Genomic DNA, 57,671 nt, shown 5'->3' with positions numbered 1-57,671 from the left:
TAATTAAATTCTTATCGGAAAGCGGAAACAGAGCATTACTTCAGAAAGTTGAAGCACAATACATGCAGGACAACAACCGTGATATGCCGATCGTAGATAAAGATCTTTATTTTGTAATCGAAGAAAAGAACAACCAGGTAGACCTTACAGACAAAGGTGTTGAATACATGTCTCAAGGGAACTCTGATCCAAACTTCTTCGTTCTTCCGGATATCGGAACTGAAATTGCTGAAGTGGAGGCTAAAAATTTATCTAAAGAAGAGGAATTTGAAGCTAAAGAAAAACTTTTCGGTGATTTCGCTGAAAAATCTGAAAGAGTTCACACGATGAGCCAGCTATTGAAAGCCTATACATTATTTGAAAAAGATGATGAGTATGTAGTGATTGATGGTGAAGTAAAAATCGTTGATGAGCAGACAGGCCGTATCATGGAAGGAAGACGCTATTCTGATGGTCTTCACCAGGCGATCGAAGCGAAAGAAAATGTAAAAATTGAGGCAGCTACTCAAACTTTTGCAACGATTACGCTTCAGAACTATTTCCGTATGTACAACAAGCTTGCGGGAATGACTGGTACTGCTGAAACAGAGGCTGGTGAGCTTTGGGAGATCTACAAATTAGATGTTGTGGTAATTCCAACTAACCGTCCTATTTTAAGACATGACAGACAGGATTTAGTTTTTAAAACTAACAGAGAAAAATATAATGCTGTAATTGAAGAAATTGAAAGATTGACTGCAGAGAAAAGACCTGTACTAGTAGGTACAACTTCTGTTGAAATCTCTCAGTTGCTTTCAAAAGCACTTCAGTTAAGAAAAATTCCGCACCAGGTACTGAATGCGAAACTTCACAAGAAGGAAGCAGAAATTGTTGCAGGAGCAGGACAGCCAGGCGTTGTTACCATCGCAACGAACATGGCAGGACGTGGTACGGATATTAAACTATCTAAAGAAGTAAAAGAAGCCGGAGGTCTTGCAATTATCGGTACTGAGAGACACGATTCAAGACGTGTTGACAGACAGTTAAGAGGTAGAGCTGGACGTCAGGGAGATCCGGGAAGTTCTCAGTTCTATGTATCTCTTGAAGATAACCTGATGCGTCTATTCGGTTCTGAGAGAATCGCTAAGATGATGGACAGAATGGGTCATAAAGAAGGGGAAGTTATTCAACACTCTATGATCAGTAAATCTATTGAAAGAGCTCAGAAAAAAGTGGAAGAAAACAACTTCGGAACAAGAAAGAGACTTCTTGAATATGATGACGTAATGAACAAACAACGTGACGTAATCTATAAGAGAAGAAAGAATGCTCTATTCGGAGATCACTTGAAGTATGACATTACAAATATGATCTTTGATGTAGCGAACTCTATCGTTGCGAAAGGAAAAGCTACAGGAAACTTTAAAGATTTCGAATTTGATATCATTAAAACATTCACAATGGAATCTCCGGTTTCTGCAAATGATTTTAATAATAAAAACATTCACGATCTTACAAATATCTTATTCAAAGCTGCTCAGGAAGATTATCAGATGAAACTGAACTTATTGAAAGAAAAATCATTCCCAATCATTGAGAATGTATATCAAAACCAAGGTTCAATGTTTAAGATGATTCAGGTTCCTTTCACAGACGGACACAAAACAATGACTATTGTTGCTGACCTTAAGGAGGCTTATGATACTCAGTGTGAGAGCTTAATCAACGATTTTGAAAAGAACATCACTTTATCTATCATCGATGAAAACTGGAAGCTTCACCTTCGTGAAATGGACGACTTAAGAAGATCTTCTCAGGGAGCTGTTTATGAGCAAAAAGACCCACTTGTTATCTACAAACAAGAATCTTTCCACTTATTCAGTGAAATGATGGAGAAATTGAACAAAGAAATTGTTTCTTTCTTATACAAAGGAGAAATTCCTGCCTAAGAAATAATTAACGATATTATTAAAAAACCGCTCTGGCATTGGCCGGAGCGGTTTTTTGTTATTGATTGTATAATAATTTTATGATAAATATCAATATTATTGTTTATTTAGAATAGTTAAAAACAATATATTTGCATAAAATTTGACTTTCATGAAAAATGTACTGATTTGTGCTTCCACACTGGGAACAATGCTGGTTTCTGCCCAAAAAAAAGATTCATTAACCACAAAAAGCATTGATGAAGTAATTATTAGTACATATGTAAAGAAAGACAGTGATTACTCCAACAAAATGCCTCTAAAAGCCATAGAAGATCCACAAGTTTATTCTTCTATTGGGAAAGGAGTTTTAGAAAATCAATTATTATTCACCGTAGATGATGCTTTCAGAAACGTAGCCGGAGCTCAGAAAATGTGGAGTGCAACCAACAGAGCAGGAGATGGTGGAATTTTCCTTAATCTAAGAGGATTTGTAGCCGGAAATTCTATAAGAAACGGAATGGTAGCTCCCATTACCACTTCAATGGATGCAATTAATATTGAAAGGATTGAAATTCTAAAAGGTCCTTCTGCAACCCTATTCGGAAGTAATGTAACTTCTTATGGAGGAGTGGTGAACAGAATTACCAAAAAACCATATGAAGCATTTGGTGGTGCTGTATCTTTAGCGGGCGGAAGCTATAATTATTACAGAGTACAGGCAGATGTAAACGCTCCTGTTACCAATGATAAAAAATTACTGTTCAGATTAAATACGGCTTATACCAATCAGGGGACATTCCAGAAGACCAATGCAAAAAACTCTTTTTATGCATTTACTCCTTCCCTTACCTACCGTCCTACAGAAAACCTAGAGATTAATGCAGAACTGGAAATGTTTGAAACCAATGCCTACGCAGAACCGGCATTTTTCTTCTACTCATCAAGTGCAGTACTTGGTGCTGATAACATGAATAAAATGAAGGATTTTGGCTATGATTACAAGCAAACTTATGCTGGTGACGGCGTTAAAACAACAGCAAAAGCCAGAAACTTTTTCGGACAGGTTAATTATAAGATAAATGATTTTATTAAATCATCAACAAATGTAAGTACTTCATATTCTTATTCTGATGGTTTCAATCCATACTATTACTTTTCACCCAACCCAACCAATCCATCAGAAATTGGGGTTTCAAGGGCTGATCAGTCTACCAAGGACAGCAAAAGAACTTATTTCCAGTTACAACAGAATTTCAATGCTGATTTTAAAATCGGAAATGTAAGAAACAGAACAGTAGCAGGGTTCGATTATATGAGGATGAATGATAATCAGTTCTTCATGTTCACTGATTTTGATTGGGTTCCATTTAACGCTACCAGTTATGCTAATATGAACGGTGAAACTTTAACTGCAAAGTATAAAAGTTTGCAAAGCGACCCAAACTTTGAACGTAATAACACCTATATAAGCACAGGAAAAAAGATGTCTACAGCGGATATATATCCAATGTCATTACACCTGTAACAGGACTTAATATCCTTACCTCTTTACGATATGAGAGTGTCGATTTTAAAGGCGGACAAACCGGACAAAATCCAACTCAAGCCTATACTCAGGGGGCCTGGTCTCCCAAATTAGGAATTGTGTATCAGATTATTCAGGATAAAGTATCTGTTTTCGGAAATTATCAGAATAGTTTCACAAGCAATGGTTACTATATTTCCGATGCAAATTCTAATGTAACGCTTTCCGATCCTGAAAGAGCTAATCAATTTGAGGGAGGTTTCAAAGCAAGCCTTATCAAAGGAAGAATCAGCACAACATTAAGTTATTACAATATCAAAGTAAAGAATACCCTTCTTAATGTTGGATATACGGCCCAGGGAAGAGCTATTCAAAGACAGGCTGGTTCCTTAAGAAGCCAGGGTGTTGAATTGGAAGCAAATGCTTACTTAATCAAAGGATTCTCAGTAATTGCCGGAGTAAGCTATAATGATATGAAATACACGGAGGCTGATGAAACGGTTATGGGAAGAAGACCCGCAACAGCTTCATCTCCATGGTTGGTTAACTTTAACGCAAGCTATCAATTCCTGGACGGAAACTTAAAAGGTTTAGGATTCGGTGTTGGAGGAAATTATGCCAGTGATAATAAAATTGTTAATTCCACAACAATGGGAACTTTTATCCTCCCAAAATATCTTGTTATGAATGCCAATGTGTTCTATGATACGGCAAAATTCAGAATCGGAGTAAAAGTAGACAACTTCACCAATGAATATTACTGGAACGGATATACTACTGCCAATGCGCAGCCACTTGCTAATGTAGTGGGAAGCTTTACTTATAAATTCTAAACTGTTACAATAAATTACTACCCCCTTATAAACAATGAAAAAACTGACGATAGGAGCAGTTCTGTTAACCTCCATGTTAACATTTGCTCAGGAAAAAAAAGACACCATCAAATCCAACAATATTGAAGAAGTAATTGTTAACGGCAGGTATTATCAAAGGTACAAACTGAATGAAGTTTCAGGTTCATTAAGGATTCAGACACCAATTCTTGAACTTCCTCAAAATGTACAGTCGGTAAGCTCACAAGTTCTTTCTGACCAGATTACATTAAATATGTCCGAAGGAATTGTTCGTAATGTGAGTGGTGCCAGAAAGGTAGAACATTGGGACAATGTGTACTCCAATGTTTTTATGAGAGGAGCCAGTATTTCAACTTTTATGAACGGAATGAATGTTTCCTCTACCTGGGGCCCTATTAATCCTGATGCCTCTATTATCGACAGAATAGAATTTGTAAAAGGACCAGCGGGATTTATGGGTTCTATGGGAGATCCAGCAGGATTCTACAACGTTGTAACCAAAAAACCAACCGGAAAATTTGCCAACAGTGTACGTTTTACAACAGGAAGTTATAATCTTTTTCGTGGAGAAGCTGATCTGGATGGAGTGCTTGTTAAAGATGGGGTTTTAGATTATCGTATCAATTTAATGGGAAGTTCTAATAAATCTTGGGTGGAAAATGATAAAACAAGCAAAATTATTGTTGCTCCATCCATCACTTTTAGACCAACAAAATCAACGACGTTTACGGCACAATATAACTATCAGTATTTAAAATTCAATCAACCCGGAGCTTATCTCATGTCGAATGACGGTTATGCTTCCCTTGATGTACATACAAACTTTAATGATCCCAACTTCAAACAAACAGAAGTAAGAGATCAGAGCTTATTCTTAAGCTTAGACCAGAAGCTTTCGCAAGATTGGGTTTGGAGCACACAATATGCCTATATGGACCTGAACTATGACGGAGGTTCATGGTGGGGAACTTTTGACTCAGCCAATAAAAATGTTTTAAACAGAACATTAAGCAACTGGCAGGCAAAAGGAAAAAACCATATTTTCCAGACCTATGTAAGAGGAAAACTTAATACAGGAAACATAGTTCATAAAATTATTGCAGGATTTGATTATGGAGACAGAAAGTATATTGCAGATTTTTCTTCCTATTCAAAAATTGTTGATGATAAAGAAACCGCAATATTCCCTATTGACATTTATAATGTCCAGTATGGAATAGATCCTTCAAAACTTCCACCTTCTGATTTTTATACATTAAACACTTCAGCTCCATTCTATAATGACCAGGGAGTAAAATATACTTCTTATTATGCTCAGGATCAAATTGAAATGTTTGATAATAAACTAAGATTAACACTAGCTGGAAGATATACAAATGGTAAAACCTATTCTGCATATCCTAATCTTAGTCCAGGCAGCCCTATCGTTCCTGATAGAGCCGGTGAGTTTACACCAAGAGTAGGAATAAGTTATTCTATTAATGATAACTTCTCAGCTTATGGTATCTATGACAAAACATTTACACCACAATCCGGAACAGGAATTAACAAAACTAAGATTACAGATCCATTCAGAGGACAAAATATTGAATTTGGATTGAAAAAAGACTGGTTTGGAGGAAAGTGGAACACCACTTTTGCAGTATACGAAATCAGAAGAAAAAATATCTTGGTTTCCGGACCTAAAGAGCAAAACGACGGAAATCCATTCCAGATAGCTTCAGGAGAGCAAAGAGCGAGAGGTTTTGAAACCGATATCAAAGGAGAAATTGTAAAAGGGTTGAATATAATTATCAACTATGCTTATACGGATGCCAAAACAATTAAAGATACAAACCCGGCAAACATAGGAGTGCAATCTCCTGGAAATGCTAAAAACGTTCAAAATACATGGATCAGTTACAGATTTGAACAAGGTATGATGAAAGGTTTCGGAATCTCAGCAGGGTATCAATATCAGGGAGGAAGACAATCGTGGTATGGTGTAGATGCTAAAAAGGATCAAAGCCTGCCAGATTATTTCGATTCCAACTTCGGAATTTCCTATGTTGCTAAAAAATTCGATGTAAATCTAATGCTGAATAATGTACTTAATAAAAAGCTTTACAGTGGATACAGAGGAGATGCAGGCGAATATGCATGGATCTATAATGCACCTCGTAACTGGAGATTATCAATCGGATATAAATTCTAAAAAATAAAGGTTAGCCCTCTCGGGGGGTTAACTTTTTGCTATGAAAAGAAAGCATCATCATAAAAAGAAAATTTCTCCAACCAAGAAATGGTCTGCCAAACTGCATTTGTGGTTTGGTTTGTCTGTTGGTATCATTATATTCATAGTCTCTCTTACAGGGACTTTGTATGTTTTTAAGGATGAAGTACAGAATTTACTCCGTAAAGACGCTATTTATGTACAACAGAACCTTTCAGACCAAAAACCATTACCCATTAGCATCCTTCGGGAAAAGGTAAGTCTGGAGCTCAATGAAAAATACCCGATCAGCTCTGTTGAGGTATCCTTAGACAAAGGAAAATCTTATCGCTTTTTATATTACGAAAAGAGTAAGAAAGGCTGGAACTACTTTCAACAGGTACTGATCAACAAACAGGTCTATGTCAATCAGTATACAGGGCAAATTCTTGCTGTGTATGATGAAAAATATGATGTATTCAACATTTTGAAATATATTCACTGGGGGCTTCTATTGAATTCCGAATGGGGACCATATGTAGTGGGAATTCCAACGGTATTATTTATCATCATGCTGATTACCGGAATCATTTTATGGTGGCCTAAAAACAAAAATGCAAGAAAAGGAAGATTCTGGTTCAATTGGGAAAATATAAAAAACTGGAAACGCAAAAATTATGATCTTCATAATATATTAGGGTTCTATGCCTCATTTATTGCCTTAATAATGAGTGTGACGGGGATTTACTTTGCCTATCCTTATGTAAAAAACACTTTTAATCTGGCCATATCCGGTTATTGGGAGCAGCCAAAAGAAAAGGAAATCAAATCTCCGGATTCTCTGATGGTAAAGTCAGATGCCGTTTTTGATATTGCAGCACTCCAGGCAGAAAAACTATATGCGGGATCATCCAGTTTCAGAATTACTTTAAATGGAAAAAATAAAAAAGGAAAGGAGCTCAAAAATCTTCCGGTCACTGTGTATGGTCAGGATGGAAGATTCAGTGAAAGAAACCTGCTTACTTTCGATAAATACTCAGGAAAACTACTAGCCAATAAACCTCATCACAAACTAAAAGCCGCAGAAAAATATGCAAATGCCAATTATGATGTCCACACCGGATCTTATTTCGGACTGTTTGGAAAAATTATCTGGTTTATCGCCGGTCTTATCTGCACCTCACTCCCTGTTACCGGATTTTTGGTCTGGTGGGGGAAAAGAAAGAAACAAGGAAAGAAAATATAATGAAAAAAGCAATTTTATCAGCTGCCAGTCTGGGAACTACAATCGTTTTTGGCCAGGTAAAAGATAGTTTAAAAACCCAAAATGTGGATGAGGTTGTGATGACGGCTTCCAGAAAAAAAGAGAACATTAAAGAAGTTCCCAGCTCGATCACAGTGGTTGGAGAAAAGCAGATTCAGTCTCAGTTGACCGTCAATTCAGATATCACAAGCATATTGCAATACACCGTTCCCAGTTTAGGAACCAATTCCGGACAGACATCCAATACCGGGCAAACATTAAGAGGCCGCCAGGTATTAGTATTGATTGATGGAATTCCTCAGTCTACTCCGCTACGAAATGGTGCAAGAGATCTGAGATCGATAGATCCTTCAGCTATTGAAAGAGTTGAGGTCATTAAAGGAGCATCATCAATCTACGGAAATGGTGCTGACGGAGGGATCATCAATTATATCACAAAAAGAAATAAAACGGATCAAAAGATTTCCGGAATATCACAGATTGGTTTTACCGGGCAGCCTTATGGAGGTACATTAGGAGTAAGAGCCAGCCAGCTTTTATCCGGCAAGGTCAACAAATTTGATTACACCCTTTCATTAGCGTATGAAAGAACAGGATATATGAAAGACGCAGACGGTGTCTTCCTAAGTCCTACTTACAGTACTGCAAAAATGGACAATTACAACGGTTTGTTGAAATTGGGTTATAACATAAATGATAATCAAAGAATTGAAGCATCTTATATTGGCTATTCCTCAAGATCAGATCTTAATCTGGGTCTAAGTACAGGAAAGTATGGTATAAAGCCTACGATTGGTGAAGGATTGGGAAAAGGATTGGAAACAACTCCTCAGGGAACACCGAAAAACCACAATATCAGACTAAGTTATGACAATAAAAACCTTTTTACCGGAACTTCTCTAAACATCAATCTTTATTATCAGGACTTTAAAACCGTTTATGGTTATAGTGATACTTTCTTTAACGGAGGGCAGTCTAATGTCCTTTCAAAAAAAGCAGGTGCCCGATTCAATTTTGATACCCAGCTTTGGAATTCTGCCAATTCTCAGGGAGAAGTCATCTACGGAGTGGATATTCTGAACGATCAAACCGTACAAAAATTGGAAGACGGCAGATTCTGGACTCCTAATATGAACATGACCAATATTGCTCCTTTCTTATTGGCAAAAGTTGACTTGTTTAAAAAATTGACCATCAAGGCAGGACTTCGTTATGAAAACATCAAAGTAAATGTAGATGACTTTAATACTCTTTCTGTAATTAAAAGTGACGGAACATTTACCAAGAGCATTCCCGTAGTTGGAGGAAAACTTAACTATAATGCTTTAGTGGGAAATATTGGAGTCCGTTATAATATTGAACCTTATATTAATCTTTTTGCAAGCTTTTCACAGGCCTACTCTATCAATGAATTAGGAAGAATCTTAAGAACTTCAACGTCAGAAACCATTAAAAGCCTTGAAACAAAACCCATTATTGTCAACAATTACGAACTGGGAGCAACAGGACAGCTTTCCAGCTGGCTTAATTATGAATTGACTTCTTATGTGAGTACTTCAAAACTGGGAGCCTCATTTGTACAGAGCCCGGACAGAGCTCTGATGATCCAGCGATCACCGGAAATAGTATATGGAGTCGAAGGCTTTTTACATTTTACCCCGGTAAGATGGATACAGTTTGGTGGAAGCTACAGCTGGATGGAAGGAATTACCTCTGTAAAGGATGACGGAGATTATTCTACTAAGATCAACAATAGCAGGATTTCAGCTCCTAAAGTTCTTGCTTATGTGCAGGCAAAGCCAATCCCGGCATTATCTGTTGGGCTGGATATGCTCCATTCTTTTACCCAAAACCGATTTGAACCGAAAGCAGGACTCTATACCTATGGAGAAGGCTATGTACCGGAGTATACAGTTTTCAATTTCAAGTCAAGCTATGAAGTTAACCGCAACTGGAAGTTATCTTTAGGTATCGAGAACATATTCAATAAAAAATACCAACCTGCTATCGCGTGGTGGACAGCAAGGGACAGCGAATTCGTTAACGCACTGGGAATGAGAGGAACTTTCATTATTGAATACAAATTTTAATTAATCTAAATAAAAAGTAAAGTTTATCTTTGCAGAACTTTAACTGTATTATGAAGAAAAATCATCACCACAAGAAGAAAAAAACCTGGATTTTTTAAAAAATGGTCCGCAAAACTCCATTTATGGTTTGGGCTTGTTATTGGGTTTTTAATCTTTATTATCTCTATTACCGGAGCATTATATGTATTTAAGGATGAGGTAGAAAACTATACCCGAAAGGATGTAATCTACCACCATGAAAATAACATTGAGCAAAAGCAGGTTCTTCCCATCCGTGTTATGGAAAAAGCAGTAGCTGAACAGGTAAAAGAGAAATATCCGATTCATTGGGTTAATATTCCTATTGACAAGAAAATGTCCTATATGTTCTTCTGGTACGAACATAATACAGATGCCTGGAATTATTTTGATGAATTTCCTATTTATAAACAAGCCTATGTAAACCCATATACAGGAAAGGTACTAAGAGTTTATGATGAAAAGAACGGGTTTTTCAATATTATAAAAATGATCCACTGGAGCTATCTTCTTAAGCAGGACTGGGGAACTTATGTGGTAGGAATACCTGTGATTATCTTCATCATCATGCTCATTACAGGAATTGTTTTATGGTGGCCTAAAAATAAAGCAGCAAGAAAACAACGTTTTTCTTTCAAATGGAAAAATATCAAGAGTTGGAAAAGGAAAAACTATGACCTTCACAATGTACTGGGTTTTTATGCTTCAATTTTTGCCCTTATATTCTCAATTACAGGATTATTTTATGCCTTCTTTGTGGTTCAGGCGATGATCTATGTACTATTTTCCGGTGGAGAAACCCAATATCCGGACTTCTCTCATATCAAGACAAAGGCTCCAATAGAAATGAGAACTGAAACTACTCTTGATAAGATCATCAGCACTGTTGAAAAAAAATATCCTGATTCTTATGGCTTTGCCATAGATCTGGGGCATGAGCACATGGATGACCATGAACATCCTAACTTTGAAGTATATGTAAAACACCTTACTTACTCTTATCACAAAAGCAGCAGCCTTATTTTTGATGAAAATTCAGGTGAATTGCTGCATACCCATGATCCAAAAGATAAAAACTTTGGAGAGAAGGTAGTAAGTGCCAATTATGATATTCACGTAGGCGCTATTTTAGGGCTTCCTACAAAGATTATTGCTTTTATTGTAAGTCTTATCTGCGCTTCTCTTCCGGTAACAGGTTTCATGATCTGGTGGGGGCGAAGAAAGAAAAAACCGGCAAAAACAGCTTAATCTTTTAAATAATACAAGGTTAATAAGCTATTAATACAATCTTTTTTATAATTTTAGCCCTTAGAATTTAATAATAGAAATGTCATTAATAGATTTATCAAAACAGGTTGCCCTTGGAGTTGACATCGGCGGAACCAATACCAAGTTCGGAATTGTAAACCACCGTGGTGAAGTTCTGGATAAAGGAAACCTTAAAACAGATGCCTATGATAAAGTAGAAGATTTCATCGATGCTTTATATGAACATGTATACCCTTTAATGGAAAAACATGGTGCTGAAAAGCACTTCGACGGAATTGGTGTAGGAGCTCCCAACGCCAACTATTATAAAGGAACGATTGAATTAGCACCCAATCTACCCTGGAAAGGAGTAATTCCTTTTGCTGAGCTGATGACCGCAAAATTCAATTTACCGTGTACAGTAACCAACGATGCTAATGCTGCAGCGTTAGGAGAAATGCTTTTCGGAGCAGCACGCGGAATGAAAGATTTCATTATGATTACTTTAGGAACAGGAGTAGGAAGCGGTATTATCGCCAACGGAAACCTGATCTACGGACATGACGGTTTTGCTGGAGAATTAGGACACACTATTGTAAAACCGGGAGGAAGAAAACACTGGAGTACTGGATCTGAAGGAAGTCTGGAAGCCTATGCTTCTGCAACAGGAATTACCATCACAGCTAAGAAGATGAGAGCAGAATTCCCGGAATCTATGCTAAACCAATATCCTGAAGACGAGATCAATTCTAAAACAGTATATGAATGTGCCATGAAAGAAGACCCGATTGCCATTGAGGTTTTCAGATATACAGGACAAAAGCTGGGGGAAGCATTAGCCAATTTTGTAATGTTTTCTTCACCTCAAGCTATTCTGTTATTCGGTGGAGTAATCAAAGCCGGAGATTTTATCTTAAAACCTGCTAAACTTCATATGGAAAGGAACCTGCTTCCGATCTTTAGAAATAAAGTAAAACTAGTATTCAGTGAGCTGGACGAAGCCGACGCTGCTATTTTGGGAGCAAGTGCTTTGGTTTGGGAAAAATAACTGATACTCTTATCATATTTAAAGCGATCTCATGATGAGATCGCTTTTTTTATTTGCCACGAATTCACGAATGAATTTATTAATACATTTGTGGTCTAAAAAACAGCTCTTTTGTATAAACCCAGACTTACTTTTATCATTAGTATTATCTATGAAAACAATTCACTATATCCGTATCAGAATCCATCAACTTTTTCTTACTTTTGATTAGCATTTTCCGCAAACTTTACAGCTCAGGAAAATGTAATAAAACAATATAATTACCAAAAAATGGATAACAATAATTTAGAAACCATCGTTTTCGGTGGCGGATGCTTCTGGTGTGTAGAAAGCTGCTTCAACTTATTAAAAGGTGTTGAAGCTGCTATATCAGGATATTCTGGTGGTCATAAACAAAATCCAACCTACCAGGAAGTGTGTACCGGAGAAACAGGTCATGCAGAAGTAGTACAAATCACTTATAATCCATCCATAATTTCTTATGAACAACTTATGGATGTTTTCTTCTTCCTACACGATCCTACTCAGCTTAACAGACAGGGAAATGACATTGGAACACAATACCGTTCAGTTATTTATTATAAAGATGAGACTGAAAAACAAAAAGCAGAACAAGCCATCAAAGCTTCTCAGGAATCAGGAAGATGGGCTGGAGCTTACGTCACTGAACTGGCTCCATTTGAAAAATTCTGGCCGGCAGAACAGTATCACCAAGGATACTACAATGATAACCCTACCCAGCCTTATTGCAGCGCAGTGGTAGGCCCTAAAATCCAGAAATTTAAAAAATATTTTGGAGAACTGGGAATGCTGAATGCTGAGTAAAGCCTTATATTTTAAGTTTGAATAAAGCCAAATTTGATGATATAAATTCAGTTAAACGAACTTTAGTCCATTCCTATTGATATTATTCCAGAAAATGTGGCCTAGCATTTAAAATGTCAATATAAAATACAGTAGCGAAGAGGAAATCTCTTCGCTTTTTTTATCATGAATAGCTAAAGATTTGCTGTTAATTGAATTTTAAAATTATTCTTCTAATATTGCATTTTGCCCTGCATAATTTTCCAATATTCTTTCAGAAACTTCTTTTAATGTTTTTTCATTTTCAGGGTGTCTTCCAAAACTTGTAAAGAATTCAACATTATTATTGCTTTTATCATACCATACTTTCTCCATAGCATTTTTAGTAGTAAGCGTGTCTGGCCTTGTAATTTTCTTAAAGTATTTAAACATATATTCATTCATCGGAATTACTTCAACCTGAGATCCGAGAGAACTACTATCTGTTGCCATATATCTATCTTTATCCCAATACATATAAGCTTTATTAGTGGCAGGAGGTCCCCACCCGGAAATAAGACCTAAAGATCTAGAATTCTTACCATTAGAAAAAACAACACCTCCTGTAACTAGAAATAAAACAAAAGTCATTTCTAAAATACCCAATCCGTTTTTCTTCATAAAATCCTGTAATAAAAATGTTGGTGTTACAGTAATAATTATTTGTTGGATTTTATCCGACAGATCTTTAAAGCTCAAAGTAAATGTCGTTTTACCGTCACCCTCTATGTTGACTCTACTACAAAAATCATCAAAATTATCATATCCTATATACTTACTTAAATAATATAGAGCATCATCATCAATATTGTAGTCTTCATTTTTTTGTACTAAATAGGTATAAAACCGGCTGTATGTTTTATCATCCCTTGAAAAATCATACTGTTCTTCAAACAATAAACTCAAGTATTTCGAAACGGAACTTTTATTCTTACGAGGAAGCACATTTTTAGCTGTTTCAAATACCGTTTTTATTAAAAATCTTTTCTTTTCGCACATAATGTTTCGGGTATTAGTTATTCGCTGTCCAAATTAGACATAAACTTGAAAGAAAATTTACGGTTTACCGCAAAAATCAACCATTTACATATTATCCAACTGTCCACTAACTGTCCGAATATTTGAGGTTATATACAAGATATTTGTAAAAGAAATCAGGAACAAAAAAACATTAAAAAAATCTAAAAACTGATTTCAAAATCACCAGATAAAACGGAGGGAAAACTCCGGGTTGGGAAGCAGATGTTTCTCCTCCGTTTTTGAAGGTTCACTTCCCAAAAAAATTAGAAGCGCTTCGAAATTTTAACTGTGTACTGCCCGAGAATTTTTTTTCTCGGGAGGAAGAAAAACAATTTCAAACGAAAAAATTTTTAAGGAAATGATCCAGTTTATATTAATGCTATTGAGCTTAGCATTCCAAAATAATACAGTAAATACAACAAATGATAGTAATTCAACGCCAATCATCACGCAAAGTGATACCAATCAGGGCGATGCCGGTGTTAATCCCGGAGATACAGGTGGAGATACGGGGCAAACGCCTCCCAGATAATTATTAATAAAAAATAAGTGGAAGATTACTCTTCCACTTATTTTTTATATTTTAGTTCAAACTAATTACATTGAAAAATTTTTATTTTTTTACTTTTTTTATATTGTCTTGTTCCCAAGATCATCATCCAACACACAAATCCATTACCAATTCATTTTATGAAACAGCTTGGAAAAACAAAGATCAAGGCGATACCGATAGTGCATTATTAAATTTTTATAAAGCAAGAGATATTTTTCTTAAAAAACATGATACTATTGGCGCAGGTAAAAGTATTATAAATATAGGAATTATTTTAACAGAAAAAGGAGACTATTTCGGAGCACAGGAAACTTCCTTAGAAGCTACACATTACTTTAATGAAAGAAAAGTATCAAATTACGAATTTATAAAATCCAACTATAATAATCTTGGAATTGCCTCATACAATCTGAAAGACTATGATAATGCCTTAAAATTTTATGATTTAGCCATTAAATTTTCAAATAACCCATTAGATACAAAAATTTATCTAAACAATAAAGCCAAGGCTCTTCAAGAAATTAAAAAGTACAATGATGCTATAAATATTTACAATCAAATTCTAGAAAATACCAGCAAAAATAAAACAGAATTCGCAAGAACCCTTACTAATTTGGCCAAAACAAAATGGTTAGATAATCCATCTTATAATCCTATCCCAGAATTAAAAAAATCACTGGACATAAGGATAAAAGAAAATGACAGATGGGGACAAAACTCAAGCTATGCTCATATTGCAGATTACTACATTAAAGAAAATAACCTAGATTCGGCTCTATTTTTTGCTAAAAAAATGTATTTGGTTTCGAAAGAACTTAAAAGTCCTGATGACCAAATTGAAGCATTACAAAAGCTTATACTTGCAGAAACCCCTGAAAATTCAAAAAGCACTTTTCTTAAATATCAAAAACTAAACGATAGTATTTCTTTAGCCAGAAGTAAAGCAAAAAACCAATTTGCATTAATAAAATTTGATGTTGAAAAAATTAAAACAGATAATGCCGAAAAAGAAATTAAAATTTTACAACGCAATATTGGTATAGCGGCCTTATCATTAATACTAATATTAGGGCTATTTTGGTATAAAAGAAGAAAAAAGAGACTCCAACAGGAAAAAGAACTTGAAGTAAAAAACACGCAGCTCAAAATGTCAAAGAAAGTTCATGATGTGGTTGCCAATGGTATTTATCAGGTAATGACCAAGATCGAAAACCAGGAAGATTTTGACCGGGATAAAGCGCTTGACGAATTGGAATTTGTATATGAAAAATCAAGGGATATTTCCTATGATAAAATTGGAGAAGAAAAAGAGTTCAGCAAAGTCGTCTCAGAGCTTATCGCTTCTTTTAATAATGATACCATAAAAACCTTTACCGCAGGAAACAGTCCTGCAATCTGGGAGTCCGTTTCACCTACAGTAAAAGAGGAAGTTTACCAAATGGTTCGTGAGCTGATGGTCAATATGAAAAAGCACAGCCAGGCCAGTCATGTTGCGGTTAAATTTGAAAAAATAAACAATGTCTTTGAAATTCAGTACAAAGACAATGGAATAGGGATTCCGGGGGATCTTGTTTATAAAAACGGCTTACGCAATGCGGCATCCCGTATTGAAGCAATCAATGGAACCCTTACTTTTGAAACGAAAATTGAAAAAGGGCTGAAGGTAAATCTTTCATTCCCTGTCTCCTAACTATGCAGCCATGTTCAAAAAAGTTTTAATCGTTGAAGATCAGGAAATCATGAACCAGGGAATCCTGAACACGATAAAAGAGTTAAACATCCCTGATTTTGATTATGTAACCTATTGTGATGAAGCATTAAGCAGAATTAGAACAGCTTTTGAAAGAAAAAATCCTTATGATCTGCTTATTGCTGATCTGTCGTTTGTCCAAGACCATATTCCTCAGAAGCTTCATTCCGGACAGGAACTTATTCGTGAGGCCAAAAAAGTTCAGCCGGGTTTAAAAGTAGTGGTGTTTTCTGTTGAAAAGAAAGCAAAAACAATTGACGATCTTTACAAAATCTATAAGATTGACGGATTTGTAAGCAAAGCAAGACGTGACGGACAAGGTCTGAAAAGCACAATACGGAAAATCTTTAACGGAGAGACCGTAATTCCCCAGGAAATTTTGAATGCCATGCGTCATATTTCTTCCGAGTTTGATGCATATGATATCAAATTGCTTGGGCTATTAGCCAAAGGCTACAAGCAGAATGAAATAAGCACCTGCCTGAAAGAGCACGGAATGATCCCCTATGGCATCCGGTCTATTGAAAAGAGACTAAATGAACTTAGGGATAGTCTTGGTGCAAAAAATAATATTGAGATGATCGTCATCTGCAAAGATATTGGCCTCATCTGATCAGCCTGCTGAAATATCATTTTTTTCGTCCCTTTTACGTGAACCCGTAATGACAAAAAATTAAATGAATATACTTTTGAGGTCTTAACCAATTTTTTAATTAAACCGTATAACCATGTTCAAAAAAATTTTAATTGCCGAAGATCATGAAAGCATCAATATTTCTGTTCAGAAAACCCTTGAGGAACTGAATATTCCCACGGTAGATTATGTATATTATTGTGATGATGCTATAGGAAAAATTCAGAAAGCATTACGGGAAAAATATCCTTATGACCTGTTGATTACAGATCTGTATTATGAAGAAGATCATCATGATCAAAACCTTAAAGACGGAAAAGAACTCATCAGAAGAGCAAAAGAGATACAGCCTGATTTGAAAGTTATTGTATTTTCAGCGGAACATAAAACGGGTGTAATAGAAAATCTCTTTTCAGATTATGAAATCAATGGATATATCCGTAAAGCCAGAAACGATTCAAAAGAACTGAAAAAGGCGATTGCATCCGCATACATTGGCGAAAATTATTTATCTTTTGATCTGAAGCAGGATATGAAAAAGTTCAACAGCTATGAGTTTTCTACATTCGACATTACTCTTGTCTCTCTTCTTTCTAAGGGAATCTTACAGAAAAACATTCCTGCCCACCTCGACGAAAGAAATATTAAACCCTCCAGCCTGAGCAGCGTTGAGAAAAGATTAAACAGTCTGAAGGAAGACCTTGAAATCAACAGCAATGAACAGCTGGTAGCCTTCTGCAAAGACATCGGGATTATATAATACACAATTCATTTTACGTACAGCCTTTCAAATTTTTTGAAAGGTTTTTTTATTTTTTGCCCGTTTTACGGAAACCCGTAACAGACCAAAATTTAATGCTCATATTTTTGGACTGTTAAACAATAAACAATTTTATTATGAAAAAGGAATATTATCTTAATAAGAATCAACAGTCTAATGGAGACTATGAAGTGCACGAAAGTTCATGTCAATTTTTACCATCTCCTGAAAACCGAATTTATTTAGGCAGTTTTTATACTTGCCAGGAAGCAGTAAATGAAGCGAAAAGACGATTCCCAGTTCAAAGAAACAATATCAACGGGTGTTATTATTGTTCAAACGCATGTCATACAAGTTAAAGTTAAATAAGAAAAGTTAATCATGGGAAAATTCGTAATCACACAAAGAGTCAACAAAGAGTATCAGTTTAATCTGAAAGCCGGAAACGGTGAAATTATTTTAACCAGTGAAGGATATGTTCAGAAAGCATCCTGCCAGAAAGGTATCAAATCTGTAAAAGTCAATTCTCAGGATCTTTCAAGATACGACAGAAGACTTGCAAAAAATGGAAAAGACTATTTCGTGTTAAAAGCTAGAAACGGTGAAATTATCGGAAACAGCCAGATGTACAGTTCAAAATCCGGAATGGAAAATGGTATAGCTTCTGTAAAATCAAATGCTCCGGCAGCAGAAATCGTTGATGAAACTTTAAAAAATTAAAAACTATGGATCTTAAAATTAAACTTGAGCAGCTGCACCAGAAAGTAATAGGCCTTAAAGACCAGATAGGAACAGAAGAAGCCACAAAAAATGCTTTCGTAATGCCTTTCATACAAATCCTGGGCTATGATATTTTCAATCCTACGGAAGTGGTTCCGGAGCATGTCTGTGATATCGGAACAAAAAAAGGAGAAAAGGTAGATTATGTGATCAAAAATAATGATGAGCCCATCTTCATTATTGAATGTAAGCATTGGAAAGAAAGTGCCGATGCTCATAATTCACAGCTTCACAGATATTATCATGTTTCCAAAACAAGATTCGGAGTGTTGACCAATGGTATCGTTTATAACTTTTATACAGATCTGGAAAAGCCCAATATTATGGATGAAAAACCGTTTTTCACTATCAATATTGAAGATCTGAAAGACAGTTCCATCAAAATTCTGGAAAGTTTCACCAAAAAAGACTATAACCTTGAAAGTATTCTTGATTCTGCAGAAGCATTAAAGTATATCAAAGCCATCAGAAAAGAATTCGAAAAAGAAATTGAAAACCCATCTGATGAATTGGTAAAACTTCTGGTGAACCGTTTCTTTGAAAAACCTTTAACAGCCAACAGAATGATATCGTTCAAAGAATATGCTAAAAAAGCATTGACGACTTCTATTAATGAATCGATCAGTTTCCGGCTAAAGTCTGCATTGAGCATCAATGAGCAGATAGAACAAAAGGAAGACGATGTGAAAACATCACAGCCTATTGATCAAAATAATGATTCTAAAATTGTCACCACAGAAGAAGAGCTGGAAGGTTTTCAGATTGTAAAAGCAATTCTGAGAGAGAAAATTCCTTCTTCGAGAATTGCCTACCGGGATACTTTATCCTACTTCGGTATCCTGTTGGATGACAACAACAGAAAACCGCTTTGCAGACTGCATTTTAATACAACGAATAAATATCTGGAAACTTTCCACAACGGAAAAGAAGCTGGTGAAAAGGTTTTATTGAATACCCTTGATGAAATATATAATTACAGAAATCAGCTTCATCTGACGCTGGAAAATTATGCATAAAAATTACTCATCATGAAAAAACTAATCTCATTTATCATACTTACCTTCAGCATATTTATTTTAAATTCCTGTTTTAAAGCCAATGACAATGTAGGACATGGCGGAAGATGTACAGGTTCTGCTTATTGTACAGCTTGTTCAAATTGTTCAGGATGCGGACATTGTAGCAGTGGTGGAACTTGTGGTGTCTGCCGTGGTGGATCTTCAGGAAAAAGCTCTTCTTCGAGGATCCCCTCGAAAGGCAAGTCTAAAAAACATAAATCCCCGGACTCCTACAGATCTTCAAAGCCCCATAACGGCAAGCCTCCAAAAGTATTTATTGATAAGGTAAACATCAATCTTAACTCTAACAACAGATATATTGCAGGCATTGCAACAACAAATGTTTATGAGAAGCCCACTTTTAAATCTAAAGTAATAACAAAAGCTCCTAAAGACGCCAAACTAATACAGCTCTCAAAGGAAGGATCATGGTATAAAGTACAGGTGAAATCAAGTGGAAAAGTAGGATTTGTTTTCAATAAAGATGTAAAATAATCAAAAAACAAAATAATATGAACTTAAAGAAATTTTTAAATGAAGAACAGGATCCTCAAGCTGTTGAAAAGCTTTTAGGAAGAATCAACAGTTTACTTACCTCACAAGAATTTGTAGAATATATAGCTGTTCAGAAGAAACCTGTGATCAATTTATCTCCTGATTGTATTGCTCTAACCAACAGAAGAATTATTTTCTGCAGGCCGAAAACCTTCGGTTTGTCAATGGATTTTCAGGATTATAATTGGGTGGATATAGCTGATTGTCATATCAAAGAAGGAATTGTTGGCTCAACTTTTACAATGAGAACAACGAAAAACTATATTAATATGATGGATTATCTCCCTAAAAACCAAGCAAGAAAACTGTATCAGTTTGCACAGGAAGTAGAAGAAAGAATGCGGGGGTTAAGAAGAGAAAAAAATCTTGAAACATTAAGAGCTTCCGCAGGGGGCGTTACCGTAAATAATGCCACACCTATTATCACCCACCCTCAACAATTTGAACAGGAGAAAAAACCACTATTGATAGAGAATGAAGATCCTTTTGCCTTATTACAGAAGTTAAAAGACTTGAAAGAGAATGGAATAATTTCTCCTGAAGAATTTGAAATAAAAAAGAACGAAATCTTATCTAGAGTTTAAATTATGAAATCAAAATCTACCACCGCCCTACTCGCATTTTTCCTTGGAGGATTGGGCATTCACAGATTTTACTTAGGTCAAAATGTTATGGGAATACTTTACCTGGTGTTTTGTTGGACCTTTATTCCTGCCTTAATTGCATTATTTGATTTCTTCGTCTTTATTTTTATGTCTGAAAGCCGTTTTAATTATAAATACAATCTCAAAACAGGATTTTAAATAAACTTTTATGAAACCATTTCTCACCTTTTGTGCGTTATGTTGTTTCATCGGCATTTTCAGACTTCCCATAGAATATTATACTTTCCTCAGAATTCTTGTTTCTCTTGGAGCCTTACTGGTTTTATACAATACATTGAGTTCCAGGCAGCACTATTTCAGTATAATTTTTCTGGTTATCCTCATTCTTTTCAATCCCGTTTTCCCTATTTATCTGTATCGGAAAAGCATTTGGATCCCGATAGATACGATAACAGGAGCTTTATTCTTACTCATTAACTTCATAGAAAGAAAAGAGCATACAAAAAAGAAGAAGAAACTGCCGAAGAAACCTCAGAGCACTCACCTCCCATACACCAGAGAACTGTCTCCAGAGACAGAATTATTAATCCTAAAACAACAAAACAAGAGTAACAACCATTATGGAAAACAATCAAATAACAGAAAACCTCAAAGCTCATTTTTTAAGGCTGTATCAAATGGCAATCTGTGATGACGATTTCAGTGCATTAGAGCTGAAAATGCTTTACAAATGTGCTGAAGAAAGAGGTATCTCATCAAAAAATTTGGATGAGATCCTTTTAAACCCGATCAATCTAAAATCATTGGTTCCGCAAACGATTGAAGAAAAAGTGGATTACCTCTATGACCTCACCGTCATGATCTGGGCTGACGGCATCGTTTCTCCGAATGAATACTCTGCCATACAAAAGTATGTTCTGATGTTCGGTTTTCTGGAAGAAAATACAACAGCTATTGTAGATTACCTCATTGAAGCCATAAAAATCGGCAAGAACAAAAGCGAAATTTTATATGAATTAAAAAACTAATCATCATGGATACCACCAGTATAAAAAATTTATTTAAACTAAAATCCGTTCCCATAGAACATCAACCGGAACAGCTTCCTAAAAGTGATGTCATTCCGGGTGATGAATCTTTCGAAGAAACCCGAAAAAGGACCTACCACGAATCGGGTTACAGGGACAGCTCGCGAACCAGCGGAAATCACTCGACCCTATCTATATGTTTGGATGCCGTTTATTCAAAATTTCAGAATGAAGAAAAAGAAATGGTTGAAAAACAGAAAAATCTTAAAGAATCCTATGTAAACGAACAGAAAAACCGGGAAACTGAAATCAAAGCTTTATTCGTTTCACAGGAGACCAAAGAAGAACAATTACAAAACAAGAACACTGAAATTGAGAATCATCAGCATACCATTGAAACATTAAAAGCTGAGATCCTTGATCTTCCTAGAAACCCAGAAAAATATAATATAAAAGCGACAAGAGGAGCTTCTGCAAAATTCTGGATCGGACTTTTTCTTTTAATTCCCATCACCTTATATTTAGGAACATTCTATATCTCAACTTCTTATTCGGCATTTTTTAAAAGTTTTGATGCAAAAAGTACAATTATCCAAAGTGTTTTAGATGCGCAGGCCTTCAGCAAAGCATGGAACGAAGGAGTTATTGAAGGAGCATTTGTCACCTTGATTCCCTTTGTATTCCTAGGATTGGGTTACTTGATTCACATGTTCTGGGAGAATAAAACGAGAGCCAACTATATCAAGCTTGGTTTATTATTTATCGTAACATTTATTTTCGACTGCATTTTAGCCTACGAAATTGAGTCAAAATTGTATGAATTAAACAAAACTTTTGAATCTCCACCCTTTGATATTAAAATTGCTTTTACCAAAATTCAGTTTTGGGGAATAATTTTCGCAGGGTTTATTGTCTATATTATTTGGGGATTGGTCTTTGATTTTGTAATGAAAGAACACCGTGAAAAAGATAAGATTAAAAATGAACAGGAAATCAGACTGAAGAGAATTGAATTCTTTCAGGATAAAGTCAATATTCTAAAAAAAGAAATAGAAGAAATCCTTTCCAACATCGGAATGATAAAAGAAACTGTTATCAAAACCCGAGGCAGAATAGAAGAGCTTCAGAATATTATTGACGGCGTAATTATTCCGACCAAAGATTACAAACTTTACGCTTCGGAATATGTTCAGGGCTGGATCACTTTTATCGGTGAAAAAATAGCAGTGTCAAGAACGGAAAAACAAACAATGATTGACGACTGCATTGCCACCTACAATACCAGCTTGGAAGCTGTAGGTGCTAATTCCGACAACCAAAATTTAGTGTATTTATCATCTTTATAACGCTCAGATTATGAAAAAGATACTTTATTTATTATTGTTCATTTCTTTCGCTTCTTGCTGTAAAAACAAAGACGATGGAACAAACACTGGAAAGAAAAATTCTGTTTTGGCTGACCCAAACAATATCAATGTCAGCATTTTGATTGATTTATCCGATAGAATTGATCCTAATACAAACCCAAATCCTACAATGGAATACTATCAACGGGACACAGAGTATATCAAAGCCGTTGAAAAAGGATTTTTAAACCATATTAAATCAAAAAGAATCATCACCTATGACGATCAGATGCAGGTTTTCTTTAATCCGGAACCTTCAGATCCGAAAATGAATGAGTTTACCAAAGAATTAAAAGTTTCTTTCAATAAAGATACTCCAAGAAATTATTTTGATTCTGTTGATAATAAATATTCGGAGTTACCTTTAAAAATTTATAATTCAGCAATTAAAGATGGAAAATATGTAGGGTCCGACATCTGGGAATTCTTTAAAAATAAAGTCAAAGATTACTGTATAAAAGATGATCACAGAAACATCCTTTTCATTTTGACCGACGGGTATATGTATCATCAAAACACGAAGTTTGAAGAAAAAAATGAAAATTCTTACAGAACCTCCTATCTAACAACCAAACTTATAAAAGCCAATAACTTGACAACATCCGGTTTTAGAGATACCATTGAAAAAAATGGCTATGGTTTTGTAAAAGCAAATGAAAATCTGAGTAACCTTGAGGTTATCGTTTTAGGAATTAATCCGGAAAAAGGAAATCCTTTCGAACAAGCTGTTATTAAAGAATACTGGGAAAACTGGTTCAAAGAAATGAAAATTAAAAATTATCAGATTAAATCCGCCGATCTACCTTCCAACTTGGAGCCCATTATCTTAAAAGCGATTTCAGGGAAATAAAAAACACACTCAACATATTTAACTATTAAAAAAAGCGAAGAAAACATTTCCTCGCTTTTCTTTATTTTCTAATCATTTCCGTATGCGGAATATCATCCTCCAGATATTTCTTTCCGGTATCTTCAAAACCGAAATCACCATAAAATCTCAACAGATAATCCTGTGCAGAAATTCTGATCTCAGAAGTATGAAAACGATTTTCTATGATATCGACAGCATATTTGATCAATAGCTTTCCTAAGCTTTTTCCTCTGCCTTTTTCCGTTGTAAGAACTCTTCCAATGGAAGTTTCATCATATTTTATCCCTTTATCGAAAATACGGCAGTATGCCAATACATCTCCGTTTTCCTCTGCCCAGATGTGAACTGCTTTCTGATCATAATTATCCAAATCAGGATAAGGACAGTTCTGCTCTATAACAAAAACATCAATGCGGGCCTTCAATACAGCATACAGTTCAGAAACCGTAAACTCTTCAAAGGTTTTTACTTTCCAAACAATATTACTCATCGAAGCTAACTCCATTTTGAGTTAAAAAATCATTCGTTTTTTCAATAAAATCTAAAATAGCATCTCCCCCCTCTTTCTTTTCAGCTGAAGTGATATATAATTCAGGAAGATCTTCCCATGTTTTATGCAATTCCAGCTTATAATCTTCAACGTTCTTGATGACAGCATTAGGCTTCAGCTTATCTGCTTTTGTAAACACAATTGAAAACGGAACACCGCTCTCTCCACACCATTGCATAAAATCAAGGTCTATGGCCTGAGGCTTATGTCTAATATCTACCAATACAAAAAGATTCACAAGGTTTCTTCGGTTCAGGATATAATTGGTAATCAGTTTCTCGAAATCCTTTCTTTGAACTTTTGAAACCTTTGCATATCCATATCCAGGCAAATCGGTAAGATACCAGTTTTCATTCACATAAAAATGATTGATCAGCTGAGTTTTTCCGGGAGTTTGAGACGTTTTTGCAAGATCCTTATGATTCATCATTGCATTGATCAATGACGATTTTCCCACATTAGATCTTCCGATAAAAGCATACTCAGGAATATTCGGTTCAGGACATTCCTGCCATTTTCCACTGCTTTTTATAAACGTTGCTGTCTTAATAATCATCTTGAATATATTTTAGAAAAATAAACCATTAAGAAAAGCTCTTAATGGTTATTTGTTATGTATTTAAACTTTGTCTTTTATCCAGTTATATAGGATTTCATTGAATTCATCCGGTTTTTCCATCATCGCAGCATGACCGCAATGATCAATCCAGAACAAATCTGAATTGGGAATAAACTTATGCATATCCTCCGCTACTTCCGGAGGTGTTACATTATCCTGCTTCCCCCAGATGAGACATGTTGGTGTCACAATCTTTGGAAGATCGTTCAGCATATTGTGCTTGATGGCACTTCTTGCCAGCATTACTGTTTTTATTCCTTTCATTCTGTCATTTACCACTGCAAAAACTTCATCTACAAGATCTTCGGTAGCCACCTTTGGGTCATAAAAAACTTCTTCTGTTTTCTTTCTGATATAAGACCTGTCATTCTTTCTTGGAAAACTGTCCCCAAAAGTTCTTTCGTATAAGCCTGAACTACCGGTCAGAACAAGGTTCTTTACCAGATCAGGTCTTGCCAAGGTTAAAATAAGTCCTACGTGGCCTCCCATTGAGTTCCCAACAATAGTAACGGGACCAGAAATATGACTTTCTATAAACTTGATGATATATTTTGCGATAGTGGTAAGATTTGTATTGAGTACCGGCAAATCATAGATGGGCAACTGAGGAACATATACTTTGAATCCTCTGTCCGAAAAAAAAATCTACCATTTTATCGAAATTACTCAAACCACCCATTAATCCGTGCAACAGCACTAATGGATGTCCTTCCCCAGCCTCCACATAGGAATATTTCTTTTCTTTTTTTGTACTAAATATCATATAATGCCTTAATAAAGCCCTGCAAAAATACAAATTAAACCTCAAAAATATTTTGATTATCCTAATTTAAGATAAAAATAATACAATATTCTCCTTTTTAACTTTTTTTTCAAAATCCCTTTATTATGGCTTAAATAACACTTTTAACAACCTTCTACATATCAATTAATTACATTCTTGGAACTCAATCTTTAATAAAACTTATTAACATTGAGTCAAAAAGTGGGAAAAAGTGGGAAATTTTGGAAATTATTATATAAATTTGTCCCAAATGAAAAATTTCATTGGGACATATGAGTGTAAAATTGACGACAAAGGCCGCTTAAAAGTTCCTTCATCTTTAATCAAACAGATGGAAAACTTCGACGATAAGGCGTTTGTAGTCAAAAGATCTGTGTTCCAACCTTGTCTGGAGGTCTATCCAATGAATGCGTGGGATAAACTGATGGGCAAAATTAATAAACTGAACAGATTCATAAAAAAGAATGCTGATTTCATACGAATGTTTACGGCAGGAGTAAAAACAGTAGAATTGGATAATGCAGGAAGATTACAGATTTCCAAAGACCTGATGACTTTTTCAAATCTTCAGAAGGATGTAGTAATCACCAGTGCAGGAGAACTTTTCGAAATTTGGGATAAAGAAGCCTACGAACAGGTAATTTCTACCAATGAAACTGATTTTGCCAGCCTTGCCGAAGATGTGATGGGCTCTTTTGACGAAGAATAGCTGTAAAGGTTATTAAAGATTTTATTAATAAAAAACACAATTAAGCATGTATCATAACCCCGTTTTGTTGAAGCAGAGTGTAGATGATTTGGTGACGAATCCTGACGGAATCTATGTGGACTGTACCTTTGGAGGTGGCGGCCACTCAAGGGAGATTTTGAGCAGACTTTCTGACAAAGGAAAACTGTTCAGCTTCGATCAGGATCTGGATGCGCTTAAAAATACAATTGATGATCCCAGATTTACATTAGTGAATCAGAATTTCAGATTTCTGGAAAACTCTTTATTAATGTATGGCGTTCCTCAGGTAGATGGTGTTTTGGCTGATTTGGGAGTTTCTTCTCATCAGTTTGACGAAGCAGACAGAGGATTTTCTACAAGAAGCAATGCTCCTTTAGACATGCGAATGAATGTCATGCAGAGTCTTGATGCCAAAAAAGTAATCAATGAATATGGCGAAGAAGAACTTGCAGATATTTTTTATTACTATGGAGAATTAAGAGAAGCCAGAAAACTGGCAAGAGATATTGTTCATCACAGAAAAACAAAAAGTATAGAAACCACTGAGGATTTGAAAAAGCTTTTCAGCTACCTTCCCCCTCATAAAGTAAATAAATTCTATGCCCAACTTTTCCAGGCAGTAAGAATAGAAGTAAACCAGGAACTTGAAGTATTAAAAGAAATGCTGGTCCAGGCTTACAATGTTTTAAAGCCGGAAGGAAGATTAGTCGTAATCTCTTACCACTCTTTAGAAGACCGTTTGGTAAAAAGATTCCTGAAAAATGGAATGTTCGAAGGAGAACCGGAAAGAGATATCTACGGAAATTATAAAAAAGCATTCGAGCTGGTTAAGAGCAAAGCAATCATTCCGGATGATAAGGAGATTGAAGAAAACTCAAGAGCAAGAAGTGCAAAAATGAGAACAGGAATTAAAGTTTAAAAGTGAATCGTCAATAGTGAATGTTAAAAATTAGATTGACCATTGACAACGAAGTAAATTCACTGCAAAGCAAATTGATTGAATTAAATTGGCAAAAAGAACAACAAATCGCCCCCAGAAAAGACTCACTTTTATAGATATTATAAAAGGAAACTTTCTGAATCGTGATGAGATCAAAATACATTACAAGTATTTTCTCTTGTTGTTTATCCTGATGATGGCTATGATTTACAGTAATCACCTTGTCAATAAAAAAATTAAAATTGTAAACACCTTAAAAGAGGAAACAGAAGAATATAAATCACGAAACGCTTACGCCCAAAGTAAGCTGATCAAGGTAAAAATGGAATCAGAGTTGGGGAAAGAGGTTGCACGGGACTCATTAATGACCCTCGAAAACCACCCTCATAAATTGCTAATAAAACTGGACAGTACAGATGCAAAAGCAAAATGAATACGATAACAAACGTAAAAAAACGTTACGATGGGGCTACCTCTTTGCAGTGGTAGCTTTGTGCGTGTTTGTAATGTTCTTGGCAAGGATTGTTATCCTTCAGAATACCAATGTGCAGGAAATAAAAGATGATTACATTAACAAAAATTATCGTGAAGCCACTTTAAAGGCCGCCCGTGGTAATTTATTTGCTTCCGATGGGTCTATTTTGGCAACAACTGTAATGCGCTACGATATCTATCTTGACTTCAAAACAATGAAGGATACGATCTACAGCAATAATATCGGAGCATTAACGGATTCTCTGAGCAAAATGTTCGGAAAATCCAGAGGAGAATTCAGACAAAAATTTGATGAACAGAAGAAAAAGAAAAACCAATATTATACTCTGGTAAAAGGACTTGATTTTGACCAATACGACAGAATCAGAAACTTCCCGATCTTTAAAAGAGGTAAAAATAAAGGTGGATTCATTGTAGACAGAAACTACAAAAGAGAGCTTGCCACTTCTGAAATCGGAGCCGGAACCATCGGTATGGATAACGGAGAACTCAAATCCGGGCTGGAAGGAGCTTTTTCAAAGTATTTAACAGGTACTGACGGAAAAAGATTAGAACAAAGAATCAACTCTTCCCAGTGGAAACCTATTGACTTCTGGAAAGTTCAGGAACCTATTGATGGAGAAGATGTATATACAACCTTAGATCTTAGAATTCAAGACATTGCACACTCTGCACTACAGAAACAGCTGATCCATTACGAAGCCAAACATGGAACTGTAGTAGTGATGGAAGTAGAAACCGGAAAAGTACGTGCTTTGGTCAACTTAAGAAGAACTGAATCAGGAGAATACGAAGATTCTTACAACTATGCATTAAAAGATAATATCGAACCGGGATCCACTTTCAAAACCATTTCGCTTTTAGCAGCAATGGATGATGGATTCATCGATGAAAATTCAACGGTAAACGTAGGAAATGGTGTTTGGACCTATGCAAAACAGAGAATTTCCGATGGCCACGGTGGCGGAACTTACGATATCAGTGATGTATTAGCGAAATCCAGTAACGTAGGAACAGCAAAACTCATCACGAAGTTTTATGCTGAAAAACCACAGATCTTCCTTGACCATTTGAAACGTTGGAAATTATTCGATAAAATGGATATCGAACTTCCGGGAATCACAAAACCAAAGATCTTAACTCCACAAAATAAAAGATGGAATGCCGCTACCCTTGCGTCTATTTCATTCGGATACTCTTCCAATGTTAACCTGCTGCAGCTGGCAACATTCTACAACGGGGTAGCTAACGGTGGTAAAATGCTTAAACCATTATTCATTGATAAGATCATGAAAGACGGAAAGGTAATGTATAGTGCAAAACCTGAAGTAATGGTCAACAAAATGGCATCTGAGAAAGCGATCAAAATGATGACCAGCGCATTAACCAAAGCTGTAGAAAAAGGAACCGGACGAAGCATCTTCACTCCTAACCTTAAAATGGCAGGAAAAACAGGAACCGCAAGATTTGAATACTGGCTACCTGGCCCAATGAAATATCGTGCATCATTTGCAGGATTCTATCCGGCTGATGCTCCCAAATATACCTGTTATGTGATGGTAAGTGAACCCAATACAGCAATTGGATTCTACGGAGGACCTGTAGCAGCACCAGTGTTTAAAGAAATCGCAGGAAAAACTTTCTTAAAAACACCACAGAATATTGAAAAAGAAATGCTGGTAGACAAAAAGGTAAACCTGAGCAAAATGGTGGAACCTAATGTAAAAATAGCAGTCAATGATAAGCAAATGCCAAATGTAGTAGGATTGATCGGTAAAAACGTCATCCCACAATTGGAAAACTTAGGATACCGTGTCGATTTTAAAGGAGTTGGAAGAATCAAAGAACAATTCCCATTAGAAGGCACAACGATCAGTAAAAACCAGAGAATATATTTATCTCTGCAAAATTAAAAAAACAGAGTCCCGAAGGGACGATTTAAGCCAAAATAGGATAAAGTCCTATTGATATAAAATGATAATAACAGAATTAGTAAACAGGATCCCAGTAATAGAAATCCACGGAGATAACAACCGCGAGGTATCAGAATTGGTGTTCGACAGCAGAAAGGTTACAGCAAACTCTCTTTATATTGCGATGAGAGGAACAGTAGTGGATGGACATTCATTCATTACATCTTCTATTGAAAAAGGGGCTACAACAATCGTTTGTGAAGAATTTCCTGAAACGCTGGCAGATCATGTAACTTATATTAAAGTGAAAGATTCTGCTAAGGCTTTAGGCCACCTTGCTTCTGAACTTCTATGGTAATCCGTCTAAAAAGCTGAAACTGATCGGCGTTACCGGAACCAACGGAAAGACCTCTGTTTCTACCCTGCTTTTTGATGTTTTCAAGAATTTAGGATATGACTCTGCATTATTATCAACCGTTGAAATAAGAATTGGAGAAGAAATTATCCCAGCTACTCATACCACTCCGGATGTTATTACCATTAATAAAATTTTAGCTGAAGCAGTGGAGAAAGGGTGTGAATTTGCTTTCATGGAAGTAAGTTCCCACGGAATTGCCCAAAACAGAATTGAAGGATTACACTTCAAAGTGGCAGGATTTACCAATCTTACCCATGATCATTTAGATTATCACAAAACATTCGAAGAATACTTAAAAACAAAAAAGAGGTTCTTTGATGAACTAGAAGATACAGCCATTGCCATCACCAATGTGGATGACAAAAACGGGAATGTCATGCTTCAGAATACAAAGGCTACAAAAAAGTCTTATGCTTTGAAAACAATGGCAGACTACCACGGAAAATTATTGGAAGTAGATTTCAACGGAATGCTGCTGAACTTTAACGGAAAAGAATTCTGGACAACATTAACAGGAAAATTCAATGTGTACAACTTGTTATTGGTTTTCGGAATTGCCGAAGAACTTGGATTTGCCCAGGATGAAATTCTACAAGCCATCAGCAAGTTAAAAAGAGTTTCCGGAAGATTTGAAACGATGAAATCAGATGGCGGAATTTTCTTTATCGTAGATTATGCACACACACCGGATGCTTTAGAAAACATTCTGGATAGCATCAACGATATCAGAACCAAAAACGAAAGATTAATCACCGTTTTCGGTTGCGGAGGAGACAGAGATCACTCCAAAAGACCAGAAATGGGAAATATTGCCACGAAAAAAATCAACATTGGCAATCATCACTTCAGATAACCCGAGAACAGAAGATCCGGGACAAATTATAAAAGAAATTGAAGCCGGTGTTGAACCTCAGAACTTCAGCAAATACACTTCAATTCCAGACAGAAAAGAAGCCATAAAAATGGCCATAAAGTTTGCAGAACCTAAAGATATCATTCTCGTAGCCGGAAAAGGACACGAAAACTATCAGGAGATTAATGGTGTAAAACATCATTTTGATGACAAAGAAGTAATTAATGAGCTTTGGAAATTAATGTCCAAGTAATTATTAACAATTGAAACTATGCTATACTATCTATACGAATATCTAACCGACCATGGAATTCACGTTCCGGGATTAGGAATGTTGAAATACATCTCCTTCCGTGCCGGAATGGCCGTATTATTCTCATTAATTATTGCCCTTGTCTATGGAAAAAGAGTCATCAATTACCTGAGAACAAAACAAATGGGTGAATTAGTCCGTGATCTTGGATTAGATGGCCAGAAACAAAAAGAAGGAACTCCTACCATGGGAGGGCTTATCATCATTTTGGCAACCATTATTCCTGTATTGCTTTTTACAAGAATTACCAATGTATATATTGTGTTATTATTGGTTTCAATGTTCTGGATGGGAGCCATCGGATTCCTGGATGATTATCTAAAAAAAATAAAGAAAAATAAAGACGGACTAAGCGGTAAATTCAAAATTGTAGGACAAGTAGGATTAGGCTTAATTGTCGGAGTTACAATGTATTTCCACCCAGACATCACCGTTAAAAGAAAATATGCTGATGCAAAAGTCGTGAACCGAAATAACGTAGAGCAGAATTTCATGCCTACAGAGAAAATCACAGTTTCTACAGTCCCTTTTGCAAAGAACAATGAGTTCGATTATAGCGGAATCCTGTTTTGGATGAATGAAAAAGATGCCCACGAATGGGCATGGATTGTCTTTATCCCTATCGTTATCTTCATTGTAACAGCCGTTTCCAATGGAGCCAATATCACAGACGGAATAGATGGCCTCGCAGCGGGAACCAGTGCCATAATACTGCTTACCCTTGCCCTTTTCGCCTATCTTTCAGGGAACATCATCTTTGCAGACTATCTGAATATCATGTTCCTTCCGAATATGGGAGAAACCACCATTTTTGCCGTCGCAATGGTAGGAGCAGTAATTGGATTTTTCTGGTACAACACTTATCCTGCCCAGGTTTTCATGGGAGATACAGGAAGTTTGATGCTTGGAGGAGTTATTGCTGTTTTAGCCATTATTTTAAGAAAAGAATTATTGATTCCTGTTCTATGCGGAATCTTCCTGATTGAAAACCTTTCCGTTATGCTTCAGGTAATTGTTTTCAAATACAGAAAGAAAAAAATATGGGCTGGAATATGCCCAAAACAATAGACTATTCAAAATGTCACCATTACACCACCATTATCAGAAAGACGGTTTTCACGAAAGTAAAATCGTAAACAGAATGATTATCATCGGGGTAATACTGGCAATTGTTTGTCTGATCACCTTAAAAATGAGATAAAATTAAAAGCTGTAAGCAATAAGCTTAAAGCTTAAAGCCTATAGCATAAAGCTTTTATAATATGAAAATAGTTGTTTTAGGAGGAGGAGAAAGCGGATGTGGAGCTGCTTATTTGGCCAAGAAGAAAGGTCTGGAAGTATTTCTTTCAGATAAAGGAGCCATTAAAGATAACTATAAGCAGTTTCTTACCGAAAATGGAATTGAATTTGAAGAAGGAAACCACGATGAAGAAAGGATTTTAAATGCCGACTGGATCGTAAAAAGCCCGGGAATCCCAAAAAAGCAGAGATCATCCACAAAATTCATGAAAAAGGAATAAGACTTTCCTCAGAAATTGAATTTGCTTCTGAATTTACAGATGCTAAGATCATTGCCATTACAGGAAGCAACGGAAAAACAACCACCACTTCCCTGATCTACTATATCCTGAAAAATGACGGATTAAATGTAGGCTTAGGAGGAAACATTGGATACAGCTTTGCAAAACAGGTTGCAGATGAAAACCATGAATATTATGTATTGGAAGTAAGCTCTTTCCAGTTAGATGATATTCAGAACTTCAGACCTTATATTTCTTTATTGTTGAACCTGTCTCAGGATCACCTGGATCAGTACAACTACAACTATGAAGAATATGCATTGGCAAAATTCAGAATCACTGAAAATCAGGAAAATGATAATTTCTTCATCTACAACAAAGATGATGAAATGAGCAAAAACCTTCTTGAAAAATTAGAAATAAAAGCGAAGATGATTCCTTTCTCCACAAAGGAACAGCTTCCTGAAGGAGGTTTTATAAACGATGATCAGATTGTGGTAAAAATGAAGGATGAATTCTCCATGAAAGTGGAAGAATTATCCCTACTTGGGAACCATAATGTTGCCAATAGCTTAGCAGCATCTATTGCAGGTAAGATATTGAAGATCAATAACGAAAGCATAAGACATTCATTAATGACATTCCAGGCTGTTGAACACAGATTGGAATTTGTAACTGAAACAGAGGGTGTAAAATACATCAACGACAGTAAAGCTACCAATGTGAATGCAACGTACTACGCTTTAGAAAGTATGAAAACCCCAACCGTATGGATCGTTGGCGGATTAGATAAAGGAAATGACTATACCGAAATTGAAGATTTAGTCAAAAGAAAAGTAAAGGCAATTGTTTGCCTTGGAATTGATAATAAGAAGATTATAGATTTCTTTAAAGATAAAAAGAGTTTATCTATGATACTTCAAGCATGGAAGAAGCTGTGAAAATATCAAAATCACTGGCTAAAAAAGGGGACACCGTTCTACTTTCCCCATGCTGTGCAAGCTTTGATTTATTCAAAAGCTATGAAGACAGAGGACGCCAGTTTAAAGAACAGGTATTAAAAGCCAATGGCCATTAGTCAGAAGCCAATAACATTAATTATGGACGAGCAGAATACAGAAACCAGATTTGAATTTCTAAAGGGCGATAAAGTACTTTGGATGGTCATTCTTGTGATCTCCATTTTCTCTATTTTCCCTGTTTACTCTGCAAGTTCAAACCTGGAATATATTGTGAATAACGGAACTACCACCGGCCACGTTATCAAACATATGTTCTTTGTAGTATTGGGATTAGCCATTATGCGGCTTGTAGGAACTATAAAGTATGAATACATCGGAAAGCTCAGCAGTATCCTGCTGGGACTGATGATCGTCTTGTTGATAGTCACTATGTTTACCGGGCAAACCATTGACGGAGCCAGTGCTTCCAGATGGTTGAAAATTCCGGGAACCCCTATCTCCTTCCAGCCGTCATCATTTGCCTTCCTGATGTTGATTATCTATTTATGCAGATACTTAACCAAGAAAATTACAAGAGAAAGGCTTCCGATAGAGAATATCATGTATATTTTCGGACCTATTCTTCTTGTTTTTGTACTGGTAGCAAAAGATAACGGCTCTACCGCATTAATGATTCTGATGGTTTCAGTAATTGTTTTGATTGTCGGACAGCTTCATTGGAAATACATTGCGGGCTTTATTTCAGCCTCATTTGTAGCCATTGTATTCTTTCTGTTGATTGCATTAAATACCAATATGATTGGCGGAAACCGTGTTCACACATGGATGAGCCGTATTGAAACCTTTACATCAAGCAAAGCTAAATCAGCAGATACCGATGATGAAAGTGTAAAAGCCAAAAACTATCAGGTAATGCAGGCCAAAGCAGCCATCGTACACGGGGGAATTACCGGAATGGGACCAGGAAAAAGTGCATTAAAACAAATGCTTCCACAATCTGCTTCCGACTTTATCTTCGCAGTTATTGTAGAAGAATATGGAGTAATTGGGGCCGCCTTCCTCATCAGTCTCTATCTCATTATGATGATAAGGATTGTGATGATAGCGAGTAAAATGCCAGCCTTTTTTGGGTCGTTGCTGGTGCTCAGCCTCGGGGTAATGATTTTTATACAGTTATCGGTAAATATTGCCGTTGCTGTCAATCTGATCCCGGTAACAGGACAGCCGCTCCCATTGATAAGTTACGGAGGAACCTCAATGTTGGTAACCTATTTACAGTTAGGAATTATCTTAAATATAAGCTCCAGAATTCAGATTTACGATGAAGAAGGAATGGGCAAAAAACAAAGCATAGCAGAAATAAACGATATCGCATAAACCAAAAGAGTCCCAAAGGGACGATTTAACAAAAAATCGGACGCAGTCCTATTATATAAAATGAACAAAAAACTAAAAATACTACTATCAGGCGGAGGAACAGGAGGACACATCTTCCCTGCCATAGCTATCGCAGATGAAATCAAAAAAGATTTCCTGATGCAGAATTTTTGTTCATTGGAGCCAACGGAAAAATGGAAATGGAAAAAGTTCCGCAAGCAGGTTACAAAATTGAAGGAATTGATATCGCCGGATTCAACAGAGGAAACCTATTATCCAACTTAGGGCTTCCTTTTAAGATTCTGAAAAGCTTGTCCAGATCTAAAGACATCATCAAAGATTTCAAACCGGATGTTGCTATAGGAACAGGAGGATTTGCAAGTGGCCCCGCTTTATATGAAGCTACCAAGTTGGGAGTTCCTGTTTTTATTCAAGAGCAGAATGCCTATGCTGGAGTAACCAACAAAATTTTAAGTAAAGCAGCCAAAGCAATATTTACAGCCTATCCGAAAGTAGCAGGATTTCCTGTAGAAAAGATAAAATTCCTTGGAAACCCAATTCGTTCAACGATTATTTCGGGAATGCAGGAAACCGCTCAGGCTAAACAAAAAATGGGATTACATAAAGATAAACTTACCATTTTATCGGTAGGAGGATCTTTAGGCTCCAGAACATTAAACAATGCCTGGGAATCTCATTTAAAAGAAATTGTAGACAAGGACTATCAACTCATCTGGCAGACAGGAAAGCTTGATTATAAAGATATTATTGAAAAAACAAAAGATACTGTAACCAGAAATATTCTGATCCGTGAATTTATCAAAGACATGGAACTGGCTTATTCTGCAGCAGACATCATCGTTTCAAGAGCCGGAGCCATTGCCATCTCAGAGTTGGCAGTAGCACAAAAGCCGGTATTATTGGTGCCATTCCCTTTTGCAGCGGAAGATCATCAAACCAAAAATGCCATGAATCTGGTTGAAAAAAATGCCGCCAGAATGGTAAAAGACTCTGAAATGCAGGAAAAATTTTGGAATACACTATCAGAAATCTGCGAAAACGAGAATGTAAGAAAAGAAATGTCTGACAATCTTGAATATTTTGCAAAGCCAAATGCTACAAAAGAGATTGTAGATGAGATATTTAAAGTGATAAATAGATAAAGGAAAATGAAGAACTTAGAAACATATCAAAACTTTTACTTCGTTGGAATCGGAGGTATCGGAATGAGTGCACTAGCACGTTATTTCCATGCGTCCGGAAAAAAAGTATTGGGTTACGATAAAACCAACACCAAGCTTACTCAGAATCTGATGAAAGAAGGAATCGATATTGTTTTCGAAGATCTCACTGATGAAAAGATTACCGCTCTTCAAAAAGAAGATACATTGGTAATCTATACACCAGCCATCAAAACACTTGGAATCTTAGATTACTTTAACCAAAATCAGTTTGAAGTATTGAAACGTGCAAAAGTGTTAGGATTAATCACTGAAAATACAGACTGTATTGCAGTAGCAGGAACACATGGTAAAACAACCACGTCTACTCTGGTTTCTCACTTATGCAAGGAGGCAGACCTTCCGTTCTCATGCTTCTTAGGAGGTATTTCTGAGAATTTTAAGTCAAACTTCCTGTATAACGGTTCTACCTATTCAGTAGTAGAAGCAGATGAATATGACAGAAGCTTCCTGAACCTTTCTCCGGACTGGGCAGTAGTTACTTCCACCGATGCAGACCACTTGGATATTTATGGAGATAAAAGCCACATTGAAGATGGTTTCAGACAATTTGCAGCATTAGTCCCTGAAGACAAGCAGCTATTCGTAAGAAAAGGAATTGAAATCGGAAGAGCTCATCAAACCTATGCTGTAAACGAAAAGGCGGACTATTACTCAGATAACCTGAGAATGGATCATGATAAGATTTATTTTGACTTCCATACTCCAACAGAAACTATAAAAGATTTTGTTTGGGAGATCCCAGGAATCCATAATGTTGAAAATGCTACAGTAGCATTGGCAATTTTACACAATTTGGGCGTAGATTTTGATACGCTGAAAAAAGCAATTGCCAATTTTAAAGGGATTAAAAGAAGATATACCAAACATATTTACGAAAACGGTAAAATTTATATTGACGATTATGCTCACCATCCAACAGAAATTAATGCGGTAATGGGCTCTATCAGAACATTTTATCCGGATAAAAAACTATTGGTGGTCTTCCAGCCCCATCTGTTCAGCAGAACCAGAGATTTTGCAGACGGATTTGCCGAGAGCTTGAGCAATGCAGATGAATTGATCTTATTGGATATCTATCCCGCAAGAGAGCTTCAGGAGAATTTTGAAGGAATTACTTCAAAATGGCTGTTGGAAAAAGTGACATTAGATAAAAAAGAGGTATCTACTTTATCCGATACTTTTGAAAAAATAAAAGAAAAAGATTTTGATATCCTTCTCACCGTAGGAGCCGGAAATATAGACACTCTATATGACCCGATCTGTGAGTGGATTGCAAAAATTTAATATAAACGCAGTGTTCGCAAAGAAAATTTTAAAAAAATATCTTCCGGACGCAGAGGCGTTTCACTCAGCAAAGAAAATGAGTTAACAGAGATTTCTGTAAAAAGAGATATATTAATAATAAAATTATAAAAATTACAACCTTCGCTGAGTGAAACGCCCTCGCGAACGGAAAAAAGGATAAAGAGCCTTTGCGATCATAGCGTTAAAAATAAAAAACACAATGTATGATAGAAAATGAAATTTCAGGTATTGTTTTCGATGCCGGAATGAAAATACATCATACGCTTGGAATAGGACTTTATGAAAATGTATATGAAGAATGTTTAGTCTATGAACTGAAAAAAAGAGGATTAAATCTAGAATATCAAAAAAACATTGATATTAAATATGAAGAATTGAACCTCTCTAAAGCGTTCAGAGTAGATTTATTAATTGAAAACAAAGTAATAATTGAAATAAAAGCTGTTCCGGAAATTAATGATTATCATTTCTTTCAGCTTTTAAATTATTTGAGAATAGCAGATATGAAACTCGGAATGATCTTAAATTTTCATTCAATGTTATTTAAAAATGGTGTAAAACGAGTTGTAAATAAATTATAAAGGAGAGTAAAAACACCTCTGCTAAGAAGAAATAAAAATACTTTGCGCCTATAGCGTTTAAAGAAAAATATGAAAAATAAGTACAGAATATTAAAAATTGTTGTCACGGTAATCATCCTTGGATTGTTACTGAGTTTCTCCTTGAAGAGATTTGGTCACCAGCAGATTACAGACAATAAAATTTCTGTAAAAATGAATGAAAAAACTCCGGTTTACTTTGTTGATGAAAAAGATATCAGAGAAATTGTAAAAAAGGAAAATCCTTCAGGAAAAGTAGGTGATTTAAACATTCCGGCTTTAGAAAAGAAGATCAATGCTCTCCCTGCTGTGGATAGTGCCAATGTCTATTTAAACTTGAACGGAAAGCTTAACCTTGATATCAAACAGAGAGTTCCGGTATTCAGACTCAATAAAGAAGGAAAAGACTTTTATGTGGACGAAAAAGGTGTTGAATTTCCTATCTCAAGAACCTATTCTCATCCTTGCATGTTGGTGACAGGAAATGTACAGCCGGATGAATATGAAAAACTGGCAGAACTGGTTGGAAAAATTGATAAGGATGACTTCAGTAAGAAATTCTTTATTGGAATTTCAAAAAGCAAAGACAGTTATAATCTCCTAACCAGCGAAGGCAACTACAGAGTAGAAATTGGAGACCTGGAGAATATCGATTTCAAAGTAAAAGGATTTAAAACCTTTGTGGAAAAATATCTGGTGTATCAGGATCCTCTAAAATACAGCATGGTTTCTGTAAAATATCAGAACCAGATTGTTACCACTCTAAATCCACACTTCAAGGAAAATGACAGTATCCTGAAGGCTGGTAAATTAGAAATGGCCAAAGCACCCACACTTACTGCTGCTAAAAAAGCGGATGCAAAGCCAAAGATTGCAGAAGTAAAAAAAACAAGCTCAACTCCGGCAAAACCGAAAGAGAGCCCAAAACCTAAAACACAGGCAAAAGAAACAAAGAAAACAGAGAAAAAAACAACGGCCCCGGCACAGTCCAAGCCAAAGCCGAAATCAAAGGTGAAAATAGAATAAAAAAAGTCCCCAAAAGACGATTAACACAAAACAGGCTTAGTCCTGTATGGAAAAAGTAGAAAAAATCAAATCGATATAAAAATGGAAAATCAAGAGTATTCAGTAGGTCTGGACATCGGGACAACAAAGATAGTCGCGATTGTCGGAAGAAGGAATGCACACGGGAAAATAGAAGTTCTCGGTGTAGGAAAAGCTAAAAGTCTTGGTGTTCATAAAGGTATTGTGAATAATATTTCACAGACTATTAATTCAATCAAGGCTGCAGTATCCGAGGCACAATCCAGTGCCGGGGTTCCTATCCGCAAAGTTACGGTAGGTATTGCAGGAAAACACATCCGTTCTCTGCAGCATTCCGATTATATTATGCGTGAACATCCGGATAAATTCATCACAGATGATGATATTGAAGCATTAAAAGATCAGGTCAAGAAACTGGTAATGCTTCCTGGAGAAGAAATTATCCATGTACTTCCACAAGAATATAAAGTGGATTCCGAAGGTGAAATTCAAGAGCCGGTCGGAATGCACGGAAAACGTTTAGAAGCTAACTTCCACGTTGTAGTCGGGCAGATGGGAAGCATCCGAAATATTGCAAGATGCGTTCGTGAAGCCGGATTAGAAATGGAAGCCCTTACTTTAGAACCATTAGCATCTTCTGAAGCTGTTCTTACCAAAGAAGAAAAAGAAGCCGGAGTTGCTATTGTTGACATTGGAGGGGGTACCACAGATATTGCGATCTTCAAAGACAATATCATCCGTCATACCTGCGTAATCCCTTACGGAGGTGGCATTATTACGGAAGATATCAAAGAAGGTTGCTCCATTATTGAAAAACATGCTGAACAATTGAAAGTAAAATTCGGTTCGGCTGTTCCCGAATTGGAAAAAGACAGTACTTTTGTAACAATTCCGGGACTTCATGGTCGACCAGATAAGGAAATTTCTTTAAAAACCCTTGCTCAGATCATCAATGCAAGAGTAGAAGAGATTTTAGAAATGGTAAATACCGAGCTTAAAGCTTACGGAGCTTTTGAACAGAAGAAAAAACTGATTGCTGGAATCGTTCTTACAGGAGGTGGATCAAATTTGAAACATCTTAGACAGCTGGCCAACTATACCACAGGTTTTGACAGCAGAATCGGTTTTGCCAATGAATATATCGCCAACGATAAAAATCAGTACCTGAAAGGCCCTGAATTTGCTACGTCTATTGGGTTACTGATGGAGAGTTTGAAGATCAGGGATAAGAAACAGACTATTGACGATATAGAAGAAGCTGTAAAAGAGCAAACTAAGCCTGAAGCAGCTCCTGTACAGGCAGAAACTGTTCAACCCGTTCAGCAGACTGCAGCTCCTGTTCAGGAACAGCCGATTGCTGATGAAAGACAGGAAAATAGAAAAGCTAAACTGACTTTCGGGCAGTCGCTTATGGAAAAAGTAAAAAAATTCTTTGAAGAAGTAGAGTAAATTATAAATGATGAATGATAAGCGATAAACGATCTTTTCCTTATCAATTATCATCAATCAATGATCAATTATAATTATTAAAAGTATAGTTATGGAAAATATAGGTTCACAAGGATTTTCATTTGACCTACCAAAGGGAAATTCATCCATCATAAAAGTAATCGGTGTAGGAGGCGGAGGAAACAATGCGCTAAAACACATGTACGAAAAAGGGATCCACGGAGTTGATTTCGTGATCTGTAATACAGACGCTCAAACCCTGGATAATAACCCTGTTGCCAATAAAGTTCAACTGGGAACTTCTATCACAGAAGGTCTTGGAGCTGGTGCCGATCCTGAAGTGGGAGAAAAATCAGCAATTGAAAGTATTGAAGATATCAAAGCCGTTATGGGCCAGAACACGAAAATGGTGTTCATCACTGCCGGAATGGGTGGTGGTACTGGTACCGGAGCCGCTCCTGTCATTGCTAAAGTAGCAAAAGACATGGGAATCTTAACGGTAGGTATTGTTACCGTACCTTTCAGCTTCGAAGGAAAAAGAAGATTGGAACAGGCCGAAAACGGACTTGACAAATTAAAAAATAATGTTGATTCATTAATTGTAATCAACAATGATAAACTGAGACAGCAATTCGGAAACCTTGGATTCAAACAGGGATTCTCCAAAGCAGATGAAGTATTAGCAAACGCTGCTAAAGGTATGGCAGAAGTTATTACAGGTTACTTTGATGTAAACATTGACTTTAGAGATGCTAAATCTGTCCTTCAGAACTCTGGTACTGCTCTAATGTCTACAGGTACTGCTTCAGGTGAAAACAAAGCCGAAGAAGCGGTAAGAAAAGCATTGGATTCTCCACTATTGAATGACAACAAGATTACAGGAGCCAAAAATGTACTATTGTTGATCAGAAGTGGTGCAGAAGAAGTGACTATGGACGAAATCGGTATCATTATGGACCACATCCAGAAAGAAGCTGGAAATACCGCAGATATCATTTTCGGGGTGGGTGCTGATGAAGAACTAGGTGATGCAGTAAGTGTACTGGTTATCGCTACAGGATTCTCTAATGATAATAAGAAATTTTCTGGTCCTACAGAAAAGATCAGAATCAGTCTTAACGATAATTTAGAGACTCCAAAATCTTCTCCTTTTAAAACCAGAGAAGAAAGAGAGTCCGGTCCTGAAGTAACGCATGATTTCGGCGGAAAAAGCCTATTTAGATTGGATGATGAAGACCATGATACTCCTTTCAATGTGACTTCTACCGAAAAAAAAATGATTATTGAAGAAGAGGAAATCAGAACTGAAATAAAATTCTTTGATAAAGAAGAAACCACCATCAATACTCCTGAACAGGGATGGAGAAATGAAGATGGACAGGAAGAATACAGCCTTTCTATTGAAGAGGATGAAGAAGATCCTAACGATTTGGAAATTCAGTCTTTCTCATTTGATTTCGACAATAAAAAAGAAGACCCTCAATCTGGAAATGTATTCAACAACAACTCTTCACAGGAGAAACCGGTTGAGTTCAACTTCTTCGTTAATGAGCCGGTCAGAAACGAGCCTAAATCAGATTACGGGCAGCCTAAAGCAGAATTTAATGCTCCGGCTGCGGTAGCAGAACCTGCTCAGAAAATTGAAACTTTCTATCAAAAAGAAGAACCGAAAACTGAAACAAGGCCTGCTTTTGAAAACAAAACAGAAATTGAAACGCCAAAAACTGAAGAATCAGAATTCACTTTCGTGAATAAAACGATCGATCAGGACAGAATATTGGAAAGAAGAAATAAATTAAAAGAATTCAACTCCCGTTATCAAAGCTTTGACAGCACGAGTGAATTCGAATCTATTCCTGCTTTCAAGAGAAAAAATATCTCTATTGACGGAACGAATGCATCAGACCAAAATATCAACACATATATGTCTGACAACAATGGTTCTATGCAGATCAGAGAAAACAGATTTTTAAATAAAGACGTAGACTAATGCTAATGGCAGCTGACTACTAGCTAATGGCTTTTTTAGTCAAGCTAGCAGCCAGAAGCCAGAAGCTAAAAGCATATAAACATGAGTCTAGAAAATACAATAAGCGAAGCTATAAAAACAGCGATGAGAGAAAAAGACAGAATTGCTTTGGACTCTCTTCGTGCTGTGAAATCTCAAATTCTTCTTTTACAGACAGAAGCCAGAGGTGCTGAAGTTTCTGCAGAACAGGAAATTGCCATTCTTCAGAGAATGATTAAACAACGTAAAGATTCTTTTGAGCAGTTTTCTGCCCAGGGAAGACAGGATCTTGCAGAAGTGGAAGAAGCTCAGATGAAAGTAATTGAGAAGTTTTTACCAAAACAGCTTTCTGCAGAAGAATTAGAAACAGAAATTAAAAATATAATTTCAGAAACCGGAGCTGAATCTATGAAAGATTTAGGAAAGGTAATGGGAGTTGCATCAAAAGCATTAGCCGGAAAATCAGACGGAAAAAGTATTTCCGAGATGGTTAAAAAGCTCCTTTCATAATGTAATCCGGGTTTCTGGGTTAGGATTCATTTCCAAGCCCATAAACACATATTACATTCCATAACTAAGGATATACAACCTTTGCATATCGATTTGATTAAGAAGCCCGGGACTATTAAGTCTCGGGCTTCATTTTTTGGATAGTAAAGTTTTGATTCAAAAAACTTTAAAAAAAGAGTTTAGATACGATCATATTCCAGATGGTATTAAGTGATTGATTGCTTGAGGGAAAGCCTAAATGTTTTTTTCATGGTCGTCTGTTTTTCAGAATCATTTCAAATTTAATAATTATATTTCATTATTCCTAATTTTAATTCACGTTTTTATGAATATAGTTACAATATTAACATTTGGTTAATTTTATATACCTAAACCATTCATAGTTATTATATATTGAACAAACGTAAAGAATTCCTTAACTTTGTACAGATAAAAAACAAAATATATGTATCCAACAGATTTAGTAATGCCTATGAAGGCTGAACTTACAGATAAAGGTTTCCAAGATTTAACATCTCCTTCTCAGGTAGAAGAGGCATTAAAGCAGTCCGGAACAACACTATTGGTTATTAACTCCGTATGCGGATGTGCTGCAGGAGCTGCAAGACCAGGAGTAGTTTACTCTTTAACAGGAGACAAAAAACCAGATCATTTAACAACTGTATTTGCAGGTTTTGATACTGAGGCTGTAGTAGAAGCAAGAAAACACCTTGCTCCATTCCCGCCAAGTTCTCCTTGCGTAGCGCTTTTCAAAGATGGAGAATTAGTTCACATGCTGGAAAGACACCACATTGAAGGAAACCCAGCAGGAGCAATTGCTGCAAACCTTCAGGCTGCTTACGATGAGTACTGCTAAGAAACAATAAACTAGATACTAAACCGTTACAAATTTTGTAACGGTTTTTTTATTTAACTCCACAAAAAATTCTCTAAACATCCAAATATTATTATATTTGTTGGAATGGCAACCAAAGCACTTTTTAATACCGTAGTCAACTGGTTTATCCGTCAAAGGATAGATCAGATACAGAATTTCATGGATCATCCCATTGAGACCCAGAAAGGTATATTGTTTTCCCAGCTGTTTCATGCGGAAGATACTGAATATGGTAGACAGTACGGGTTTAATTCAATCTCCAGCTATCAGGATTTTAAGAATAAAGTTCCCATTGTTACTTACGAAGAAATGGAGCCTTATATTGAAAAAGCCAGACAGGGCCAAAAAGATGTAAGCTGGCCAGGGCTGATTAAGCATTTTGCCAAATCCTCGGGAACAACGAATGCTAAAAGTAAGTTTATCCCTATCTCAGCAGAAAGCCTTGAATACTGCCATATGAAGGCCGGAAAGGACATGGTTTCCATCTACGCCAATAATCATCCGGAAAATCAGCTTTTTAATTATAAAAACCTACGTTTAGGTGGAAGCTCCGAGCTATATGCAGATTTCAACACAAAATTTGGCGATTTATCTGCTATTTTAATTGATAATCTGCCGTTTTGGGTAGAAATTACCACCACTCCAAGTAAGAAAGTTTCCTTAATGGGCGAATGGGAAAGTAAGCTTAGAGCTATTACATCTGAGGTAAAAAATGAAGATGTAGGAAGTATTCTTGGGGTACCGAGCTGGATGATGGTTTTGCTACAAAGAGTATTGAATGAAACCAATGTTGCCAACATTTCAGAGCTATGGCCTAATCTGGAGGTGTTTTTTCACGGCGGAATCAGTTTTAAACCCTACAGAGAACAATACCGTAATATCATCGGAAAAAACATCAATTACTACGAAATATACAATGCTTCGGAAGGCTTCTTCGGAATACAGGACAGATCCAATAGCGATGAAATGCTTCTGATGCTTGATTATGGAATATTCTACGAATTCATTCCTATGGATCAGTTCCATTTTTCCAATCCAAAAGTAGTCAGTCTGGAAGATGTAGAGATTGGAAAAAATTACGCTATGGTGATCACCACCAATGGCGGATTGTGGAGATATCTGATTGGTGATACCGTTGTTTTTACTTCTGTGAATCCTTTCAGGATTAAAATAACGGGAAGAACAAAGCATTATATCAATGCTTTTGGTGAAGAATTAATGATTACTAACGTAGAATCTGCATTATCCAGGGCCTGTGAGCTAACCGGCGCTCAAATTACAGAGTTTACCGGTGCCCCTGTCTTTATGAAAGAGAATGAAGGAGGTGCCCATGAATGGATCTTTGAATTCAGTCAGTATCCTGATAATCTGGATAGCTTCGTTGACGCTTTTGATCAGCATCTGAAGAAAATCAATTCTGATTATGAAGCTAAAAGATATAACAATATGACACTTAGAAGACCTATTGTTCATATTGCGAAAAACAACCTTTTCTATCATTGGCTTGAATCTAAAGGAAAACTTGGCGGCCAAAATAAGGTACCAAGACTGAGCAATGACCGAGAATATATAGATCCTTTGCTGGAGCTTAATAAATAATATAGAAAGGAAGCTAGAGGATGGAAGATGGAGGTTCATCCAGTCTTTATATTACTTATATTCTCTTTTGAAGTGAGTGTGTATAAGGGTTTAGCTTAAATGACTATAGTTAGAGAGAGAGAAGGCTCTTCCAGCTTCCCTCTTCTGACTTCCAACCATAAAATAAATCCCGCAACTGAATTCAGCTGCGGGGTTTATTTTTTATTTGCTTAAATCTTCTTTTAATTTTTTAGCGGCATCCTCTACTTTCGCAGCTCCTTTTCTAGCTGCATCTTTGGCATCTTTTCCTGCTTCCTGAGCTCCGGTTTTGATATCTTTTCCTACTTTATTAGCTTCACTTTTAATATCCTGCCCAGCTTTATTAAGATCTTGTTTGGTCTTGTCTGCTGTAGCATCAATTTTATCCTTAGCTTTTTGAGCAGCGTTATCTATTTTATCACCTGCCTGATCTAATTTGGCATCGACCTTTTCTTTAGCTTCGGTTACTTTTGCTGAATCAACCATATGAGGAGATGTTTCAGTAGTCGTTGTGGTTGTGGTAGTAACAGAGCCATCTGCATTTTCTACCTGTTCTGTTTTTGATGTTGATTTTGTGCACGCAACAGTAAATACTGAGATCACAATTGCTGCAAGAATTTGCTTTTTCATATTGTATATTTTAAAGATGTTTTTGGATTTATTGTGTTTTGGCTTCAGTAGAGGATGGAGTTTCAGGAGTTTTTTTCTTTTTCTCAGCATCTGCTTTTTTCTTTTCCTCCTCTTCTTTCTTTTTATTTTCTTTGTCCAGTTCCGCCTTAAGTTTCTGCTCTTCTTCCAGTGCTTTTTTAGCCTGTTTTACAGAGTCCAGATATTCTGGCGAAGACATTTTGATCTTACGGGCAATATCTACGGTTACAGCACCATTAGAGAACGAATCAACAGCAGCTGTATCATAATGAATTTTCACATCCTGTTCAGCTCCAAATCCTGGAGATTCCTTCTTAGAACAGGCTGTTAAAAAAAGCCCGAAAATGAAAATGGCAGACAATAAATTTTTCATGGAACTAATTTAGCAGAAATTCTGCAATTACGGGATAGTGATCCGATAATTTCACAGACTGATCTACTTTATAACTTAGCGGAATGATTGATTTTGAACTAAAAATATAATCAATTCTTAAAGGAATTTTATAATCATGAAAGCTGGAAGCACTTCCCTTACCTGCTGTTAAAAACGCATCCTGAAGGTCTTTTCCTAAACTATAATATTCATAAGAATTGGGAACAGAGTTAAAATCTCCAGCTAAAATTACCGGATATGGGGAAAAATCAATAGCTTTTCTGATCTTTTTAATTTGATCTTCATGCGCCTGAAAAGTAGGAATCATATGAGACAGAAGAGTAGATACATTTCCAATTCCCATAGCATCCAGCTTAGTAAACATGGTTTTCTGAAGTCGGAAAGGTTCCAAATAAACATTTACAATTCTGATAATCTTTCCATTGATATCTACATCTGCGTAGAAAGAATTTCCTCTCGAATTATCTTCTATAATCTCTGCCTGTCGTACAATTTTATGTTTTGTTTTCAGAATTACGGAAGGATATTTTACCAGATCCTGTCTTAAAGCACGGTTGGTGTCTTTTTCCTGTACCAGAATGATGTCCGGATCCTGTTCTTTGATATAGTTTTTTACTTTATCCCAGCCATAATCACCATATTTAACATTAAAAGTAAGCACCTTAATATCTCGTATTGTTTTTATTTTATCTGGTTTAGGAGAAAAATTAACCCATCTTCTGATCGGATTATAAAAAAGTAATGTTCCCAGCGCAAAAGCAATAGCAATTTTATTTTTTTTGAAAACCCAGACCAGCGTAAGAAGAATATAGGCAGATATCAGATAGGGAAAACCTAGAGAAAGCAAATTAAGGTTCCCCAAAAGGTTAGGTGGAACCCATGCATTTCCCAATGTGCATAGCAGTAATACGGCAACAGCGATATGTATAAATAGTAATATCTGATTCGACTTCATGAAAAAACATTCTTGGTACCCGTTTTTTTAAGCAAAAACCCTACCAAGCAGCCAAATTTTAACTATTTTTATGATTATTTATCGTTCAAAGAGAGCACTGAAACAACCGGATAATGATCTGAAATACTGACAGAACGGTCAACGACATAGGAAGTAGCCTTTAGTGATTTTGCATAAAAAACATAATCTATCCTGATGGGAAATTTATAATCATGAAAGCTGGTAGCACTTCCCTTTCCTGCCGTCATAAACGCATCCTCAAGACCTTCTGACAAATGATAATATTCGTAGGAATTAGGAACAGAATTAAAGTCTCCGGCTATAATAACAGGATACGGAGAATTTTCTACACCTTGACGTATTTTCTTTACTTGATCCTGATGTATTTTAAAAGTAGGAATTAGTTTTCTTACAACACCCTTTACTTTTTGCTCATTGGCTTCCGCGTCTCCATCAAGCTTAACCATCTTCTTTTCAAACTGAAACGGATAAAGATAGATATCAACAAATCTATACATTCTTCCTTTTATTTCAATATCAGCTTGGAGACCACTTGGAAGGCTTACATCCTCATTTTCAGAAAAAATTAGTTTTTCATTGGATAGGTTATGCTTCGTAAGAATGGTTAAGAACCCGTTCGATGTAGTTCTATTATAATCTTTCAGTGTGGGATATGCCATTCCGCCATCTTCCTGCAAAAGAATAACATCTGCATCCTGAGCTTTGAGATAATTTAAAACCTCTTCCTTTCCCATAGTTCCTGCTCTAATATTAAAAGAAACAATTTTAATTGGGTTTGAACTTTCTTTATTTTCAGAAGAAAAATTAATCCATCGTTTTACAGGATTAATAAACGCCAATCCTATAAACATGAATACAAAGGCTCTTTTTTTCCAGCTGAATACCCAAAATACAGTTAAAATAATATATAATGTAATAAGAATGGGAAACCCTAAAGAAAGCAGATTAAACCACGGAAATATCTTAGGTGGAACATAGGCATTCAATAAAGAACCCAGCAATAGGAACAGAACCCCTGCATGCAGGATCAACAGTATAAGTCGGAAAATCTTCACAGGAAATGATTAATTGAATCTATATAAATGTTTTTTCCAGATCCTTGCCAATATCCAGCCAACTAAAGCTCCACCAACGTGAGCCAGATGAGCTATATTCCCTCCGTTTCCGGAAACTCCCAGATATACAGAAATTACAACAATAATTGGTAATAAATATTTTACTTTAATCGGAACTGGAATAAACATAATTCCAATTTTTGCATCAGGATACAGTGTTGCAAAGGCAGCAACTACACCAAAAATAGCACCAGAAGCTCCCATCATTGGAGTTTTTAAAATAGCATCTAAACTCCCTAGTAGATCTCTTTGTTTTAGAACAGTATCAGCATTTCCTGACAACTGTACCCCTGCCCCAGATATATAAGCATCTGTATTTAATCCCAAACTTTGTAAAGCCGAAATGATTTGCTGTGCTTCTACAAAATTCCATAAGTTAAATAGGAAAAACGATCCTAATCCACTGGCAAAGTATAATAATATATATTTTTTTTCACCCAGAACCTGTTCTAAAACCGGCCCAAAACTAAATAATGTAAACATATTGAATAAAATATGCATAAACCCGCCAGGTTCCCTAAATGGAGCATGCATAAACATATGTGTAATAATCTGCCACGATTTAAAATTAGGAGAAAAAGGATAAAATCCTGAAAGCGTATTGTATAAACTTGGGTAATATAAAAAATTAGCGATCAAGTAAACTACAATATTAATAATGATAATATTCCTTGTAATGGGTGGTATATTGTTAAACATTTTTTTTAAAATTTGTTTTTAAAATCATTAAACGGAACTTCATAGAAGCATCTTTTCCCATCCGGTAAAAACTCAGGGAAGCCTAATGCCGTAAAGTCTTTAATAACCTGTTCCGCATCTTTTTTATAAATAAAGTCAAATCTTGATTTTGACTGCATTTTACTCCATTGGTTGTGGTAGTAGTGCATGAATTCGTCTTCTGTTTTATAATCCAGGATCTCGAAAAGATTTTCCAGGAATTTCATAGCCTGTGTTTCTTTCAGTCCTTCCGGCAGTGAATCTATTCTTAACACACTTTCATGGGCAATTTTCATATCGAACCCAAGCTCAGGAAGATATTTTTTAATAGCTTCGTATTTACTTTTCTCAATCTCGTTCATATGATACTCCAAGGAGAAAAGCAAAGCATGGCTATTTGTATTCGTATTGGCTTTCCTGGTAGATTTATTATTTTCTGAAACTAACAGTCTGTGCATTCTTCCTAAATCAAGCATCAAAGTAACATCTCCCTTGTTGAACAGCCAGTATCCATTCGGAAGTCTCATTAAATCTTCATCAAAGTCTTCATCCTCAAACAAATTGATTTTTGAAGGCTCTGCAGTAATATTCTGATGATACATTTCCGTAAGGTTCTGAATTTCTTCAGGATGCACTACATTTTTTTCTTCCAAAAACGGATTATAATCTCTGTCTACAATAATCTCAGGCATTTTGATAACACCACCTCCGCCACCGTTTCCTTTGCTTGGAATGGGTTTGTTCATCATTTCATCCAATTCCGGATCTCTATCGAAATCAAGGCTTGGAGAAACATTATAAATTCCCAGTGATCTCTTAATCGTAGAACGCAGCAAAGCGAAAATAAGATGCTCATCTTCAAATTTCACCTCTGTTTTCTGCGGATGAATATTAACATCAATTTTCTCCGGATCAAGCTCCAGATAAAGGAAAAACGATGGAACATATCCCGGTTGAAGAAGACCTTCAAACGCCTCCTGCACCGCTTTATTAAAATAGGGGCTTCTGAAATATCTTCCATTCACAAAAAGGAACTGCTCACCTCTTGCTTTTTTGGACCCCTCAGGTTTGGCAACAAATCCGTGAAGCTTACACCAGATAATATCTTCTTTGATAGGAATCAGAAGCGGCTGTAATTTTCTTCCGAAGACATCTACAATACGCTGCATCTGGCTTCCTTTTCTCAATCTGAAAACAGCTTCATCATCATGAAACAAGGAAAATTCCAATCCTTCATGCGCTAATGCAACACGCTGAAATTCATCAATGACATGTCTGAATTCAATATTATTATTTTTCAGGAATTTTCTTCTGGCCGGAACATTATAAAATAGGTTCTTTACCAGAAAATTTGATCCTTCAGCGGTCTGAACAGGATCCTGAAACTGGAAAACCCCTCCTTCAATATATATGTTGGTTCCAATGGAAGCCTCCTTTTGCTTTGTTCTCAGCTCAACCTGAGAAACAGCAGCAATAGAAGCTAATGCTTCACCGCGGAAACCTTTTGTTGCGATCTTAAAGATATCTTCCGTTCCTCTGATTTTAGAGGTAGCATGTCTTTCAAATGCAAGTCTGGCATCTGTTTCGGACATTCCTTTCCCGTCATCTACGACCTGGATAAGATTTTTGCCGGCATCCCTGATAATCAGTTCAATCTTTGTTGCATCTGCATCTATAGCATTTTCCAAAAGTTCCTTCACGATGGATGCAGGTCTCTGCACCACCTCTCCTGCCGCAATTTGGTTGGCTACATGATCCGGTAAAAGCTGAATAATATCTGACATAAAAACGTAAATCAACTTACAAAAATAGTCAATGAAAATGGGAATTAAAACATTAAAAACGGGAATTAATATTTAATTATCAACATTTCAACAATACAGCTTTCTGCAAATTCTGCTCCAAACTGTTTGTGATATCAGCTTTTGATAAAGAACAATCCCCCATTGTTTTAATACCAATAGAGGATTGAACCAGCTAGTTTATACAAAAAATTAATAGTGATATTTACCCTGCACCAGGTATCTAATCCTAGTCTTCAAAGACCAGTTTTCTATTCTTTTTACTTTTAGGGATCCCATGGATCTTTTCATACAGATAAGCCAAAAGATTCGGTTTTTTATAAATTCTGTTGTATCTGTATTTTGTATTGAAGTGTCTTACATGAATTTTATACGCATCATATCCGATTACGATCATAAGACATACACTAATGACATAGAATACTCTAAATTCCAGATAATAATAGCTTAATCCTGAAAATACAGCTCCTAATACATAAGCCACCATAATACTCATGAGCAATTTTGCTCTTCCTATTAATTCACCATTTTTTCTGTATTTCTTTTGAGTAAACATAGAAACCAGAATTCCTAAATCGGTGGTTGTTCCCGTAAGGTGGGTGGTTTTAACGGAGAAGTTGGAAATACTTGCTGTTAAACCATTCTGTAATCCTGTAGCGAAAAGCATTATTGCTACTAAAACTTCCGTTTCTGCCAAGGTTTTTTGATAATATAATTGTCCATATACTCCTACTCCAAACAAACATAATATTTCCAATACAAGAGGCATTGCGTGAGCAAAATACTTACTCTTCTTGTTGAAGTTAATCACAATGAAGTTAGACAGGAAGCTTCCAAAGAAGAACAAGAAGATCCAGCTGGCCATAATTGCTACCTGAGACCAGTTTCCTTTACTGATTTCTGCCGCTAAAATGGCATAGTGACCTGTTACGTTTGATGTAAAAGAGAGAAATATAAGTAGGGATGCAATATTTATAGTTCCTGCTGTGAAAGCAGTCAGCGTCCCCAACCTGATATTGTCTCCCAATGTTCTGCTGTTACTATAATTTCTTAACATTTTTAATCTTTTTTAAATTGTGATGATGATTAGACCTCTACAAAGATCTCTGCCAGTCTTCCTCTTTCCGGAAGACTTTCTCTGATCTCAAGGGAAATTTCCCCAGATTGAAGACCTTTGCTTTTTCTGATATAAGGAACAAGATCAAATTTTCCTTTTCCTTTGCTTTTAATAGCTGTAGAATAATAAGCCTCTTCAATATTATTGGCTTCTACATATTGGTTGAAAGTTCTCTGAAAACTTCCTGTAAAGATGTCGCAGATAATCTTATTAACTAAATGAGGATATTTATTCTTAATGATTTCATAGCCATCACAGAATTCATTAGGCCTGATCTTGTTGAAAATAGTGGTCTTGGTATTGAATAAAAGATCTCTGATTGAATCTCCCGAATCATATCCTGAAACCAAAAGGATATTATATTGGTTCTGATCATCTGAAGCATCTTTTTCTCTCAGTACTTTTTTCAATATGTTTAATGACTCAAGAGAGTAATCTGTTGCAATTAAAATTGTTTTAGCCATGTTCTTATTATTTTGTATTGTGTTTATCTTTTTTGATGATACAAAATTAGAATGGCCAGATTAGAAGATCTTTGGAATGGAATTAAAATGTCATTAAAGAGATTAAAATGAGATTAGAAAATTGTTAAGAGGTATTAATATGAACAATTCCGCTGCAATCAAATCCACATAACAGCAATATTACCAACAACATAAGTCAATATTATTAAATTTTATCGCAGATAAAATCTTTGCACCTTAAAAGCATACACCATGTTAAAAATCTTGCGTCTTTGCGTTTCTCCAAAAACAATCAGCAAAATCAGAAGTGGAAAAAATTTTAATTATGTTGGAAAACGCCAAGGCGCAAAGGGTTTGAATAATAACCTGCTTTTAAGGCGCAAGAAAATCAAAGATTTTCAGCAAGTGCATATTTTAAAAGCAAAGATTCTATGTATCTATGTGGTTTAATTTTTCCAACCACATAGGTACATAGGCTTATAGGTAACGTAAAAAGTGATTAAAAAGTGGGTATTAAGAAAGACCATTAACATAACATATCTATCTAAAGTATTTGAGAAAACATTTACTTTCTACCTTCAGATTTACACAGTCTCTTTTTGTGTACTATAAAAGTTGGGGAAACGCATCTGTACTGTAGTTCCCTGATTTTCATTGGAAGTCACAATCAGTTCACCATGATGCATTCTTACGATGTTTCTTGCCAATGGAAGCCCTATTCCATAGCCTTCGTAGTTATTAGTATTAGAAGCTCTGAAAAACGGATCATAGATTTTATTCATTTCCTGTTGCGGAATTCCAATCCCGTCATCTTTTACAATGATGTAAACATCTGCATCTGTCGCACCCAAGGAAACTTTAACCTGTTGGAAATTAGAATATTTGCAGCCATTGCTGATGATATTGGCCACTGCAAGATGCAGAAGCTGCTCATTACCCTGTACTTTTAATTTTTTAGGATTATCCGGAAGCATACTGATATCCAGATAGATATTATTTCTGGAATCAATTTTTCTCAGGGTTTCAATAACATCCCAAAGCAACTGATCCATTCTCACCTTATCCATTTTCTGAATCTTCCCATCAAATCCGGTTTGGGCAATCATTAATAGGGCTTTAATCTTTCTATCCAGCTTTTCGGCTTCATCCAGAATGATTTCAAGGGTTTCTTTATATTCTTCCGGTGTTCTGCTTATAGAGAGAGCAACATCAGCTTCTCCCATAATTGAAGTAAGCGGAGTTCTCAATTCATGGGAAACATTTCCAATCAGATGATTCTGGGTTTCAAAAGATGTTTCGATACGGTTAAGCATTCCGTTGAAGGTGTCCACCAATTCATTCAGTTCTTTATTATCCGGTTGGGGCTCCAATCGTAAATGAAGATTTTCTGAGCTGATTTCTTTTACTTTCCCTGTAATTTTAAGAATAGGTCTAAAGAGTGTTTTCGACAGATAAAATGAGAAAATCATACTAAAGAACAACGAAAGCACAATACAGGTAAGCAATGTTCTTTTCAGGAAACCTAGATAGTAAATTACGTAATGGTTTTTGGCTGAGGCAATAGCAATATAATCTTTATCATCATATTTAAAGCTCTGCCCGATGTAATAGAATTCTTTATCATTATAGTTATCCTCACCTTTTTTCAGAACATTTTTGAAGAAATAATCAGGAATATGAACTTCCTGAGAGATTTTTTTGAAATTAGAATCTGTTGGAACAGCAAATACATAATCTTTTTCCATCGGAAGTTCCTCATCATTCAGATTGCTGAGAATATAATTTTCAGGGAGATCCAGGTGATCCTTGCTTTTTTCTATCTGAACAATAGTAGCCGTACGAATTTTTAAAAGCTCATAAAACCTCTGATGAGAAAAATTAACAATTGAAAAGTAAACCAAACCACTAAATAACAGTATAATGACGGTAAAAACCAACATTAAAAGCACCATCGTTTTGGTCTGATTTGTTATCACTTTATTAAACATTCATTATGCTTTTTTCAGAACATAACCCATTCCTATCACCGTATGAATCAATTTATTATCATCCCTATCATCCAGCTTTTTCCTTAAATAATTTACATAAACATCTACCACATTGGTTCCCAACTCATAATTTACTCCCCATACAGCATCTAATATTTCTGCTCTGGAAATCACTTTTTCAGGATTATGAAGGAAATAAACCAACAATTTGTACTCTGTAGAAGTCAATGTAATGTCTTCTCCGGCGCGGGTTACCTTTTTCGTATAATCGTTTACCGTTAAATCTGAAAACTGAAATACATGTTCATTATCTGGTTCCGGCTCAGCAATCTCTTGCGGCCCATTATTATGGCTTCTTCTTAGTAAAGACTTTATACGGGCTACTAATTCAATAAATTTGAAAGGCTTCACTAAGTAATCATCTCCGCCACTTTCCAGTCCCAGAACAATATTTTCAGAAGTCCCCAACGCGGTTAAGAATAAAATCGGAACACTTTGGTTGGTTTTTCTGATTTCCTTACACACATCCAGTCCGTTCATTTCCGGAAGCATAATATCTAAAATCACCAAATCGAAGTCATTAGCCTGCACCAGCTGTACACCGGTACGCCCGTCAAAAGCCACGGAAATTTCATATCCGTTTTCCTGAAGCCCCTTTTTAATAAAAGATACTACACTGGTTTCGTCTTCGATGAGAATTATTTTTTTCATAAATGAAATAAGGAGTTTTACAAAAATAGGGAAATTTTATTGGGATAGAAATATTGAATGGAAAAGCTTTTTAGGCTGGAAGAAGGAAGCTGGAAGCTGGAGGTTTCTTGAAAGCCATGTAGAACTGAAGATTATTTATTTTGGTTTTTAACGCTAGGCACGCAAAAGTTTTTAAATAATGCTTATAAAACGATTGCAAAGGCGCTTCACTCAGCAATGATCGTTTTCTTAGCTGAACGGAGTGCCCATGCGAACGAAAAATAAAGCAGCATAATTAATCAACTTGCGAACCTCGCGTTATTATTTTTTACACTTCTTATCATTTTACCTTTTCGTGAATTCTTCTTTTTGCCATACAACCTATATAGAATAATACTACCTTTGCTTTTCATTGACTACAGCATGAATGACTTTTTAATAGGGATCGGAAAGAGATTAAAGGATATCAGGAAAAAAAACAACTTAACCATTAATGAACTGGCTTTCAGAGCGAATGTAAGTAATGGCCTTGTATCCCGTATCGAAAATGGAAGAACCATTCCTTCGCTTCCTGTTTTGCTGGATCTTATCCAATCATTGGATATTGATGCAAGCTACTTCTTTGAAGGAGTAGAAAAAAAGTCTAATGCAAAATTCATTTATGTTCCTAAAGAGAGTCAGCAGGTTATAGAAAAAGAGGTTGAAGCTGAAGGTTTTAAATACATGCACATTTTTAGCAAAAGCCTTCATTCATTAGGATTTGAAGCAGTATTGCTTACACTTGAACCCAATTCTAAAAGGGAAAAAGTAATTACAGATGCCTGGGAATTCAAATTTATTCTGAAAGGAGAAGTAAAGTACATCATTGATAATGAAGAAGTCATCATGAAAGAAGGAGACTCCTTATATTTCAATGGAAAGTTCCCCCACGTTCCGGTAAGCATCAGTAACGAAAGCTGTGTGATGCTTGTTCTTTATTTTTACACCGCTTAGATTCCATTACCCAAAGTTTTTAGCCCCGGATACACGAATTATTTCTATGTGCCTGCCTGGTTACTTATTTTTTTAACCATATATTGATAGTTTTTAAAAGCTTTGTATTCATTGTTGTATTCGTGCATTAGTGGCAAAAAAAAAATTATGAGCAGTCTTATCGTGAGCTCTATCAAAAAAGTTTACTATTTGTAAACTTTCAGTTTTCTCATTTTGGGTTAAAATGAACGATATGTTAATCAATAATTCTTTTTCAATAGAAAATACTTATGGGGAAAGCCAGGTTTCAATAAATCCATAAAAATCTACAAATAAGCTACTTAATTAAAATACAGCTTATTTAATTTTCATCTTACTATATGTTTAGAAAGTAAAATTTGGGTAATAAATAGCCCTGATTTGTTAATCAATACTTAATACTAAATATTTATATATATTAAAATTATTAGCGTGATTTGCATAAAAAATTTAATATATGTAAAAATGAAAACAAATTTAGAGAAAATACTTACCCTTGCTTCTGTCTGTTTCATCACTTTTATTTCAGCACAAAAGCAGTTAATTATAGGAACTGTTCTTGACGACAGCCAGCCCCTTCCCGGCGCCACCGTCAAAATAAAAGGTTCATC

51 protein-coding genes and 5 pseudogenes (2 of these 56 cut by a window edge) are annotated in these 57,671 nt (G+C 35.9%); 42 read left to right on the top strand and 14 right to left on the bottom strand.

What is annotated here, in order from left to right; translation table 11 throughout:
- The 9 genes from secA to msrA all read left to right on the top strand — a co-directional run.
- Positions 1-1,928: the 3' portion of a preprotein translocase subunit SecA gene (gene secA / locus H5J24_RS24150; RefSeq protein ID WP_068941427.1), read on the top strand. It extends 1,147 nt beyond the left edge of the window; only the last 1,928 of its 3,075 coding nucleotides appear in the window; its start codon lies beyond the left edge, outside the window; it ends in the stop codon at positions 1,926-1,928.
- A 151-nt stretch (positions 1,929-2,079) separates the two neighbouring features.
- The gene (locus tag H5J24_RS25780; RefSeq protein ID WP_283250752.1) at positions 2,080-3,435 is read left to right on the top strand and encodes a TonB-dependent siderophore receptor; all 1,356 of its coding nucleotides are present in this window, start codon (positions 2,080-2,082) and stop codon (positions 3,433-3,435) included.
- Positions 3,411-4,268 carry a TonB-dependent siderophore receptor gene (locus H5J24_RS24140; RefSeq protein ID WP_346730010.1) on the top strand — a complete coding sequence of 286 codons (858 nt, stop codon included), beginning with the start codon at positions 3,411-3,413 and terminating at the stop codon, positions 4,266-4,268. Before H5J24_RS25780 ends, H5J24_RS24140 begins: the two co-directional genes overlap by 25 nt.
- A gap of 34 nt (positions 4,269-4,302) precedes the next feature.
- Positions 4,303-6,483 carry a TonB-dependent siderophore receptor gene (locus H5J24_RS24135; protein WP_068941425.1) on the top strand — a complete coding sequence of 727 codons (2,181 nt, stop codon included), beginning with the start codon at positions 4,303-4,305 and terminating at the stop codon, positions 6,481-6,483.
- Positions 6,484-6,523: 40 nt separating this feature from the next.
- Positions 6,524-7,726, top strand: coding sequence for a PepSY-associated TM helix domain-containing protein (locus H5J24_RS24130; protein ID WP_068941422.1), 1,203 nt, complete (start codon positions 6,524-6,526; stop codon positions 7,724-7,726).
- On the top strand, positions 7,726-9,834 hold the full coding sequence (locus H5J24_RS24125; protein ID WP_068941511.1) for a TonB-dependent receptor: 2,109 nt from the start codon (positions 7,726-7,728) through the stop codon (positions 9,832-9,834). Before H5J24_RS24130 ends, H5J24_RS24125 begins: the two co-directional genes overlap by 1 nt.
- A 60-nt stretch (positions 9,835-9,894) precedes the next feature.
- Positions 9,895-11,100, top strand: coding sequence for a PepSY-associated TM helix domain-containing protein (locus H5J24_RS24120; RefSeq protein ID WP_429832711.1), 1,206 nt, complete (start codon positions 9,895-9,897; stop codon positions 11,098-11,100).
- Between the two features lie 79 nt (positions 11,101-11,179).
- The gene (locus H5J24_RS24115) at positions 11,180-12,148 is read left to right on the top strand and encodes an ROK family protein (protein ID WP_068941419.1); all 969 of its coding nucleotides are present in this window, start codon (positions 11,180-11,182) and stop codon (positions 12,146-12,148) included.
- 270 nt (positions 12,149-12,418) lie between these two features.
- On the top strand, positions 12,419-12,973 hold the full coding sequence (gene msrA, locus H5J24_RS24110) for a peptide-methionine (S)-S-oxide reductase MsrA (RefSeq protein WP_068941417.1): 555 nt from the start codon (positions 12,419-12,421) through the stop codon (positions 12,971-12,973).
- 204 nt (positions 12,974-13,177) lie between these two features.
- Here the strand turns inward: msrA and H5J24_RS24105 are convergent, their stop codons facing one another.
- Positions 13,178-13,990: a hypothetical protein gene (locus tag H5J24_RS24105; protein ID WP_068941415.1), complete on the bottom strand. Its 813-nt coding sequence runs from the start codon at positions 13,988-13,990 to the stop codon at positions 13,178-13,180.
- A gap of 379 nt (positions 13,991-14,369) precedes the next feature.
- On the opposite strand from H5J24_RS24105, the gene H5J24_RS24100 reads away from it, so the two are divergent.
- From H5J24_RS24100 to H5J24_RS24045, 13 genes are all read left to right on the top strand, one after another.
- Positions 14,370-14,543, top strand: coding sequence for a hypothetical protein (locus H5J24_RS24100; protein WP_167386966.1), 174 nt, complete (start codon positions 14,370-14,372; stop codon positions 14,541-14,543).
- Positions 14,544-14,613: 70 nt separating this feature from the next.
- Positions 14,614-16,254, top strand: a complete 1,641-nt coding sequence (locus H5J24_RS24095) for a tetratricopeptide repeat-containing sensor histidine kinase (RefSeq protein WP_082811070.1) — start codon at positions 14,614-14,616, stop codon at positions 16,252-16,254.
- Positions 16,255-16,264: 10 nt separating this feature from the next.
- Positions 16,265-16,927 carry a DUF5932 domain-containing protein gene (locus tag H5J24_RS24090; RefSeq protein WP_068941413.1) on the top strand — a complete coding sequence of 221 codons (663 nt, stop codon included), beginning with the start codon at positions 16,265-16,267 and terminating at the stop codon, positions 16,925-16,927.
- A 115-nt stretch (positions 16,928-17,042) separates the two neighbouring features.
- The gene (locus tag H5J24_RS24085) at positions 17,043-17,708 is read left to right on the top strand and encodes a response regulator (RefSeq protein WP_068941411.1); all 666 of its coding nucleotides are present in this window, start codon (positions 17,043-17,045) and stop codon (positions 17,706-17,708) included.
- Between the two features lie 381 nt (positions 17,709-18,089).
- The gene (locus tag H5J24_RS24080) at positions 18,090-18,428 is read left to right on the top strand and encodes a YegP family protein (RefSeq protein WP_068941409.1); all 339 of its coding nucleotides are present in this window, start codon (positions 18,090-18,092) and stop codon (positions 18,426-18,428) included.
- 5 nt (positions 18,429-18,433) lie between these two features.
- The gene (locus tag H5J24_RS24075; protein WP_068941400.1) at positions 18,434-19,504 is read left to right on the top strand and encodes a type I restriction endonuclease; all 1,071 of its coding nucleotides are present in this window, start codon (positions 18,434-18,436) and stop codon (positions 19,502-19,504) included.
- A 12-nt stretch (positions 19,505-19,516) separates the two neighbouring features.
- On the top strand, positions 19,517-20,041 hold the full coding sequence (locus H5J24_RS24070) for an SH3 domain-containing protein (RefSeq protein WP_068941399.1): 525 nt from the start codon (positions 19,517-19,519) through the stop codon (positions 20,039-20,041).
- A gap of 17 nt (positions 20,042-20,058) precedes the next feature.
- Positions 20,059-20,685, top strand: coding sequence for a PH domain-containing protein (locus H5J24_RS24065; protein ID WP_068941397.1), 627 nt, complete (start codon positions 20,059-20,061; stop codon positions 20,683-20,685).
- 3 nt (positions 20,686-20,688) lie between these two features.
- On the top strand, positions 20,689-20,904 hold the full coding sequence (locus tag H5J24_RS24060; RefSeq protein WP_068941395.1) for a TM2 domain-containing protein: 216 nt from the start codon (positions 20,689-20,691) through the stop codon (positions 20,902-20,904).
- A 10-nt stretch (positions 20,905-20,914) separates the two neighbouring features.
- The gene (locus H5J24_RS26310) at positions 20,915-21,397 is read left to right on the top strand and encodes a DUF6804 family protein (RefSeq protein WP_429831995.1); all 483 of its coding nucleotides are present in this window, start codon (positions 20,915-20,917) and stop codon (positions 21,395-21,397) included.
- Positions 21,327-21,734 (top strand): hypothetical protein, encoded by a 408-nt coding sequence (locus tag H5J24_RS24055; RefSeq protein ID WP_068941391.1) that lies wholly within the window; start codon positions 21,327-21,329, stop codon positions 21,732-21,734. The genes H5J24_RS26310 and H5J24_RS24055 overlap by 71 nt, the downstream gene beginning before the upstream one ends.
- Before the next feature lie 5 nt (positions 21,735-21,739).
- On the top strand, positions 21,740-23,080 hold the full coding sequence (locus tag H5J24_RS24050; RefSeq protein WP_068941389.1) for a DUF4200 domain-containing protein: 1,341 nt from the start codon (positions 21,740-21,742) through the stop codon (positions 23,078-23,080).
- A 10-nt stretch (positions 23,081-23,090) separates the two neighbouring features.
- A complete protein-coding gene (locus H5J24_RS24045; protein ID WP_068941387.1) occupies positions 23,091-23,990 on the top strand; it encodes a hypothetical protein in 900 nt (299 codons plus the stop codon).
- 61 nt (positions 23,991-24,051) lie between these two features.
- On the opposite strand, the gene H5J24_RS24040 is transcribed toward H5J24_RS24045, so the two are convergent.
- The 3 genes and pseudogenes from H5J24_RS24040 to H5J24_RS24030 all read right to left on the bottom strand — a co-directional run bounded on the left by H5J24_RS24040 (position 24,052) and on the right by H5J24_RS24030 (position 25,943).
- A complete protein-coding gene (locus H5J24_RS24040) occupies positions 24,052-24,501 on the bottom strand; it encodes a GNAT family N-acetyltransferase (protein ID WP_068941385.1) in 450 nt (149 codons plus the stop codon).
- Positions 24,494-25,117 (bottom strand): ribosome biogenesis GTP-binding protein YihA/YsxC, encoded by a 624-nt coding sequence (yihA, locus tag H5J24_RS24035; RefSeq protein WP_068941383.1) that lies wholly within the window; start codon positions 25,115-25,117, stop codon positions 24,494-24,496. Before yihA ends, H5J24_RS24040 begins: the two co-directional genes overlap by 8 nt.
- Before the next feature lie 63 nt (positions 25,118-25,180).
- Positions 25,181-25,943: pseudogene (locus H5J24_RS24030) on the bottom strand (alpha/beta fold hydrolase).
- A 271-nt stretch (positions 25,944-26,214) separates the two neighbouring features.
- Between H5J24_RS24030 and mraZ the strand changes: the two are divergent.
- From mraZ to H5J24_RS23945, 17 genes and pseudogenes are all read left to right on the top strand, one after another.
- Positions 26,215-26,673: a division/cell wall cluster transcriptional repressor MraZ gene (mraZ, locus tag H5J24_RS24025; protein ID WP_045492316.1), complete on the top strand. Its 459-nt coding sequence runs from the start codon at positions 26,215-26,217 to the stop codon at positions 26,671-26,673.
- Positions 26,674-26,719: 46 nt separating this feature from the next.
- Positions 26,720-27,613, top strand: a complete 894-nt coding sequence (gene rsmH, locus H5J24_RS24020) for a 16S rRNA (cytosine(1402)-N(4))-methyltransferase RsmH (protein WP_068941379.1) — start codon at positions 26,720-26,722, stop codon at positions 27,611-27,613.
- A gap of 88 nt (positions 27,614-27,701) precedes the next feature.
- A complete protein-coding gene (locus tag H5J24_RS24015) occupies positions 27,702-28,067 on the top strand; it encodes an FtsL-like putative cell division protein (RefSeq protein WP_068941378.1) in 366 nt (121 codons plus the stop codon).
- Positions 28,051-30,042: a penicillin-binding transpeptidase domain-containing protein gene (locus tag H5J24_RS24010; RefSeq protein ID WP_068941375.1), complete on the top strand. Its 1,992-nt coding sequence runs from the start codon at positions 28,051-28,053 to the stop codon at positions 30,040-30,042. Before H5J24_RS24015 ends, H5J24_RS24010 begins: the two co-directional genes overlap by 17 nt.
- Positions 30,043-30,103: 61 nt before the next feature.
- Positions 30,104-31,566: pseudogene (locus tag H5J24_RS24005) on the top strand (UDP-N-acetylmuramoyl-L-alanyl-D-glutamate--2,6-diaminopimelate ligase).
- An 18-nt stretch (positions 31,567-31,584) separates the two neighbouring features.
- A pseudogene (gene mraY / locus H5J24_RS24000) lies at positions 31,585-32,827 on the top strand (phospho-N-acetylmuramoyl-pentapeptide-transferase).
- Positions 32,828-32,888: 61 nt separating this feature from the next.
- Positions 32,889-34,224 (top strand): annotated as a pseudogene (gene murD, locus H5J24_RS23995) (UDP-N-acetylmuramoyl-L-alanine--D-glutamate ligase).
- 22 nt (positions 34,225-34,246) lie between these two features.
- Entirely contained in the window at positions 34,247-35,485 is a 1,239-nt protein-coding gene (locus H5J24_RS23990; protein ID WP_068941506.1) for an FtsW/RodA/SpoVE family cell cycle protein, read from the top strand.
- A 60-nt stretch (positions 35,486-35,545) separates the two neighbouring features.
- A pseudogene (gene murG, locus H5J24_RS23985) lies at positions 35,546-36,648 on the top strand (undecaprenyldiphospho-muramoylpentapeptide beta-N-acetylglucosaminyltransferase).
- Positions 36,649-36,654: 6 nt separating this feature from the next.
- On the top strand, positions 36,655-38,013 hold the full coding sequence (murC, locus tag H5J24_RS23980) for a UDP-N-acetylmuramate--L-alanine ligase (protein WP_068941365.1): 1,359 nt from the start codon (positions 36,655-36,657) through the stop codon (positions 38,011-38,013).
- A 224-nt stretch (positions 38,014-38,237) separates the two neighbouring features.
- Positions 38,238-38,615, top strand: coding sequence for a GxxExxY protein (locus tag H5J24_RS23975; RefSeq protein ID WP_068941363.1), 378 nt, complete (start codon positions 38,238-38,240; stop codon positions 38,613-38,615).
- Positions 38,616-38,684: 69 nt separating this feature from the next.
- Positions 38,685-39,659, top strand: a complete 975-nt coding sequence (locus H5J24_RS23970) for a cell division protein FtsQ/DivIB (RefSeq protein WP_068941361.1) — start codon at positions 38,685-38,687, stop codon at positions 39,657-39,659.
- Positions 39,660-39,740: 81 nt separating this feature from the next.
- Positions 39,741-41,126, top strand: a complete 1,386-nt coding sequence (ftsA, locus tag H5J24_RS23965; RefSeq protein ID WP_068941359.1) for a cell division protein FtsA — start codon at positions 39,741-39,743, stop codon at positions 41,124-41,126.
- A gap of 91 nt (positions 41,127-41,217) precedes the next feature.
- The gene (gene ftsZ, locus H5J24_RS23960) at positions 41,218-43,116 is read left to right on the top strand and encodes a cell division protein FtsZ (RefSeq protein WP_068941357.1); all 1,899 of its coding nucleotides are present in this window, start codon (positions 41,218-41,220) and stop codon (positions 43,114-43,116) included.
- A gap of 81 nt (positions 43,117-43,197) precedes the next feature.
- Complete coding sequence (locus tag H5J24_RS23955) at positions 43,198-43,644, top strand: GatB/YqeY domain-containing protein (protein WP_068941355.1); 447 nt, start codon at positions 43,198-43,200, stop codon at positions 43,642-43,644.
- 445 nt (positions 43,645-44,089) lie between these two features.
- Positions 44,090-44,500, top strand: coding sequence for a BrxA/BrxB family bacilliredoxin (locus tag H5J24_RS23950; protein WP_047489771.1), 411 nt, complete (start codon positions 44,090-44,092; stop codon positions 44,498-44,500).
- A 105-nt stretch (positions 44,501-44,605) separates the two neighbouring features.
- The gene (locus tag H5J24_RS23945; RefSeq protein ID WP_068941353.1) at positions 44,606-46,120 is read left to right on the top strand and encodes a GH3 auxin-responsive promoter family protein; all 1,515 of its coding nucleotides are present in this window, start codon (positions 44,606-44,608) and stop codon (positions 46,118-46,120) included.
- 201 nt (positions 46,121-46,321) lie between these two features.
- On the opposite strand, the gene H5J24_RS23940 is transcribed toward H5J24_RS23945, so the two are convergent.
- The 8 genes from H5J24_RS23940 to H5J24_RS23905 form a co-directional block, all read right to left on the bottom strand.
- A complete protein-coding gene (locus tag H5J24_RS23940) occupies positions 46,322-46,768 on the bottom strand; it encodes a hypothetical protein (RefSeq protein ID WP_068941351.1) in 447 nt (148 codons plus the stop codon).
- 28 nt (positions 46,769-46,796) lie between these two features.
- The gene (locus tag H5J24_RS23935; RefSeq protein WP_068941349.1) at positions 46,797-47,159 is read right to left on the bottom strand and encodes a hypothetical protein; all 363 of its coding nucleotides are present in this window, start codon (positions 47,157-47,159) and stop codon (positions 46,797-46,799) included.
- Between the two features lie 4 nt (positions 47,160-47,163).
- Complete coding sequence (locus H5J24_RS23930; RefSeq protein WP_068941347.1) at positions 47,164-48,135, bottom strand: endonuclease/exonuclease/phosphatase family protein; 972 nt, start codon at positions 48,133-48,135, stop codon at positions 47,164-47,166.
- Between the two features lie 74 nt (positions 48,136-48,209).
- Entirely contained in the window at positions 48,210-49,211 is a 1,002-nt protein-coding gene (locus H5J24_RS23925) for an endonuclease/exonuclease/phosphatase family protein (RefSeq protein WP_068941345.1), read from the bottom strand.
- 9 nt (positions 49,212-49,220) lie between these two features.
- Entirely contained in the window at positions 49,221-49,970 is a 750-nt protein-coding gene (locus tag H5J24_RS23920; RefSeq protein ID WP_068941343.1) for a rhomboid family intramembrane serine protease, read from the bottom strand.
- A gap of 5 nt (positions 49,971-49,975) precedes the next feature.
- Positions 49,976-51,772, bottom strand: a complete 1,797-nt coding sequence (gene mutL, locus H5J24_RS23915; RefSeq protein WP_068941341.1) for a DNA mismatch repair endonuclease MutL — start codon at positions 51,770-51,772, stop codon at positions 49,976-49,978.
- A gap of 247 nt (positions 51,773-52,019) precedes the next feature.
- Positions 52,020-52,847 (bottom strand): YoaK family protein, encoded by an 828-nt coding sequence (locus H5J24_RS23910; protein ID WP_068941339.1) that lies wholly within the window; start codon positions 52,845-52,847, stop codon positions 52,020-52,022.
- A gap of 29 nt (positions 52,848-52,876) precedes the next feature.
- Positions 52,877-53,371, bottom strand: a complete 495-nt coding sequence (locus tag H5J24_RS23905) for a hypothetical protein (RefSeq protein ID WP_068941336.1) — start codon at positions 53,369-53,371, stop codon at positions 52,877-52,879.
- A gap of 252 nt (positions 53,372-53,623) precedes the next feature.
- Here H5J24_RS23905 and H5J24_RS23900 point away from each other — a divergent pair, with 252 nt between their 5' ends.
- Entirely contained in the window at positions 53,624-53,821 is a 198-nt protein-coding gene (locus tag H5J24_RS23900) for a hypothetical protein (RefSeq protein ID WP_068941334.1), read from the top strand.
- A gap of 134 nt (positions 53,822-53,955) precedes the next feature.
- Here H5J24_RS23900 and H5J24_RS23895 read toward each other — a convergent pair whose 3' ends face one another.
- Positions 53,956-55,359 carry a sensor histidine kinase gene (locus H5J24_RS23895; RefSeq protein WP_068941325.1) on the bottom strand — a complete coding sequence of 468 codons (1,404 nt, stop codon included), beginning with the start codon at positions 55,357-55,359 and terminating at the stop codon, positions 53,956-53,958.
- A 3-nt stretch (positions 55,360-55,362) separates the two neighbouring features.
- Positions 55,363-56,070 (bottom strand): response regulator transcription factor, encoded by a 708-nt coding sequence (locus H5J24_RS23890; RefSeq protein ID WP_068941323.1) that lies wholly within the window; start codon positions 56,068-56,070, stop codon positions 55,363-55,365.
- Positions 56,071-56,472: 402 nt separating this feature from the next.
- On the opposite strand from H5J24_RS23890, the gene H5J24_RS23885 reads away from it, so the two are divergent.
- The gene (locus H5J24_RS23885; RefSeq protein WP_082811064.1) at positions 56,473-57,042 is read left to right on the top strand and encodes a helix-turn-helix domain-containing protein; all 570 of its coding nucleotides are present in this window, start codon (positions 56,473-56,475) and stop codon (positions 57,040-57,042) included.
- A gap of 483 nt (positions 57,043-57,525) precedes the next feature.
- A protein-coding gene (locus H5J24_RS23880) for a TonB-dependent receptor (RefSeq protein ID WP_068941319.1) crosses the window boundary here: on the top strand, positions 57,526-57,671 show its 5' portion. 2,680 nt of this gene lie beyond the right edge of the window; the window shows 146 of its 2,826 coding nt (coding positions 1-146); the start codon lies at positions 57,526-57,528; the stop codon falls past the right edge of the window.

The sequence above is a fragment of the Chryseobacterium capnotolerans genome (assembly GCF_021278965.1).
GTDB classification, from domain to species: Bacteria; Bacteroidota; Bacteroidia; order Flavobacteriales; family Weeksellaceae; genus Chryseobacterium; species Chryseobacterium capnotolerans.
Note: the sequence above shows the minus strand (reverse complement) of the source record. Positions and strands in the feature narration are given on the sequence as shown.

Excerpts from the sequence above, each read along its gene's own strand:
- H5J24_RS25780 (WP_283250752.1), top strand. The coding sequence starts at position 2,080 with ATGAAAAATGTACTGATTTGTGCTTCCACACTGGGAACAATGCTGGTT.
- H5J24_RS24135 (WP_068941425.1), top strand. The coding sequence starts at position 4,303 with ATGAAAAAACTGACGATAGGAGCAGTTCTGTTAACCTCCATGTTAACA.
- H5J24_RS24130 (WP_068941422.1), top strand. The coding sequence starts at position 6,524 with ATGAAAAGAAAGCATCATCATAAAAAGAAAATTTCTCCAACCAAGAAA.
- H5J24_RS24125 (WP_068941511.1), top strand. The coding sequence starts at position 7,726 with ATGAAAAAAGCAATTTTATCAGCTGCCAGTCTGGGAACTACAATCGTT.
- H5J24_RS24115 (WP_068941419.1), top strand. The coding sequence starts at position 11,180 with ATGTCATTAATAGATTTATCAAAACAGGTTGCCCTTGGAGTTGACATC.
- msrA (WP_068941417.1), top strand. The coding sequence starts at position 12,419 with ATGGATAACAATAATTTAGAAACCATCGTTTTCGGTGGCGGATGCTTC.
- H5J24_RS24105 (WP_068941415.1), bottom strand. The coding sequence starts at position 13,990 with ATGTGCGAAAAGAAAAGATTTTTAATAAAAACGGTATTTGAAACAGCT.
- H5J24_RS24100 (WP_167386966.1), top strand. The coding sequence starts at position 14,370 with ATGATCCAGTTTATATTAATGCTATTGAGCTTAGCATTCCAAAATAAT.
- H5J24_RS24090 (WP_068941413.1), top strand. The coding sequence starts at position 16,265 with ATGTTCAAAAAAGTTTTAATCGTTGAAGATCAGGAAATCATGAACCAG.
- H5J24_RS24085 (WP_068941411.1), top strand. The coding sequence starts at position 17,043 with ATGTTCAAAAAAATTTTAATTGCCGAAGATCATGAAAGCATCAATATT.
- H5J24_RS24080 (WP_068941409.1), top strand. The coding sequence starts at position 18,090 with ATGGGAAAATTCGTAATCACACAAAGAGTCAACAAAGAGTATCAGTTT.
- H5J24_RS24075 (WP_068941400.1), top strand. The coding sequence starts at position 18,434 with ATGGATCTTAAAATTAAACTTGAGCAGCTGCACCAGAAAGTAATAGGC.
- H5J24_RS24070 (WP_068941399.1), top strand. The coding sequence starts at position 19,517 with ATGAAAAAACTAATCTCATTTATCATACTTACCTTCAGCATATTTATT.
- H5J24_RS24065 (WP_068941397.1), top strand. The coding sequence starts at position 20,059 with ATGAACTTAAAGAAATTTTTAAATGAAGAACAGGATCCTCAAGCTGTT.
- H5J24_RS24060 (WP_068941395.1), top strand. The coding sequence starts at position 20,689 with ATGAAATCAAAATCTACCACCGCCCTACTCGCATTTTTCCTTGGAGGA.
- H5J24_RS26310 (WP_429831995.1), top strand. The coding sequence starts at position 20,915 with ATGAAACCATTTCTCACCTTTTGTGCGTTATGTTGTTTCATCGGCATT.
- H5J24_RS24055 (WP_068941391.1), top strand. The coding sequence starts at position 21,327 with ATGGAAAACAATCAAATAACAGAAAACCTCAAAGCTCATTTTTTAAGG.
- H5J24_RS24050 (WP_068941389.1), top strand. The coding sequence starts at position 21,740 with ATGGATACCACCAGTATAAAAAATTTATTTAAACTAAAATCCGTTCCC.
- H5J24_RS24045 (WP_068941387.1), top strand. The coding sequence starts at position 23,091 with ATGAAAAAGATACTTTATTTATTATTGTTCATTTCTTTCGCTTCTTGC.
- H5J24_RS24040 (WP_068941385.1), bottom strand. The coding sequence starts at position 24,501 with ATGAGTAATATTGTTTGGAAAGTAAAAACCTTTGAAGAGTTTACGGTT.
- yihA (WP_068941383.1), bottom strand. The coding sequence starts at position 25,117 with ATGATTATTAAGACAGCAACGTTTATAAAAAGCAGTGGAAAATGGCAG.
- mraZ (WP_045492316.1), top strand. The coding sequence starts at position 26,215 with ATGAAAAATTTCATTGGGACATATGAGTGTAAAATTGACGACAAAGGC.
- rsmH (WP_068941379.1), top strand. The coding sequence starts at position 26,720 with ATGTATCATAACCCCGTTTTGTTGAAGCAGAGTGTAGATGATTTGGTG.
- H5J24_RS24010 (WP_068941375.1), top strand. The coding sequence starts at position 28,051 with ATGCAAAAGCAAAATGAATACGATAACAAACGTAAAAAAACGTTACGA.
- H5J24_RS23990 (WP_068941506.1), top strand. The coding sequence starts at position 34,247 with ATGGACGAGCAGAATACAGAAACCAGATTTGAATTTCTAAAGGGCGAT.
- murC (WP_068941365.1), top strand. The coding sequence starts at position 36,655 with ATGAAGAACTTAGAAACATATCAAAACTTTTACTTCGTTGGAATCGGA.
- H5J24_RS23975 (WP_068941363.1), top strand. The coding sequence starts at position 38,238 with ATGATAGAAAATGAAATTTCAGGTATTGTTTTCGATGCCGGAATGAAA.
- H5J24_RS23970 (WP_068941361.1), top strand. The coding sequence starts at position 38,685 with ATGAAAAATAAGTACAGAATATTAAAAATTGTTGTCACGGTAATCATC.
- ftsA (WP_068941359.1), top strand. The coding sequence starts at position 39,741 with ATGGAAAATCAAGAGTATTCAGTAGGTCTGGACATCGGGACAACAAAG.
- ftsZ (WP_068941357.1), top strand. The coding sequence starts at position 41,218 with ATGGAAAATATAGGTTCACAAGGATTTTCATTTGACCTACCAAAGGGA.
- H5J24_RS23955 (WP_068941355.1), top strand. The coding sequence starts at position 43,198 with ATGAGTCTAGAAAATACAATAAGCGAAGCTATAAAAACAGCGATGAGA.
- H5J24_RS23950 (WP_047489771.1), top strand. The coding sequence starts at position 44,090 with ATGTATCCAACAGATTTAGTAATGCCTATGAAGGCTGAACTTACAGAT.
- H5J24_RS23945 (WP_068941353.1), top strand. The coding sequence starts at position 44,606 with ATGGCAACCAAAGCACTTTTTAATACCGTAGTCAACTGGTTTATCCGT.
- H5J24_RS23940 (WP_068941351.1), bottom strand. The coding sequence starts at position 46,768 with ATGAAAAAGCAAATTCTTGCAGCAATTGTGATCTCAGTATTTACTGTT.
- H5J24_RS23935 (WP_068941349.1), bottom strand. The coding sequence starts at position 47,159 with ATGAAAAATTTATTGTCTGCCATTTTCATTTTCGGGCTTTTTTTAACA.
- H5J24_RS23930 (WP_068941347.1), bottom strand. The coding sequence starts at position 48,135 with ATGAAGTCGAATCAGATATTACTATTTATACATATCGCTGTTGCCGTA.
- H5J24_RS23920 (WP_068941343.1), bottom strand. The coding sequence starts at position 49,970 with ATGTTTAACAATATACCACCCATTACAAGGAATATTATCATTATTAAT.
- mutL (WP_068941341.1), bottom strand. The coding sequence starts at position 51,772 with ATGTCAGATATTATTCAGCTTTTACCGGATCATGTAGCCAACCAAATT.
- H5J24_RS23910 (WP_068941339.1), bottom strand. The coding sequence starts at position 52,847 with ATGTTAAGAAATTATAGTAACAGCAGAACATTGGGAGACAATATCAGG.
- H5J24_RS23905 (WP_068941336.1), bottom strand. The coding sequence starts at position 53,371 with ATGGCTAAAACAATTTTAATTGCAACAGATTACTCTCTTGAGTCATTA.
- H5J24_RS23900 (WP_068941334.1), top strand. The coding sequence starts at position 53,624 with ATGTTAAAAATCTTGCGTCTTTGCGTTTCTCCAAAAACAATCAGCAAA.
- H5J24_RS23895 (WP_068941325.1), bottom strand. The coding sequence starts at position 55,359 with ATGTTTAATAAAGTGATAACAAATCAGACCAAAACGATGGTGCTTTTA.
- H5J24_RS23890 (WP_068941323.1), bottom strand. The coding sequence starts at position 56,070 with ATGAAAAAAATAATTCTCATCGAAGACGAAACCAGTGTAGTATCTTTT.
- H5J24_RS23885 (WP_082811064.1), top strand. The coding sequence starts at position 56,473 with ATGAATGACTTTTTAATAGGGATCGGAAAGAGATTAAAGGATATCAGG.